Annotated in this window: 48 protein-coding genes (2 of these 48 only partly in view); 17 read left to right on the top strand and 31 right to left on the bottom strand. The window is 68.2% G+C overall.

Annotated elements, in window-relative coordinates; genetic code table 11:
* Window positions 1-172, bottom strand: partial view of a TetR/AcrR family transcriptional regulator gene (locus LGM89_RS25080; protein WP_089448963.1) — the 5' end (the start) only. It extends 395 nt beyond the left edge of the window; only the first 172 of its 567 coding nucleotides appear in the window; its start codon is at window positions 170-172; its stop codon lies beyond the left edge, outside the window.
* A 289-nt stretch (window positions 173-461) separates the two neighbouring features.
* Here LGM89_RS25080 and LGM89_RS25075 point away from each other — a divergent pair, with 289 nt between their 5' ends.
* From LGM89_RS25075 to LGM89_RS25060, 4 genes are all read left to right on the top strand, one after another.
* The gene (locus LGM89_RS25075) at window positions 462-2315 is read left to right on the top strand and encodes an ABC transporter ATP-binding protein (protein WP_226274281.1); all 1854 of its coding nucleotides are present in this window, start codon (window positions 462-464) and stop codon (window positions 2313-2315) included.
* 317 nt (window positions 2316-2632) lie between these two features.
* Window positions 2633-3805 (top strand): porin, encoded by a 1173-nt coding sequence (locus tag LGM89_RS25070; RefSeq protein ID WP_047853068.1) that lies wholly within the window; start codon window positions 2633-2635, stop codon window positions 3803-3805.
* A 120-nt stretch (window positions 3806-3925) separates the two neighbouring features.
* Window positions 3926-4570 (top strand): glutathione S-transferase family protein, encoded by a 645-nt coding sequence (locus tag LGM89_RS25065; RefSeq protein ID WP_226274278.1) that lies wholly within the window; start codon window positions 3926-3928, stop codon window positions 4568-4570.
* Between the two features lie 133 nt (window positions 4571-4703).
* Entirely contained in the window at window positions 4704-5855 is a 1152-nt protein-coding gene (locus LGM89_RS25060; protein WP_089498973.1) for an acyltransferase family protein, read from the top strand.
* An 8-nt stretch (window positions 5856-5863) separates the two neighbouring features.
* Here LGM89_RS25060 and LGM89_RS25055 read toward each other — a convergent pair whose 3' ends face one another.
* The 4 genes from LGM89_RS25055 to LGM89_RS25040 form a co-directional block, all read right to left on the bottom strand.
* Complete coding sequence (locus tag LGM89_RS25055) at window positions 5864-6376, bottom strand: hypothetical protein (RefSeq protein ID WP_089498974.1); 513 nt, start codon at window positions 6374-6376, stop codon at window positions 5864-5866.
* A 217-nt stretch (window positions 6377-6593) separates the two neighbouring features.
* Entirely contained in the window at window positions 6594-7049 is a 456-nt protein-coding gene (locus LGM89_RS25050; RefSeq protein WP_226274276.1) for a sodium:proline symporter, read from the bottom strand.
* Window positions 7050-7167: 118 nt separating this feature from the next.
* On the bottom strand, window positions 7168-7836 hold the full coding sequence (locus LGM89_RS25045) for a nitroreductase (protein WP_089444584.1): 669 nt from the start codon (window positions 7834-7836) through the stop codon (window positions 7168-7170).
* Between the two features lie 185 nt (window positions 7837-8021).
* Entirely contained in the window at window positions 8022-9008 is a 987-nt protein-coding gene (locus LGM89_RS25040; protein ID WP_226205231.1) for a LysR substrate-binding domain-containing protein, read from the bottom strand.
* Between the two features lie 57 nt (window positions 9009-9065).
* Here LGM89_RS25040 and LGM89_RS25035 point away from each other — a divergent pair, with 57 nt between their 5' ends.
* The 3 genes from LGM89_RS25035 to LGM89_RS25025 all read left to right on the top strand — a co-directional run bounded on the left by LGM89_RS25035 (window position 9066) and on the right by LGM89_RS25025 (window position 12148).
* Window positions 9066-9965, top strand: a complete 900-nt coding sequence (locus tag LGM89_RS25035; RefSeq protein WP_226274275.1) for a DMT family transporter — start codon at window positions 9066-9068, stop codon at window positions 9963-9965.
* 638 nt (window positions 9966-10603) lie between these two features.
* Complete coding sequence (locus tag LGM89_RS25030; protein ID WP_089430007.1) at window positions 10604-11758, top strand: branched-chain amino acid ABC transporter substrate-binding protein; 1155 nt, start codon at window positions 10604-10606, stop codon at window positions 11756-11758.
* 87 nt (window positions 11759-11845) lie between these two features.
* The gene (locus LGM89_RS25025) at window positions 11846-12148 is read left to right on the top strand and encodes a DNA-binding protein (RefSeq protein ID WP_089498979.1); all 303 of its coding nucleotides are present in this window, start codon (window positions 11846-11848) and stop codon (window positions 12146-12148) included.
* Between the two features lie 94 nt (window positions 12149-12242).
* On the opposite strand, the gene LGM89_RS25020 is transcribed toward LGM89_RS25025, so the two are convergent.
* Window positions 12243-15296, bottom strand: a complete 3054-nt coding sequence (locus LGM89_RS25020; protein WP_226274274.1) for an FAD-binding and (Fe-S)-binding domain-containing protein — start codon at window positions 15294-15296, stop codon at window positions 12243-12245.
* 152 nt (window positions 15297-15448) lie between these two features.
* On the opposite strand from LGM89_RS25020, the gene LGM89_RS25015 reads away from it, so the two are divergent.
* A complete protein-coding gene (locus LGM89_RS25015; RefSeq protein ID WP_226274273.1) occupies window positions 15449-16345 on the top strand; it encodes a LysR substrate-binding domain-containing protein in 897 nt (298 codons plus the stop codon).
* Between the two features lie 22 nt (window positions 16346-16367).
* On the opposite strand, the gene LGM89_RS25010 is transcribed toward LGM89_RS25015, so the two are convergent.
* On the bottom strand, window positions 16368-17219 hold the full coding sequence (locus tag LGM89_RS25010) for a LysR substrate-binding domain-containing protein (protein ID WP_206139231.1): 852 nt from the start codon (window positions 17217-17219) through the stop codon (window positions 16368-16370).
* 110 nt (window positions 17220-17329) lie between these two features.
* Between LGM89_RS25010 and LGM89_RS25005 the strand changes: the two genes are divergently transcribed.
* Complete coding sequence (locus LGM89_RS25005; protein ID WP_089498982.1) at window positions 17330-17977, top strand: LysE family translocator; 648 nt, start codon at window positions 17330-17332, stop codon at window positions 17975-17977.
* Window positions 17978-18204: 227 nt separating this feature from the next.
* Here LGM89_RS25005 and LGM89_RS25000 read toward each other — a convergent pair whose 3' ends face one another.
* Window positions 18205-19107, bottom strand: coding sequence for a sulfite exporter TauE/SafE family protein (locus LGM89_RS25000; protein WP_226274271.1), 903 nt, complete (start codon window positions 19105-19107; stop codon window positions 18205-18207).
* Between the two features lie 169 nt (window positions 19108-19276).
* Here LGM89_RS25000 and LGM89_RS24995 point away from each other — a divergent pair, with 169 nt between their 5' ends.
* On the top strand, window positions 19277-20620 hold the full coding sequence (locus LGM89_RS24995) for a PLP-dependent aminotransferase family protein (RefSeq protein WP_226274269.1): 1344 nt from the start codon (window positions 19277-19279) through the stop codon (window positions 20618-20620).
* A 115-nt stretch (window positions 20621-20735) separates the two neighbouring features.
* Here LGM89_RS24995 and LGM89_RS24990 read toward each other — a convergent pair whose 3' ends face one another.
* From LGM89_RS24990 to msuE, 4 genes are all read right to left on the bottom strand, one after another.
* Window positions 20736-22184 (bottom strand): APC family permease, encoded by a 1449-nt coding sequence (locus LGM89_RS24990; RefSeq protein WP_226274267.1) that lies wholly within the window; start codon window positions 22182-22184, stop codon window positions 20736-20738.
* A gap of 135 nt (window positions 22185-22319) precedes the next feature.
* Window positions 22320-23555 (bottom strand): SfnB family sulfur acquisition oxidoreductase, encoded by a 1236-nt coding sequence (locus LGM89_RS24985; RefSeq protein WP_226274265.1) that lies wholly within the window; start codon window positions 23553-23555, stop codon window positions 22320-22322.
* 174 nt (window positions 23556-23729) lie between these two features.
* Window positions 23730-24833 (bottom strand): dimethylsulfone monooxygenase SfnG, encoded by a 1104-nt coding sequence (gene sfnG / locus LGM89_RS24980; RefSeq protein WP_226274264.1) that lies wholly within the window; start codon window positions 24831-24833, stop codon window positions 23730-23732.
* A 36-nt stretch (window positions 24834-24869) separates the two neighbouring features.
* A complete protein-coding gene (msuE, locus tag LGM89_RS24975) occupies window positions 24870-25430 on the bottom strand; it encodes an FMN reductase (RefSeq protein ID WP_069250299.1) in 561 nt (186 codons plus the stop codon).
* Here msuE and LGM89_RS24970 point away from each other — a divergent pair.
* The 3 genes from LGM89_RS24970 to LGM89_RS24960 all read left to right on the top strand — a co-directional run bounded on the left by LGM89_RS24970 (window position 25414) and on the right by LGM89_RS24960 (window position 28375).
* Window positions 25414-25665: a hypothetical protein gene (locus LGM89_RS24970; protein WP_226274262.1), complete on the top strand. Its 252-nt coding sequence runs from the start codon at window positions 25414-25416 to the stop codon at window positions 25663-25665. The two genes, msuE and LGM89_RS24970, sit on opposite strands and share 17 nt — an antisense overlap.
* Before the next feature lie 380 nt (window positions 25666-26045).
* Window positions 26046-27278 carry an acyl-CoA dehydrogenase family protein gene (locus tag LGM89_RS24965; RefSeq protein WP_413227482.1) on the top strand — a complete coding sequence of 411 codons (1233 nt, stop codon included), beginning with the start codon at window positions 26046-26048 and terminating at the stop codon, window positions 27276-27278.
* The gene (locus LGM89_RS24960) at window positions 27275-28375 is read left to right on the top strand and encodes a sigma-54 interaction domain-containing protein (protein WP_226274258.1); all 1101 of its coding nucleotides are present in this window, start codon (window positions 27275-27277) and stop codon (window positions 28373-28375) included. Before LGM89_RS24965 ends, LGM89_RS24960 begins: the two co-directional genes overlap by 4 nt.
* Before the next feature lie 251 nt (window positions 28376-28626).
* Here LGM89_RS24960 and LGM89_RS24955 read toward each other — a convergent pair whose 3' ends face one another.
* Window positions 28627-30951, bottom strand: coding sequence for a dockerin (locus tag LGM89_RS24955; RefSeq protein ID WP_226274256.1), 2325 nt, complete (start codon window positions 30949-30951; stop codon window positions 28627-28629).
* A gap of 56 nt (window positions 30952-31007) precedes the next feature.
* Window positions 31008-33281 carry a LamG-like jellyroll fold domain-containing protein gene (locus LGM89_RS24950; protein WP_226274254.1) on the bottom strand — a complete coding sequence of 758 codons (2274 nt, stop codon included), beginning with the start codon at window positions 33279-33281 and terminating at the stop codon, window positions 31008-31010.
* Between the two features lie 852 nt (window positions 33282-34133).
* On the opposite strand from LGM89_RS24950, the gene LGM89_RS24945 reads away from it, so the two are divergent.
* Window positions 34134-35834 (top strand): dihydroxyacetone kinase family protein, encoded by a 1701-nt coding sequence (locus LGM89_RS24945; protein ID WP_226274252.1) that lies wholly within the window; start codon window positions 34134-34136, stop codon window positions 35832-35834.
* Between the two features lie 144 nt (window positions 35835-35978).
* Here the strand turns inward: LGM89_RS24945 and LGM89_RS24940 are convergent, their stop codons facing one another.
* The 16 genes from LGM89_RS24940 to LGM89_RS24865 all read right to left on the bottom strand — a co-directional run bounded on the left by LGM89_RS24940 (window position 35979) and on the right by LGM89_RS24865 (window position 52974).
* Entirely contained in the window at window positions 35979-36440 is a 462-nt protein-coding gene (locus tag LGM89_RS24940) for a hypothetical protein (RefSeq protein ID WP_144023189.1), read from the bottom strand.
* A gap of 58 nt (window positions 36441-36498) precedes the next feature.
* Window positions 36499-36786 (bottom strand): DUF1330 domain-containing protein, encoded by a 288-nt coding sequence (locus tag LGM89_RS24935; protein ID WP_039369252.1) that lies wholly within the window; start codon window positions 36784-36786, stop codon window positions 36499-36501.
* 155 nt (window positions 36787-36941) lie between these two features.
* Window positions 36942-37853: an amidohydrolase family protein gene (locus LGM89_RS24930; protein WP_089498993.1), complete on the bottom strand. Its 912-nt coding sequence runs from the start codon at window positions 37851-37853 to the stop codon at window positions 36942-36944.
* A 76-nt stretch (window positions 37854-37929) separates the two neighbouring features.
* Window positions 37930-38853 (bottom strand): AEC family transporter, encoded by a 924-nt coding sequence (locus LGM89_RS24925; protein ID WP_089498994.1) that lies wholly within the window; start codon window positions 38851-38853, stop codon window positions 37930-37932.
* Window positions 38805-39974, bottom strand: a complete 1170-nt coding sequence (locus LGM89_RS24920; RefSeq protein ID WP_226274248.1) for an NAD(P)/FAD-dependent oxidoreductase — start codon at window positions 39972-39974, stop codon at window positions 38805-38807. Before LGM89_RS24920 ends, LGM89_RS24925 begins: the two co-directional genes overlap by 49 nt.
* The gene (locus tag LGM89_RS24915; RefSeq protein WP_226274247.1) at window positions 39964-40314 is read right to left on the bottom strand and encodes a cupin domain-containing protein; all 351 of its coding nucleotides are present in this window, start codon (window positions 40312-40314) and stop codon (window positions 39964-39966) included. The genes LGM89_RS24920 and LGM89_RS24915 overlap by 11 nt, the downstream gene beginning before the upstream one ends.
* Entirely contained in the window at window positions 40301-41482 is a 1182-nt protein-coding gene (locus LGM89_RS24910; RefSeq protein WP_089498997.1) for a CaiB/BaiF CoA transferase family protein, read from the bottom strand. The genes LGM89_RS24915 and LGM89_RS24910 overlap by 14 nt, the downstream gene beginning before the upstream one ends.
* Entirely contained in the window at window positions 41479-43074 is a 1596-nt protein-coding gene (locus LGM89_RS24905) for a methionine--tRNA ligase (RefSeq protein ID WP_226274246.1), read from the bottom strand. The genes LGM89_RS24910 and LGM89_RS24905 overlap by 4 nt, the downstream gene beginning before the upstream one ends.
* Before the next feature lie 13 nt (window positions 43075-43087).
* On the bottom strand, window positions 43088-44353 hold the full coding sequence (locus LGM89_RS24900; protein WP_226274245.1) for an ATP-grasp domain-containing protein: 1266 nt from the start codon (window positions 44351-44353) through the stop codon (window positions 43088-43090).
* Window positions 44354-44368: 15 nt separating this feature from the next.
* Window positions 44369-45724 (bottom strand): lysine N(6)-hydroxylase/L-ornithine N(5)-oxygenase family protein, encoded by a 1356-nt coding sequence (locus tag LGM89_RS24895; RefSeq protein ID WP_226274243.1) that lies wholly within the window; start codon window positions 45722-45724, stop codon window positions 44369-44371.
* Window positions 45721-46866: an NAD(P)/FAD-dependent oxidoreductase gene (locus tag LGM89_RS24890; RefSeq protein WP_226274241.1), complete on the bottom strand. Its 1146-nt coding sequence runs from the start codon at window positions 46864-46866 to the stop codon at window positions 45721-45723. Before LGM89_RS24890 ends, LGM89_RS24895 begins: the two co-directional genes overlap by 4 nt.
* On the bottom strand, window positions 46863-48275 hold the full coding sequence (locus LGM89_RS24885) for a KamA family radical SAM protein (protein ID WP_089499002.1): 1413 nt from the start codon (window positions 48273-48275) through the stop codon (window positions 46863-46865). The genes LGM89_RS24890 and LGM89_RS24885 overlap by 4 nt, the downstream gene beginning before the upstream one ends.
* 173 nt (window positions 48276-48448) lie before the next feature.
* The gene (locus LGM89_RS24880; protein ID WP_373452576.1) at window positions 48449-49834 is read right to left on the bottom strand and encodes an MFS transporter; all 1386 of its coding nucleotides are present in this window, start codon (window positions 49832-49834) and stop codon (window positions 48449-48451) included.
* A gap of 7 nt (window positions 49835-49841) precedes the next feature.
* Entirely contained in the window at window positions 49842-50732 is an 891-nt protein-coding gene (locus LGM89_RS24875; RefSeq protein ID WP_089499004.1) for an isocitrate lyase/PEP mutase family protein, read from the bottom strand.
* Window positions 50733-50740: 8 nt separating this feature from the next.
* Window positions 50741-51631 carry an amidohydrolase family protein gene (locus LGM89_RS24870; protein WP_226205264.1) on the bottom strand — a complete coding sequence of 297 codons (891 nt, stop codon included), beginning with the start codon at window positions 51629-51631 and terminating at the stop codon, window positions 50741-50743.
* A 71-nt stretch (window positions 51632-51702) separates the two neighbouring features.
* On the bottom strand, window positions 51703-52974 hold the full coding sequence (locus tag LGM89_RS24865) for an MFS transporter (protein ID WP_226274239.1): 1272 nt from the start codon (window positions 52972-52974) through the stop codon (window positions 51703-51705).
* Window positions 52975-53123: 149 nt separating this feature from the next.
* Between LGM89_RS24865 and LGM89_RS24860 the strand changes: the two genes are divergently transcribed.
* Window positions 53124-54020 carry a LysR family transcriptional regulator gene (locus tag LGM89_RS24860; protein ID WP_089499007.1) on the top strand — a complete coding sequence of 299 codons (897 nt, stop codon included), beginning with the start codon at window positions 53124-53126 and terminating at the stop codon, window positions 54018-54020.
* Between the two features lie 194 nt (window positions 54021-54214).
* Here the strand turns inward: LGM89_RS24860 and LGM89_RS24855 are convergent, their stop codons facing one another.
* On the bottom strand, window positions 54215-55075 hold the full coding sequence (locus tag LGM89_RS24855; protein WP_226274237.1) for a MaoC family dehydratase N-terminal domain-containing protein: 861 nt from the start codon (window positions 55073-55075) through the stop codon (window positions 54215-54217).
* A 312-nt stretch (window positions 55076-55387) separates the two neighbouring features.
* Between LGM89_RS24855 and LGM89_RS24850 the strand changes: the two genes are divergently transcribed.
* Together LGM89_RS24850 and LGM89_RS24845 are read left to right on the top strand one after the other, a co-directional pair.
* Window positions 55388-55867, top strand: coding sequence for a MarR family winged helix-turn-helix transcriptional regulator (locus tag LGM89_RS24850; protein WP_206137821.1), 480 nt, complete (start codon window positions 55388-55390; stop codon window positions 55865-55867).
* Window positions 55864-57671, top strand: the 5' portion of a protein-coding gene (locus LGM89_RS24845) for an FUSC family protein (RefSeq protein ID WP_226274235.1). Its footprint extends 334 nt past the window's final position; 1808 of the gene's 2142 nt are visible here — the first part of the coding sequence; the start codon lies at window positions 55864-55866; the stop codon falls past the right edge of the window. The genes LGM89_RS24850 and LGM89_RS24845 overlap by 4 nt, the downstream gene beginning before the upstream one ends.

The raw sequence follows: 57671 nt of genomic DNA, 5'->3' as shown, positions 1-57671 counted from the left end.
CCGCTTCCAGCACCAGATCGTCCTTCGACGGGAAGTAGTAGTGGATGCTCGACGTCTTCACGCCCACCAGGTCGGACAGGTCCCGATAGCTGAAGCCGTTGTAACCGCGCTGCATCATCAGCGTGATTGCATGATCGAGAATCTGTTCGCGGACGGTCGGTTTCGTTTCCATGGATCGAACTTTATCTACTCATAGATAGACAGTCAAGGACTTTTTTAAGGGCGCGATGACCATGCCTGCGAGCCCGCCGCGCACGTACGACGCCGTTCGCCTAGCCGGGCGGCTTACAACCGGCCTGCAGCACGATCGAATCGATGCGACACTTCACGCCGGGCCACGCGAATCGCGGCGCAACGTCCATCGGCCGGGCGGACGTGCCGGCACACGATGACCGCGTCGCATCCGGCCCCGGCATCATCGGCCCGCCCGCTGCGTCGGGCCGCACAAGGAGAACAAGTCGATGTTTTCGTGGTTTGAACGGCGCCTGCCGACTTTCCCGCTCGAAGATCCCGTCACGCCGCCGCGGGGTTTCTTCTCGTTCGTCTGGGCGTGCACGAAAGGCGCGCGCAGCTGGATCCTGCTGATCGCGCTGACGTCGGCCGCATTGGCCGCGTACGAAGCCGCGCTGTTCGCGATGATGGGCCGCGTGGTCGACTGGCTCGCGTCCTCGACGCCGGCCGATTTCGGCGGCCGGCACTTCGGCACGCTCGCCGGGTTCGCGGCGATCCTCGCCGGCAGTGCGCTGCTGATCGCGCTGCATACGATGGTCAAGCATCAGGTGCTCGCGATCAACTTCCCGATGCGGCTGCGCTGGCTGTTTCACCGGCTGATGCTCGACCAGAGCCTGTCGTTCTACGCGAACGAGTTCGCCGGCCGCGTGACGACCAAGATCATGCAGACCGCGCTCGCGGTGCGCGATGCGCTGTTCATGTCGGTCGACGTCGTGATCGGCGTCGCCGCGTACCTGATCGGCATCCTCGCGCTCGCGGCCAGCTTCGACTGGCGGCTGATGATCCCGCTCGCGCTGTGGGCGCTCGGCTACGGCCTGGCGTGCGCGTATTTCGTGCCGCGCCTCGGTGCCGTCGGCAGCCGCCAGGCCGATGCGCGCGCGCTGATGACGGGCCGCATCACCGACGCGTATTCGAACATCACGACCGTGAAGCTGTTCTCGCACACGCGGCGCGAAGCCGACCACGCGCGCCGCGCGATGGAAGCGTTCAAGGCGACCGGCGACGCGCAGATGCGGCTCGTCAGCGCGTTCGAGGTCGTCAACCATCTGCTGTCGACGCTGCTGCTGGTTGGCTCGACCGGCCTCGCGCTATATCTGTGGATGCATGGCGAGGCGAGCGCGGGCGTCGTCGCGGCGGTGATCGCGATGGCGCTGCGCCTGTCGAGCTATTCGCACTGGATCATGTGGGAAATGACCGAGCTGTTCGAGAACGTCGGCACGATCCAGGACGGCATCAACACGCTGACGAAGGTGCACAGCGTGGTCGACGCGCCCGACGCGAAGCCGCTCACGGTGCAGCGCGGCGAGATCGTGTTCGACAACGTGCAGTTCGCGCACGAGGACAACGATCGCGCGGTGTTCGACGGGCTGAACCTGACGATCCGGCCCGGCGAGCGGATCGGCCTGATCGGCCGCTCGGGCGCCGGCAAGTCGACGCTCGTGAACCTGCTGCTGCGCTTCTACGACGTGGGCGGCGGCGCGATCCGGATCGACGGGCAGGACATCGCGCATGTCACGCAGGACAGCCTGCGCGGCGCGATCGGGATGGTCACGCAGGATACGTCGCTGCTGCACCGGACGATGCGCGAGAACCTGCTGTACGGGCGCCCCGACGCGACCGAGCGCGAGATGCACGACGCAGCCGTGCGCGCCGAAGCGTCCGAGTTCATCGACCGGCTGCGCGATCGCCATGGGCGCAGCGGCTACGACGTCGAGGTCGGCGAGCGCGGCGTGAAGCTGTCGGGCGGCCAGCGGCAGCGCGTCGCGATCGCGCGCGTGATGCTCAAGGATGCGCCGATCCTCGTGCTCGACGAGGCGACCAGCGCGCTCGATTCCGAAGTCGAAGTCGCGATCCAGCGCAGCCTCGACGACCTGATGCACGGCAAGACGGTGATCGCGATCGCACACCGGCTGTCGACCATCGCGGCGATGGACCGGCTGATCGTGCTCGACGAAGGGCGCATCGTCGAGGAAGGGACGCACCAGCAGTTGCTGCAGGCGGGTGGTATTTACGCGGCGCTGTGGGCGCACCAGAGCGGTGGGTTCCTCGGGGAAACGGCGGACGCGGAAAGCGTGGAGCAATAAGCCATGACGGCGCAGCGATCGGCGGCGGTTTCGGCCGCGATCGCTTTCCGTGGCAGCCCGAAGCGGATGACACGTTGAATGCCGCACTGCCGCGGCGGTTCGCATCGGGCGACGCTCGCCACTGATCTGCGCACGGGATCGTGCGGCACGCCCGTCGCGATGCGCCGGTGACCCGCCCGCGCCGCCCATTCGTTGCGCACGCATCCATCTCCGCGCCGCCTCATAACGATCCGACAATTTATTGGTTCCCTCGACGATGCGCCGTCCGTATCGTTCACCGACTCGTCAGACCAATCGACCAACGGGGGAATCCAACAATGAAACAAATCCGTTCATTCGCACTGCTCGCGCTGCCGGCCGCGCTCTACGCCGCCGGCGCGCACGCACAAAGCAGCGTCACGCTATACGGCATCGCCGATGCGGGCATCGCGTACGTGCACAACGCGCAGAACGCGAACGGCAGCAACGCGTCGAGCCTCGTCAAGTTCAGCAGCGGCAACCTGTCGGGCAGCCGCTGGGGGCTGCGCGGCACCGAGGATCTCGGCGGCGGCCTGGCCGCGCTGTTCCAGCTCGAGAACGGCTTCAACATCGGCACGGGCGCACTCGGCCAGGGCTCGCGCGAATTCGGCCGCAAGGCTGTCGTCGGCCTCGCGAGCAGCACGTACGGCACCGTGACGCTCGGCCGCCAGTACGATCCGGTCGTCGATCTCGTGCAGGGCCTCACGCAGGACAACTACTTCGGCGGCGTGTTCGCGACGCCGGGCGACCTCGACAACTACGACAACAGCCTGCGCGTCAGCAACTCGGTGAAGTACACGAGCCCGCTGATCTCGGGCTTCCAGTTCGAAGGCCTGTACGGCTTCGGCGGCGTCGCGGGCGCCACTGGCAGCGGCCGCACGTACAGCTTCGGCGCAAGCTACGCGAACGGCCCGCTGTCGCTCGGCGCCGGCTTCTTCTACGCGAACGGCGGCTCCACCGTCGCGAACGGCGTGCGCACGTGGTCGAGCAGCTCGGATACGCTGTTCAACACCGTGATCAACCAGGGCTTCTCGAGCGCGAAGTCGATCCAGATCGTGCGCGTGGCCGGCCAGTACGTGGCCGGGCCCGCCACCTTCGGCCTCGCGTATTCGAACACGCAGTACGGCGCGGACACGCTCTCGGCGTTCAGCCAGAACGCGAAATTCAACAACGGCTCGGCGTTCTTCAACTGGCAGTTCTCGCCGGCGCTGCGCGCGGGCGTCGGCTACAACTACACGTCGCTGACGGGGCCGAGTTCCGCGCACTACAACCAGGTCAACCTCGGTGCCGACTACGCGCTGTCGAAACGCACCGACCTGTATGCGCTGTTCGGCTACCAGAAGGCGAGCGGCAACACGCTCAACGCGAACGGCGCGGTCGTGAAGGCCGCCGCGTCGGTCGGCTCGTACGGCGTGAACTCCGGCACCGATACGCAGGAACTCGCGATCGTCGGGATTCGCCACAAGTTCTGATCGCGTCGCCGCACGGCAACGACGACGACATCGACGGCAGCCGGCAGGCGCGCACCGCGGTGCGCGCCTGTGGCGTTTACACTGTCGCGATCCCGTTCCGCACGACACAAGGAGGCCGGCATGCTGACCGTATGGGGGCGTCGCAATGCATTCAACGTCCAGAAGGTGATGTGGCTCGTCGACGAGCTCGCGCTCGAGCATCGGCACGTGCCGGCCGGCGGCCAGTTCGGCGTGCTCGACACGCCCGATTTTTTGGCGATGAACCCGCACGGGCGCATCCCCGTGATCGACGACGGCGGCACGGTCGTCTGGGAATCGCACAGCATCCTGCGCTACCTCGCCGCGCGTTACGGAAGCCCCGGCCTCTGGCACGACGACCCTGCAGAACAGTCGCGCGCCGACCGCTGGATGGACTGGTCGCAAACCACGTTGCAGCCGACGTTCCTGAACGGCGTATTCCGCGGCTACTTCCGGACGCCGCCCGAGCAGCGCGACACGGCGCGCGTCGAGCAAAGCATCGCGCAGTGCGCACGGCACTTCCAGGCGCTCGATGCGGCGCTGGCCGGTCAGCCATTTCTCGCGGGCGACGCGCTCACGCTTGCCGACATCACGGCCGGCACGCACCTGTATCGCTACTTCGAACTCGACATCGCACGGCCGGACCTCCCGCATGTGCAAGCGTGGTACGAGCGGCTGAAAGCGCGGCCCGCGTATCGCACGCACGTGATGATTCCGTTCGACGATCTGCGCGGGCGACTCGATTAGGCAATCGCGTATCGCGCCGGCAGCAGAACGGCTTGTAGGAAGGTTGTAATCACAACGGCGTATGTTGCCGACCTGTACGCCCGCCCGATGTACGCGACGCGGGTCATGACTGACCAACCCCACAGGCAAGGCAATGAGCGCTCAGGACATTGCAGTCGATGTCACGGCCCGGACGGACCAGGCGGTTGCCGCGCATCGTAACGCCGGCCTCGACGCGTTGCGCGCCTGCCTGACGTTGCTGGTCGTGTTCCACCACTGCGCGATCACGTACGGCGCGCTCGGCGGGTGGTACTACCACGAGGTGGTCGCGGGGCCGTCCGTGGAATCCGCGCTGCTGACGCTCTTCTGCGCAATCAACCAGGCGTTCTTCATGGGCCTGTTCTTTTTCCTGGCGGGCTACTACACGCCGCGCTCCATCGATCGCAAGGGCGCCCCCCGCTTTCTGGCTGACCGGTTTCTCAGGCTCGGCTTGCCGTTGCTGGTGTATGGGTTTCTGATCGGCCCCGCCACGATCGCGCTGGCGCAGTCCACTGCCGGGCACCCGTTTGAAGACACGCTCGGCCGCCTGTGGCGCCACGGCACGTTCGACAATGGCCCGATGTGGTTCGCCAAGGCTTTACTGATTTTCAGTGCGGCTGCGGCACTCTGGAGCGCCGCGTGCGCGCGCACCGCGAGCCGGCCCGAGCCGCATCCTTTCCCCTCCGACAGGACCCTGGCCTCAGCGGCATTGCTGACCGGTATCGCGGCGCTGGCGTTGCGATACCGATGGCCGATAGGTATCAACGTATGGGGGCTTCAGCTCGGGTATTTCGCCAGCTACGTCGTGTTGTACGCAGCAGGTTGCCGGGCAGCACGCGCACGCTGGCTCGAGCATCTTCCGCCACGGCAGGTCGACACATGGCGGCGCATCGCGCTGCTGACAATCCCTGTCCTGCCCGTCGCCTACCTTCTCGCGAAGCACGTTCCCGCATTGCATGGCCGTCCGGTTGACGTGGTGTACGCGTTCTGGGAGCCACTGGTCGCATGGGGCACGATACTGTTTCTCGTCAGCCGCTTTCAGCGACGCTTCACTCGACTGACGGGTGTGTGGCAGCCGCTGGCGCGACGCGCCTACACGATCTACATCATCCATCCGCCGGTGCTGGTCGGCGTTGCACTCGCATGGCAGAACGTGCCGGCGGCCCCGTTCCTGAAGTTCGCCGTGACCGGCGGCATCGCGTGCGTCGCGTGCTACCTGATCGCAGGACTGCTGCTTCGCGTGCCCAGGCTCGCATCGATCCTGTAACGGCTGCGTCAGCGTCGCCGCATTCCACCGAATCCGCTCGCGCCGCCGAACGGATGCATGCCGCCGAATCCGTGGCCGGCGGTGCCGGCCGGGAACGCGCCGTGGTGAAAGCCGGCGCCGATCGGCACGCCGACGCGGCGATGGTCCCCTCCGTTGAAGTGGACGACGTGATCGAAGTGGTGGAAATGATGGAAGTGGTGGAAGCGATCGACGAACACGAAGCCCACACCTGCGCCGATAAAAAGCGGCGGCCCCCAGTACCCCAGGTCGGCATACGGATAGTCCGCCGCCGGATACCATAAAACACTACCATCGGCGCTCTGCACGAACTGCCATGTGCCGTCGTCCTGCAGGCACGCACGCCCGACGATTTGCTGCTCCGTGCCGTCGATGTTCGCTCGCGCGACGACCGCCCGGCAGTTCGTCGTCTCGTCCGCCAGATCGTCGGAGGTTTGCGCAAAGACCGCCGCGGAACAGCCGAGACAGACGAACCCTATCCCGGATCGAAACCAGTTGCCCATGATCGGCTCCTGCCTGATTGTCCCCGACCACTCGACCGCGGGCGCGGCTGACGGCGCCCGGCAGATCGGATTGCTCGCGCACGATTCATCGCGCGGCGCTCACGTGTCGCCGCTTCGTGCAGGGTCTCCTGACGGCTAAACGATGCAGCGCGCCGGCTTATTCCAGGGGTCTGGTGCGAATGATCGACGCAGGAGGCACCGTCGATTGGCGCCCGGCCTAGCGCCTGGCGAAGCGGTAGGCAGCCGCTGCCGTGATCCCGAATACCAGATGGGCCACGAGCGTGATCGCGCCACGAACCGGGATGAACCACGGGAAGATCGCGGTGAACGCGTACAGGTTGACGCCGTACAGGATGAGGCCGAACGCGCCGCCTGCGAGGAGCGAGGCCGCGAGCGACAGGTTGCGAATCGCGTTCGCCAGCACGGCCGCATAGACCAGCGACAGCACCAGATGCACGAGGGTCGCCACCGCCATGACCCACGGATCGAAGCCGGCGGACGCGCCGAGCACGCCGTGCCCCATCACGATGGCCGCCGTGAGGCGTGTGTCGCGTAACAGGTTGCCGATCGCGTCGTCGCCGACGATCGGCCAGAGCAGCAGTTCGACGACGGTCGAACCAATCGCCGCACCGAACGCTGCCCAGAGAACCGGGACGACACTGGCTCGTTTCAATTGACGCTCCCGTCGCAACCGGCCCATGCATCGAAGCGGCTTGCAGCCCACCCGCTCCGGCGCCGGTCGCGCAGCGCGTGCCCGTGAACCGGAACCGGCACCGGGCAGCCACGCAAGATTACGACGCTCCTTCGCAATCCGACCAGTAAGCGAAAGGATCGCGATGTTTCGGATAGTTCTCGTCCAGCCATTTCAGCAACGTCGCCCGCGCGTTGTCCATGTCGGCTTTCAGCGACGAGGTCGTCAGTTCGTGCACTTCGATGGACTTTTCGCGATCGATCACGAAGCAGTTCCAGTCGGGGCCGTCGAGATCCGGATCGTCGGACGCCTTCGACGACTTGCCCCAGCCGAACCCCTTGCGCGCGTCGATGTAGTACCGCGGATGCACTTTCAGATACGACATCTCGCCGCCCTGCAGGCTGCTCTCTGCGCGCAGCACGTCGTGTCCGTCGACGATCTGCGTGACTTCCGGCAGCCGGCGCGCTCGCCATCCGACGGGCAGCGTCGCGATGGCCTTGACGCTGTCGTACATCCCCCACTCCAGCCCCCACGCTTCGGCCATGCGCTTCATGAATGCGTTCGCATTCGGATAGCCGCGCAACTGGATCCGGGTCGACAGCGTGACCTCGATACCGCCGCGCCCGCCCGTGCCGGCGGATGCGTCGTCCGCGCTCGCTTCGAACGGATTGCCCGGACGCGACGCGCGCGTCGCATCCGCGGGCGCCATGCCCGAAAACAGCTGGTCGAGCGCGGCACGCGCTTTCGACGACTTGTCCGGCTTGTTCATTGTTGACCTCGCTCGCATCCGCACGGATGCATCCCTTTTCGAATCTCGTTCATCTCTCCACCTCATCGTTTTTCGCGGTCGCATTGTCGTCGATCCGGCGGCCCGAGCCTAGTGCCGCGTATCGCACAACGCTTTTTCGCTCCCACCCGCTACCGGGGCGGGCCGACACGATACACCGGCCAGGGCTAGCCGCCTGTCCCCACCGCCGCCCGCATCCGCTCCATCAACGCCAGCACCTCAGGCCGATTCTCCCCCTTCGCATGCACGAAGTAATACCTGAGCACCGAATCGACTTCGTGCGGGCTCACGCGCACGAGTTCGCTGCGCTTGAAATAGGCGTCGGCGAGCGGTACCCGCGCCAGCGCCACGCCGAGCCCGGCCTCGGCGGCGGCCAGCACGAGGTTGTAATCCTCGAAACGGCGATCCTGCGCGCGCGGCTTGAACGGCACGCCCAATGCATCGAACCACGTGCGCCAGCCGGTCACATCGGAATCGTGCAGCAACGGCATGTCGAGCAGCGCGGCATCGCCGCGCCGGCGGCGCGCCTTCGCCAGTTGCGCGGCAAGCCGCGGATGCGCGACCGGATAGAGCCGTTCCGGCATGAACGCACGGGTGTCGAGCTGACGCCAGTTGCCGCGCCCGTACCGGATCGACAGATCCGCTTCGCCGCCGGCGATGTCCACGTTGCGCAGATCGATGCCCAGTTCGATCCGTAACGCGGGCGCCTCGCTCTCGAGCGCATGCTGGCGCTCGAGCAGCCAGAGCTGCGCGAAGGCCGGCACCACGCTCATCCTGACCAGTCGCGGCGTACGTGGCGAGCGCCACTGATCGGCCGCACTGTCGATGATCGCGAACGCCTGCTCGATCCGGCCGACGAAGCGCTGGCCGTCCGGCGTCAGGCGCACGCCGCGCGCATGGCGTTCGAACAACCGCAGGCCGAGCCAGTTTTCGACAGCGGCCACCCGCCGGCTGATCGCGCCGTGCGTCACGCCGGAGACATCGGCCGCGGCGAGGAACGAACCCTCGCGCGCGACCGTGCACACCGTCTCGAGACTCGCGAGCGGCGGCCGCGCACCCGGCGCCGGCGCTGCGGCGGGCGACGCCGCCGGCGCGCGCTTCGCGCGGGTCGAAGCACCGGCCGGCCGCCGGATCGAGCTGTGAATCGTCGTCATATCTGCGTGCTGATCTGTGCGCTAGCTTAGCATCTTGCCACACCGCATCATGGACGCATGAACACGCTCTCCACCCCGTCGTCGCGCGCTGCGCGGCAGCCGCTGATCGCGGCCGGCGCGGTCGCCTTCACGATCGTCTCGTGGGCGTCCGCTTTCCCGTTCATCCGGATCGGCCTGCATGGCCTGACACCGCTGCAGCTCGCGGCGGCGCGCTTCGCCACGGCGGCCGTGCTGATCGTCGCGTGGCTCGCCGTGCGGCGGCCGCGCGTGCCGACCCGCGGCGACGCGCTGCGCTTCCTGTTATGCGGCTTTCTCGGCATCGCGCTCTACAACGCGCTGCTCAATACCGGCGAGCAGACCGTCTCGGCCGGCGCGGCGAGCTTCATCGTGAACACGCTGCCGATCTTCACGGCGCTGCTGGCCGCCGTGTTTCTGGGCGAGCGCTTCAACCGCTGGGGCTGGCTCGGCTCGCTGGTCAGCCTCGCCGGGATCGCGGTGATCGCGCGCGGGCAGCCGGGCGGCCTGGTCCTCGGAGCCGGCAGCACGCTGATTCTCGGCGCGGCCCTGTGTTCGGCCAGCTACTTCGTGCTCCAGCGGCGGCTGATTCCGGTGTACGGCGCGCTGGCCTGCACCGCGTACACGCTGCTGGCCGGCGCGCTGCTGCTCACACCGTGGCTGCCGGGCGCGGTCGTGGCGCTGGGCAGCGGGTCGCGCGACACCGCGCTGGCCGTGCTGATGCTCGGCATCTTCCCCGCCGCGCTGGGTTACGCGACCTGGACCTTCGCACTCGGCTACTTCGGCGCGGCGCGCGCCGCCAACTTCCTCTACCTGACGCCGGCGGTCGCGACGGTCCTGTCGATGGCGCTGACGGGCGAGCGTCCCGGTATCGAGACGGTGTGCGGCGGCTTGCTGGCGATTGCCGGCGTGATTTTCGTGGCGTTGCGCGGACGGTCCTAGGATCGGTGCCGAATCGGGCCGGCACGATCGGCCCGACGTTCCCAAGCGAGCCGGCCGGGGCGAACCCCGGTGTTTGCAAAGCGGAATGCGTGCCGCGGGCTGTCGATTCGCATCAGTTCGCCGACGTCGCCGAACTTGACCGTTAGTTGCGTTACAACGAGAACATCAATCCCGATGAGACAGGGCTCCGCAACCGGATGCGCAATCGAGATCGTCCAAACTGTGCAGACAAATCGACCGAACAGTTCCGGATTGACCGTGCATCAGTGTCCATGGCTTCGTCCCGGCCGCCGGCCGAATAATGGATGCGTTCGTAAGGCCGTCGACAGCGAATCGCAGCCTGTGGCCTGCCGCGGCGCACGATTTCCGGCATCCGGCGCCTTCGAATTTCGGGCGCTGGCCGCACTGCGCCCGCCCCGCTACGTGATTCGCTGCAGCGCGCAAAATCGGCTTCATATATATTCATACGAATTGCACCGTTTCAGGCCCCGACTCGCCGCTCAGCCGGGCGGCACGTCGCGGGGCAGGACGCGATGCAGTGAAGCCCATGATGGGTATGGAGACTCGTCCGATCGCCCCGACCTCGCCGTCGGCCGGTCGAGACGTCAATAGAAAGACATTCAAATCGGAGATGGCAGATGGAACGAAGCACTGTCGGCATGCGCTGCAAACCCCTGATCACCGTCGCACTGGCTGCCGCCGCATTCGCGGCCGCGTCGACCGCGATGGCCGACCAGGTCGTCAAGATCGGCAGCGTCGAACCGACGACGGGCGGCATCTCGCACCTCGGCAAGGACAACGAGAACGGTGCGCGCCTCGCGGTCGAGGAAATCAATGCGAAGGGTCTCACGATCGGCGGCAAGAAGATCACGCTGCAACTCGATGCACAGGATGACGCGGCCGACCCGCGCCAGGCCACCCAGGTCGCGCAGAAGCTCGTCGACGACAAAGTCGTCGCCGTGATCGGCCACCTGAACTCGGGCACGTCGATCCCCGCGTCGAAGATCTACAGCGACGCGGGCATCGTGCAGATCTCGCCGTCGGCCACGAACCCGACCTACACGCAGCAAGGCTTCAAGACGACCTACCGCGTCGTCGCGACCGACGCGCAGCAAGGCCCGGCGCTCGCGAGCTACGCGCAGTCGAAGGGCGTGAAGAGCGTCGCGGTGATCGACGATTCGACCGCATACGGCCAGGGCCTCGCGAACGAGTTCGAGAAGAAGGCGAAGGCGCTCGGCCTGAAGGTGCTGTCGCACGACGCGACCAACGACAAGGCGGTCGACTTCCGCGCGATCCTGACGAAGGTCAAGGGCGAGAACCCGGACGCGATCATGTACGGCGGCATGGACGCCACCGGCGGCCCGCTCGCGAAGCAGGCGAAGCAGCTCGGCCTGCGCGCGAAGATCCTCTCCGGCGACGGCGTGTGCACCGACTCGCTGGCCGAGCTGGCCGGCCCGGCGGCCGACAACGTGCTGTGCTCGCAGGCCGGCGCCGCGCTCGAGAAGATGCCGGGCGGCGCGGACTTCCTCGCGAAGTACCAGAAGCGCTTCAACCAGGGCATCAAGTTCGATGCACCGTTCGCGTACGACGCGGTCTACATCGCGGTCGACGCGATGAAGCGCGCGAACTCGACCGATCCGGCGAAGATCCTCGCGGCGATGCCGGCGACGAAGTACGAAGGCGTGATCGGCACGACGACATTCGATTCGAAGGGCGACCTCACGCACGGGATCATCTCGATCTACGGCTACAAGAGCGGTAAGAAGACCTTCCTCGACCAGGTGAAGATGTAACCCGCCGCGGCGCCGGTGCGACGGGCACGCCACCCGTCGGCGCCGGCGCCGCGCGGGCCGAATTCTGATTCACGGAGACGAAGCATCATGTGCGCAATGGCGTATGCGGAATTTCAACAGGAGTTGAAGAAGGCACAGCTGACGGCGCGCGAGTTCGCCCGCCTGATCCGGATGAACGAAAGCTCGATCACGAACTATTCGAGCAAGGGCACAGTCCCGTCCCACCTCGCGGTCATCGCGAAACTGATCGGCACGATGGCCGCGCACGAGATCGATTTCCGGCGCGTGATCCGGCAGATGCGGATCGAACCCAAACGGCCGCGCGGCGGCGGTGCGTTTCCTGCGGCGGAAAAACCGCGTTCCGGAAAGACGGCGAAAGCCGACGCCTGAGCACCGGCATGCGTCGACGACGGCACGAGGCTTGCCGCTCGACGCTGACTCGAAAGTCATCTCACGGGCAACGCGACACGCGACGCCCGACCAATCACCCCACCGCCCGCATGTGATCGAGCAGCGCCTGCAACGGATGGCGCACCTGCTTCGACGACATCCGCTTCACCTGGCTGCGGCACGAATAGCCGGTCGCCAGCGCCTCGCCTTCGTCCTCCGGCCCATCCACGTGTGACGCCCACGACTGCGCGTAGATCGTCTTCGACGTCGCGAGATTGCGCGCCTCGTGCCCGTAGGTACCCGACATCCCGCAGCACCCGGTCGCCTGGACCTTCAAGTGCAGCCCGCGCCGCGCGAATACCTGGGCCCATTGCTTGCCGCTGTCGGGCGCATTGGTCTTCTCGGTGCAGTGCGGCAGCAACCGGTACGACGTGGGCACGCCGCCGACACCGGCACCAGCTTCCGGCAGCGCCTGCAGCAACCACTCCTGCGGCAGCGCAACCTTCGGCACATCGGTGAGCCCCGTCACCTTCAGGTACTCCTGCCGATACGTGAGCGTCATCGCCGGATCGAGGCCGACCAGCGCGACACCCGGGCGTGCCAGTGCGGCCAGCTGCGTTGCATTGCGGATCGCCGCCTGCTCGAACGCGCGCAGGAAGCCCTGCACGTGCAGCGCCTTGCCGTTCGGTGCAAGCGGCGCGAGCCACACCTGAAAACCCGTACGCGCCGCCAGTTCGATCAGCGTCGCCAGTTGCTCGGTATCGAAATAGCGCGTGAACGTGTCCTGCACGATGACGACGCTGCGTGCGCGCTGCGCGTCGCTCAGCGCGGCGAGCGCCTGCGGATCGGCCGGCTTCACGTGCCATTGACGGATCACGGCCGCGAGATCGAAGCGGCTCAGCAGCGGGCTGTCGACCATGCCGACGTGCCGCTCCAGCAGCGTGCGCACCCATCCCGTCCGCATCAGCCCGTTGTACAGCGCGGGCACTCGCGCCATCCACGGCATCGTGAATTCGAGCGAGCCGATCAGGTAGTCGCGCAGCGGCCGCAGGTAACGCTGGTGATACAGCTCGAGGAAACGCGAGCGAAACTCCGGCACGTTCACCTTCACCGGGCACTGCCCCGCGCACGACTTGCACGCGAGGCACCCGGCCATCGCGTCGTACACCTCGTGCGAGAAATCGGCCTCGCCGTTGCGCGCCGCGCGGCTGTTGCGCCAGCGCGTGGCAAGGCCGCCCAGGAACGGCTGCCGCGCGCGCGCCGCCGCGACGACGTCGACGCCGGCCTGCCCTTGCAGGCGCAACCATTCGCGCATCAGCGACGCACGCCCCTTCGGCGATTGCACGCGTTCGCGCGTCGCCTTCCACGACGGGCACATCGCATCGTCCGGATCGAAGTTGTAGCACGCGCCGTTGCCGTTGCAGTGCATCGCGGTGCCGTAGCGCTGCCATACGCGCTCGTCGATCTGCCGGTCGTGGTCGCCGCGCGTCGGCACTTCGTCGATCTTGAGCAGCCGCATCGTGTTCTCCGGCGGCGTCGCGATCTTGCCCGGATTGAACTGGTTGTGCGGATCGAACGCGGCCTTCAGTTGCTGCAGCGACGGATACAGCTCGCCGAAAAACGCCGGCGCATATTCGGAGCGCACGCCCTTGCCGTGCTCGCCCCACAACAGGCCGCCGTGGCGCTGCGTGAGTTCGGCCACCGCATCCGACACGGGCCGCACCAGCGCCGCCTGCTTCGGGTCCTTCATGTCGAGCGCCGGCCGCACGTGCAGCACGCCCGCATCGACGTGCCCGAACATCCCGTATTGCAGCCCGTGGCCGTCGAGCAGCGCGCGGAATTCGGCGATGTACGCGGCAAGGTTTTCGGGCGGCACCGCGGTGTCCTCGACGAACGGCTGCGGGCGCGCCTCGCCCTGCACGTTGCCGAGCAGGCCGACCGCGCGCTTGCGCATCGCATACACGCGCTTCACCGCGTCGTCGCCGGCCGCGAGCGTGTGGCCCAGGCGTTCCACGCTCATATCGGTGCGCAGATGGTCGACGAATGCGCGCACACGCGCGTCGACGTCGTCCGCATCGTCGCCGCTGAATTCGATCAGGTTGATGCCGAGCGTCGGCCGAGCGTCGTCCTGCGGGAAATACTCGGCCACGCTGCTCCACACGAAATCCTTCATCGCGAGCATCAGCACCTTCGAGTCGACCGTCTCGATCGACAGCGGCTGGTGCGCGAGCAGCGCGCGCGCGTCACGCAGCGCGTCCATGAAGCCCGCGTAGCGCACGTTGACCAGCACCGAAACCTTCGGGATCGGCAGCACGTTGAGCTTCGCCTCGACGACGAAGCCGAGCGAGCCTTCCGCGCCGCACAGCACGCTGTTCAGGTTGAAGCGGCCGTCGGGTTCGCGTAGGTGCGCGAGGTCGTAGCCGGTCAGGCAACGGTTGAGCTTCGGAAACTTCGCTTCGATCAGCGCCGCCTTGTCGTCGCTGATGCGCCGCGCGGTGCGGTAGACCTTGCCGATGCGGTCCTCGCGCGCGCAGCGGCGCTCGAGCTCGTCGTCCGCGAGTGCTTCGCTGTGCAGCTGCTCGCCGCCCATCAGCACGAAATCGAGCTCGAGCACGTGATCGCGCGTCTTGCCGTACGTGCAGCTGCCCTGCCCGCTCGCGTCGGTGTTGATCATCCCGCCGACGGTTGCGCGGTTCGACGTCGACAGTTCCGGCGCGAAGAACAGCCCGTGCGGCTTCAGCGCCGCATTGAGCTGATCCTTGACGACGCCCGCCTGCACGCGCACCCAGCGCTGCTCGACGTCGATTTCGAGGATCCGGTTCATGTTGCGCGACAGGTCGACCACCACGCCGTCGGTCAGCGACTGCCCGTTGGTGCCCGTGCCGCCGCCGCGCGCGGCCACCGCGACGTCGCGATGCGCGGGCTCGGCGAGCAGCCGCGCCAGCAGCCGGACGTCGTCCGCATGCGCGGGGCAGATCACCGCTTGCGGCAGGCGCTGGTAGATCGAGTTGTCGGTGGCCTGCACCGTCCGGTTCGCATGATCCGCGCGGATTTCCCCGGCGAATCCGGCGGCCTGCAGCGCGGCGAGAAAGTCACGGTACGCAGGCGCGGGCGGGCTAGCGGGACGGGGCAACGAAGCGATCGACATGGGTAAAGGAGGCAGTGTGGGTGGAACCGACCGGCTCGCGTGGCTGAAGCATGATTTTTTAGCAAGTTTCCACGTGGCTGGGAATTCCAGTATCTTTGGATACTTCGCGAGAAACAAACGAATTCTGCCCCGGCGAATATTGCATAAAACTCATGAATTACCGTCGCCTCACCCCGTCGATGTCGCTGCTGCTGGTGTTCGAGGCCGCCGCGCGGCATGAAAGCTACACGCGCGCGGCCGAGGAGCTGTCGCTGAGCCAGAGCGCGATCAGCCGCCAGGTGAAGACCCTCGAGGATCAGCTCGGCGTGCCGCTGTTCCGGCGCGAGGGCCGCTCGGTCAAGCTGACCGAGGTCGGGCGCCGCTACTTCAGCGAGCTGAGCGGCGCGCTGGGGCGCATCCGCGGCGCGACGCTGCAGGCGATGTCCCACCAGGCGGGCGCCGGCACGCTGCGGCTCGCGACGCTGCCCACGTTCGGCTCGAAATGGTTGCTGCCGCACCTGCACGATTTCTACACCGCGCATCCGGGCGTGACCGTGCACCTCCATTCGCGGATCGGCGGCATCGATTTCCTCAACGACGACCTCGATGCGGCCATCACCGTCGGCGCGGGCGACTGGCCGGGCCTGCACGCGCACCGGCTGTACAACGAGTTCCTGATCGCGATCGCGCCGCCGGACCCGGGCAGCGGCAGCCGACGCAAGGCCGACGCACGCACGCCGGCGTGGGCCGCGAAGCAGACGCTGCTCGGCGTGACGAGCAACCAGCAGGCGTGGGCGGAGTGGTTCTCGCACTATCGGCTCGACCATCGGCAGATGCGCATCGGCCCGAGCTTCGAGCTCACGTCGCACCTGATCCAGGCGGTGCGGGCCGGGATGGGGATCGGGCTCGTGCCGAAAGTGCTGGTGGAAGACGAGCTGAGCCGCCACGAGCTCGTGTCGATCGGCGACGCGATCACCAGCCAGCGCAGCTACTACCTCGTCTACCCGCCGGGGAACGAGACGCTGCCGTCGCTCGTCGCGTTCCGCGAATGGCTGCTGAAGTCGTGCTGAAACGCGGCCGTCGTCGGGCCGCTCAGGTGCGCCATTCGCCGAGAATCTGCTCGGCCAGGTAGTCGCACGGCGGGCGCGCGGACTGCGCGCTGCGCGCGAGCACGACCTCCATTTCGCCAAGCGGCGGCAGCCCGTGGCTTTCCGACAGCTGCACGAGATGATCGGGAACGCAGCAGCGCGCCAGCGGCGCGACCGCGAGCCCGGCCTCCACCATGCTGAGCAGGCCGAGGTGGCTCGGGCTCTCGTACGACATCCGGTACGGGATCTTCCGCCGGTTCAGCGCCTTGACGGCATGATCGCGCGCCGCGCTGCCGCCGTGCGTGAAAAAAGCCACCGGCAGCGGCCGTTCTTCCCACACATTGCGCTTCGGCGACCCGGCCCAGACGAGCGGTTCGAGCCGGATCAGCTCGCCGGTCACGCCCTTGATCCGCGTGAGGCACGCGAGGTCGACCGTGTTGTCCTTCAGCATCGGCACGAGCGCGCTGCTCGGCTGGCCGATCACGCGTATTTCCACGCGCGGATGCATCGCGGCGAACTTGCCGAGCACCTGCGGCAGCAGCGACGAAATGTAATCGTCGGGCACGCCGATCGTCACGCGGCCGCGGATCTCCGGGCGCACGACCGACGCCCAGGCCTCGTCGCGCATCGCCAGCATCCGGCGGCCGTATTCGGCGAGCATCGCGCCGTCGTCGGTCGGCGTCACGTTGCGCGTGTCGCGGATGAACAGCGGCTTGCCGAGCGCATCTTCCAGCGCCTTGATCTGCATGCTCACCGCCGACGGCGACCGGTGCACGGCCTGCGCGCCCTGCGCGAACGATCCGGATTCCGCGACGGCCACCACCATCGCGAGCACATCGAGGTCGAGCTTTTTCATCATCTTCAGAAAAACTGATTAATCGATTCAGTTTATCCCGTTTTACTGTTCTCCTCCACGGTCGGACAATGCATCTCGTCAGCCCTCACTCGTTGCAGGAATCTTCAGACATGCATACGTCCGGATCGCTCTACGGATTTCTCGTCATCGGCGGCATGCTCGCGGTCACGCCCGGGCCGAACATGGTCTACGTGATGTCGCGCTCGATCGCGCAGGGACGCACTGCGGGGCTCATCTCGCTCGGCGGCGTGATGATCGGCTACCTGTTCTACATGTTCGGTGCGGCGTTCGGGATCACGACGCTGTTCATGAGCGTGCCCTACGCGGGCAGCGGGCTGGCCGTGGTCGGGGCGGCATACCTGTTGTATCTCGCGTGGCAGGCTGTCAGGCCCGGCGGCCGCTCGCCGTTCGAGGTGCGGGCGTTGCCGAGCGAGCGCCCGCTTCGGCTCCTCGCGATGGGCGCGACGACCAGCGTGCTGAACCCGAAGCTCGCGATGCTGTTCATTTCGCTGCTGCCGCAGTTCATCGACTACGGGAACGGCAGCGTGCTCGGGCAATCGCTGTTTCTCGGTTCGCTGCTGATTACCGCGTTCGCTTGCGCGAACGGGCTGGTGGCGATCTGTTCGAGCCGCATCGCGACGTTCCTGCACGGGCGCCCGACGCTGCTGCTCGCGCAGCGCTGGGCGATGGGGCTCATTCTTGGCGGGCTCGGCGTGCAGATGGTGGTCGATGCGTCGAAGATGGCGGGCATGGCATAGTGCGCCAATCACGCCATCGAGCGTGACGTTGTCGAGCACGTCGTCCGGTGTCAGTCCCTCGGTCCGGCCGTCCAAGACGGCGGCCGTTGCGGCCACGCGCATGAATTGACGCCGCGAGGGCGCCGGCGGACGGATACCGATTGGCACGCATGCTCCTGTTTTCGCGGTTTTTCATCTCAGTACTACTGATTTGTAGCCACCGGAACCAGGACAGCCGCGCGCCGGTTTTACGCGAGATAGCCGGAAACGCCGTCCCAGAGCAGTTTCAACGCGGTCACCGCGAGCAATCCGTAGCAACTCCGGTAAATCAGGCGCTGGTCCAGCCTGCCGTGAAGCCGCCAGCCGCACACCACGCCGGCCGGAATGGCAAACAGGCACACCGCCATCAACGCCCAGACATTCGCGGTCGGCTGCACGATCAGCAGCCACGGCACCGCCTTGATCGCATTGCCCACGGTGAAGAACAGGCTCGTCGTTCCCGCGTACATCTCCTTGCTGAGGCCGAGCGGCAGCAGATACATCGCGAGCGGCGGACCGCCCGAGTGCGCGACCATCGTCGTGACGCCCGATGCAAGGCCGGCCGAGACGGCCTTCGGCGACGAACGCGGACGAACCGTCGGTTTCGCGCCGCCCCTCACCCACAGCCCGACGAAGACCAGCGTGACCACCGCCATCAACAACTCGATGGCGCGATGGTCGAGGAAGCGGAAAGCCAGGTAACCGAACCCGATACCGATCACCAGCCCCGGCAGGAGCAGCGCGAGGTCGGGCTTCGACCACGTCGACGGCTTCCAGTACCGCAGCGCGAACAGGTCCATCGCGATGAACAACGGGGCGAGCAAGCCGCCGGCCGTCACCGGGTCCATCACGAGTGACAGCAGCGGAATGCCGATGATCGCGAATCCGCCACCGAACGCGCCGCGCATGAACGCGATCACGAACACACCGGCAAACGCGATCAGGATCGTGGCCAGCGTCAATTGCAGGCCCATCGCAGCTGGCGTCGCCATCACGACCTCCCTACCGGTTCGATTCGCGGCATGACGGACAGCCACGGAGCGGGTCGCACCGGCTGCATCGCCGCACGGTGGATCCAGGTTGAACGCGTTGCACGCATGCTGCTTCTCCAATGGGATGCCGGGGAGACGCGGTACACCAACGCACCGTTGGCCGCACGGGCCGCACAAGCATGTCAGCCCCGGTACAATCGACTTGATGAAAGCAGAATGCACCGCCGTTCAACTCAGTGCAATTAAAACATTGACCTCGGTGCAATAATCATTGTTATCGGTGCAATCCATGTCGAATTCCGAGTATCTGCAATTGGCGGACGCGATCGCCGCCCAGATTGCCGACGGCACGCTCAGGCCGGGCGACCGCCTGCCTCCGCAGCGTCATTTCGCTGACCTGCATGCCATCGCCGCATCGACGGCGGGACGGGTTTATGCGGAACTGCTGCGCCGCGGCCTGGTGGTCGGTGAAGTCGGCCGGGGCACTTTCGTGTCGGGCGAGACGCGACGCGGGGCTGCTGCGCCGGGCGAGCCGCGCGGCGTTCGGATCGATCTCGAGTTCAACTACCCGACCGTCCCGGCCCAGACCGCGTTGATCACCAGAAGCCTGCGCGGATTGCACCGACCTGCTGAGCTCGACGCCGCGTTACGCGAAGCGACGAGTACCGGGACCCCGGCCATCCGAGGCGTTGCCGCCGCGTATCTGGCGCAGCATGAATGGGCCCCGTCGCCCGACCAGCTGGTGTTTACCGGCAACGGGCGGCAAAGCATCGCCGCGGCCGTTGCCGCGGTCGTGCCGACCGGCGGGCGCTGTGGCGTGGAAGCACTGACCTACCCGTTCATCAAGGGCATCGCGGCCAAGCTGGGGATCTCGCTGGTGCCGCTGGCGATGGACGAAGACGGCGTTCGGCCCGACGCCGTGCAAAAGGCTCACCGCGAGGCCAGGCTGTCGGCGATCTACGTTCAGCCAGCCATCCAGAATCCGCTGGGCACGACGATGAGCGCCGCTCGCCGCGCCGACCTGCTGCGTGTCGTCGACAAGCTCGACATACCGGTCATCGAAGACAACGTTTACGGCTTTCTCGGCGACGAGCCGCCGCTGGCCGCACTCGCTCCGGATGCCTGCATCGTGATCGACAGCCTGTCCAAGCGGGTCACGCCAGGCCTGACCCTCGGCTTCATCGTGCCGCCGCCGCGGCTGCGCGAAAGCGTGATGGCGTCGGTACGCTCGGGGGGATGGACTGCTTCCGGGTTCGCGTTTGCAGCCGCGCAGCGATTGATGCGCGACGGCACCGTGGCCGAACTCGCGAGATTGAAACGCATCGACGCCAGCGCGCGTCAGGCGCTGGCGATCGAGCGCCTCGCGGGTTTCGATGTCCGGACCAACGGCAAGTGCTATCACCTGTGGCTGACGTTGCCGACGCACTGGCGTTCGCAAGCCCTCGTCGCAGCCGCGGCCCGGCGCGACATCGGGCTGACGCCGTCGACCACCTTCGCCGTGTCGTCCGGCCATGCGCCGAACGCAGTCCGGCTCGCGCTGGCCGCGCCGAGCATGGATCAGCTCGATGCCGGCCTGCGCACGCTGACCGCGATGCTGAACGGCCGGGAGGACGATTTCGACGCGACCGAGTAAGCAGCGCGCGGATGCGTCGGTATGCACCGCCTCCCTGATTCGGTATCCGGATCAATATCAAGCCGTCACCGCCGACCACCCGCCAGCGGCGCCACGCCGTCACTTCGTCACTTCGTCACTTCGTCAGCAGCTCGGCCTCCAGCTCGCGCAGCCGTTCCGGAAACCGGACGCGCAGCACCAGGAACCACCCGAGTCCGATCGCCAGCAGTACGACGAACACATAAGGCAGCCACGCATAGACGCCCGCCGGCACCGGATACACGCTGCCGGCCAGCGGAATCGCGAGCAGCACGACCGCCACGACGCTGATCACCACATGCCGCGCACGCAGCCGGCGCTGCCGGCGCAGATAAAGCGGCGCGCCGATCGCCACCAGCACGTACGCAAGCAGCCAGCCGTACGTCGCGATCGAACTGAGATAACCATACGAATCGAGCAGCGCGGTGCCGCGCGCAGTGAACACCAGCGCGGTCACCAGCGCCAGCACCGCGATCAGCGCCACCGCGACGTGCGGCGTCGCATTCCGCTCGTGCGCCTGGCCCGTCGACGCATGCAGCACGCCCTGCCGCCCGAACGCATAGACGATCCGCGCCGCCGCATTGATCGACGAGAAGAACGCCGCGAAGAAACTCAGCGCCACGCCCGCATCGATCAGCACGCCGACCCAGCCGGCCCCGAGCCGATGCGCGAGCACCGCGAGCGGGCCGTCGACCTGATCGAGCGGCGGCGTCTGCCCGTGGAACGCGCTCACCATCCCGTACGCGCCGATCACGAACAGGATCGCCGGCCCGACGACGCTGATCAGCACCGCGCGCGGAATCGCGCGGAACGGGTCACGCGCCTCCGCGCCGAGCACGGTCGCACTCTCGAACCCGGTGAAGCTGAAGAACGCGAGCACCATCCCGAGCTGCAACTGCGTCGGCTTCACGCCTTCCAGCGTCAGTTGCGCGCGATCGACCGGATGCCCGCCGAACGCGATCGTCCCGACCACGACGACGGCGATCAGCAGCAGCGTCGCGAGTTCGACGAACAGCGTGAAGCGCGTGGACAGCCGGATGTCGCGAAACGCGATGTACCACGCGGCGAACGCGGTGACGACCGTGAGCCCGAGCACCGCGCCGAGCGGCGTCGCGCTGCCGAGCAGCCCGGTCTCGCGGCCCAGCACCAGAAACGTGTTGATCGTCCCCTGCAGGATGCCCGCGGCGGCCACCGCATAGGCGATCAGCAGCGACCACCCGCAGATCGCGCCCCAGACCGGCCCGATGCCGGCCGACACGTACGCATACAGCGCGCCCGGCGACGCCGAATCGCGCGCGAACACCGAGATGCTCCACGACGCGAACAACAGCGCGACGATCGCGAACAGGTAGGCCAGCCACGTGCCGTTGCCGGCCGTCGCGAAGACGGCGGGGATCAGCACGCCGATCCCGCCCGACACGCCGACGAGGCCGATCGACTGCGCGATCAGCTCGGGCAGGCTCAGATAGTTGCGCCGAAGGCCGCCTGCCTGCGGCACGGTAGGGTGCGCAGGCAATGCCTGCGCGGTGCTTGCTGGATGACTCATCGATTTATCTCGTCAGGAATGAAGCAAGGCCGCGCAGGCCGCCTATACAGTGGTGCTAGCTGCCAATGAGGACAATGCGGCCACCGGGTTTCCTCGCCCATGTTTCGTCGCGGGAAATACGCCGGCACGATCCGGCTAATTCCAGGAATGGCGCGCGGGCTTCACGCCGTTGAGGTAGTAGTTGCCGATCGCGTGATACTTCCAGCGCACCGGGTCGTGCAGCGTATGCACGCGCGCGTTGCGCCAGTGGCGGTCGAAGTTGTATTTCGCGAGCGTCGACTTGCTGCCGCCGAGCTCGAACAGCTTGCTCGCCGCGAGCAGCGACACCTCGGTCGTCGCGATCTTCGCCTCGCCCACCGCGATCGCGGCCTGCGCCACCGTTTCCTCGCTCGGCTCGCGTTTCGCCGCATCGACGAAGCGCCCCGAGCGCGCGAGCAGCGCTTCGGCCGCATGCAAGCGGTACGCGATGTCGCCGATCTGCGCGACCGTCAGCGGATCCTCGCTCGCGCGTTCGACGCCGCTGTCGATCCACGGGCGCGCATGCTGCTGCACGAACGCGATCGTGTCCTGCAGCGCCGCGCGCGCAATGCCGAGGTCGATCGCGGCGGTCGTGATCTGCGCGAACGGGCCCGCGAAGGTCGGGCGGTCGTACGAACGCTGCGTGTGGAAGATTTCGAACGGGCTCACGCGCACGTTCTCGACGATCACCGTGCCGCTCGCGGTCGTGCGCTGCCCGAAGCCGCTCCAGTCGTCCACGACCGTCAACCCGGGCGCGCCCTGCCGCACGAACGCGAGCACGGCCTGGTCCGACTCGTCGAGCGCGAGCACCGGAATCCAGTGCGCGAACAGCGTGCCGGTCGAATAGAACTTGCGGCCGTTCAGCACGAACGCGTCGCCGTCGCGGCGCACACGCGTCTGGATATCGAGCACGTTCTTGCCGCCCGCTTCCGAGAACGCGTTCCCATAGCGGGTGCCCTTCAGCACGAGATCGAAGAAGAAGCGCTTCTGCGCGTCGCTGCCTTCGAGGCGGATGTCCTCGATCAGGCAATAGTGGTTCTGCGGGATCTGGCCGAGCGAGGGGTCGGCCTGCGAAACGATCGCGATCACTTCCGCGAGCGTCACGTTCGACACCTCCGCGCCGCCGTATTCGCGCGGCACGGTGATGCCCCACAGGCCGCTCGACGAGAACAGCTCGATCTCGTCGAACGGCAGCTTCCGCTCGCGGTCGCGCAACGCGGCGTGCTCGGCCAGTCGTGCCGCGACCTGGTGCGCGACGTCGAGTGCCTCGGCATCCGAGCCGATGACGGGAACGGGAGCGTGTGGGGTGCCCGCTTGCGGTTGCACGTTTGCTTCGATGATTTCCGTGGACATGTGATTTCCGGCAAAACTCATGAACCGGCCGGCGGTGCCGTAAAGCCTGCGCCAGCCTCCTATTTCGATATCCGAAACGTAAAACCTGGATGACCCGCTAGAGCGGCCGACGTCATCCGGTCGGTCGGCCTGCGCGCGGCATGCGTGAATGCGCGCCGCGCACCGGCCCCCGCATCACGCGGCAACCGCCTGCCGCTGCGCCTCGAGTTCGCGCACGAGCGGCAGCACGCGTTGGCCGAAGTACTCGACTTCCTCGATGAAATGCAGGAACCCCGCGAGCACGAGGTCGACACCGATCGCCTTCAGCGCGACGATGCGCTCGGCGATCTGCTGCGGCGTGCCGATCAGGTTCGTGCGGAAGCCGTCGTTGTACTGCACGAGATCCTCGAACGTCGACTTCGCCCAGTTGCCGTCGCCTTCGGGCGATGCCTTGCCGGCTTGCTTCACCGCGTCGCCGAACGCGTGCACGGCCTCGACGTGCGCGTGCCGGATGATGTCGTCGAGCACGGCCTTCGCCTCTTCCTCGGTATCGCGCGCGATCACGAACGCGTTGACGCCGATCCGCACGCGATGGTTGTTCGCCGCCGCCTTCGCGCGGATGTCGTCGATCTGCGCCTTCAGGTTCTCCGGCGTATTGCCGTTCGTGAAGTACCAGTCCGACACGCTCGCCGCGTTGTCGCGCGCCGCCCGCGAGCTGCCGCCCTGGAAGATCTCCGGATGCGGCTTCTGCACCGGCTTCGGGCTCAGCGTGTAGTCGTTGAAGCGGTAGAAATCGCCCTTGAACGTGAAGTTGTCCTGCGTCCAGATGCCCTTCAGCGCCTGGATGAATTCCTTCGAGCGCCGATAGCGTTCGTCGTGCTCGAGCCACGGCTCGCCGATCGCGGTGAATTCGCCCTTGAACCAGCCGCTCACGACGTTGATCGCGATGCGCCCGTTCGAGATGTGGTCGATCGTCGCGAGCTGCTTCGCGACCACGGCCGGATGCCACGGCCCCGGCAGGATCGCGGCGAGCACCTTGAGCTTCGTCGTCGCATGCAGCAGCGCCTGGCTGAACGACACCGACTCGTGCTGGTATTCGGCGCCGTAGCCGGCCGTGAAGCGGATCTGGCTCAGCGCGTAGTCGAAGCCGGCCGCCTCGGCCGTGCGCGCGAGCTGCTGGTTGTATTCGAGGCTCCAGTCGGTGCGCTGCTCGATCGTGCTGACGACGAGGCCGCCGCTGACGTTCGGCACCCAGTAGGCGAACTTGACGCCGTCGGCGGAAGAGTCGGGATGGCTCATGAGTGTGTCCTGGTCGGAAAAGAAAACGCAGGCGGCCTACGCGGCCGCGACGGAAAGCGCATGCGGGCGCAGTTGCGGCACCGCGCGATCGACGGCGAGCGCGATACGCGCGCGCAGCGCCGGGTTCGTGATCTGGTACTGGTCGAAATCGCTTTCGGACGCATACACGCCGATCGGCAGCGTGCGGGCCTGGAAGAAGCTGAACAGCGGGCGGAGCTGATGATCGATCACGAGCGCATGACGCTCGCTGCCGCCGGTGGCCGCGAGCAGCACGGGCACGTCGATCAGCGCTTCGTGATGCACGAGGTCGAACAGGTGCTTGAAGAGGCCCGTGTACGACGCGCGATACACGGGGCTCGCGACGACGAGCGCATCGGCCGTCTCGATCGCGCGGATCTGCGCGTCGAGGTCGGCCGGCACCTGCGCGCGCGTCAGCGCGCCGGCCAGCCGGCCACCGATCTCGCCGAGTTCGATCAGCCGTGTTTCGATCGGCAGCGCGGCGCCGAGCGCCGCGACGATCGCATCGGTCAGCGCCAGCGTGCGCGACGGCCGTTGCAGGCCGCCCGATATCGCGACCACGTTGATTGCATTGCTCATCGGTTGCATTCCCATTGTCGAGTCGGGTGCCGACGCACCCATCACGTCATGGGTCAGCAAGGAGCGTGCCATTTCGATGATCGAGCGGGAAACCGATCGTCTGCATGACGAAATGCATCGCGATCGACCGCCAGTCGCGGCGCCGCCGTTGTTCGCGCACGTCGATAAGCGTGCCAGCGATGGCGTCACAACCATATTCCACAGTGCGATGAACTCGAGGAAACAACGCTGCTGATCCGCTGCTGCGTGATCAGCAGTGCGATGTGCGGCAGGCAGGTATTTCCGCTTCGACACGGATTCCGGCAGGCGCACGACGTCCATCGGCACGCGTTGGCGCCCGCTTTTCCCGTTCACGCGCCGGCGCGACGCCTCCCACCGTTGCAGTAGCGCCGGCATGGCTGCCGCATCGTCGCGTTGCGTGCCGCCGATCGCCGTGCCGCGCGACCGTGCCGTGCGCGACTGCGTCCAGCGCAGCAATCCCGCATTGGTTATCAGAAATCGATGTTTCCCGCGTTGCGCGAAACGTTGAACACTCTGCTGATCACGCAGCACCCGGCCAGCAACGCCCGCCGCGGCCTGACCGATTTCGTGCAGCCACCCGACACATTCATCGCCATGACACCCATTTCCGTATCGCCGCGCGCGGAAGGCCTGCGCGTCGTCGTGCCGCCCCGCGACGAACCCGCTCCCCCTGACGCGCTGCAAATCGCCGAGCGCCTGGCGGCCGGCTTTGCACGCACCGCGGCCGAGCGCGACCTGCAGGGCGGCACGCCGAAGGCCGAGCGCGATCAGTTGCGCGACAGCGGCCTGCTCGCGCTGAGCATCCCCGCCGCCTACGGCGGCCTCGGCGCGAGCTGGCGCACGACGCTCGACGTCGTCCGCGTGCTCGCGGCCGCCGACAGTTCGCTCGCGCACGTGTTCGGTTTCCACCACTTGATGCTCGCAACGGTGCGGTTGTTCGGCGCGCCCGCGCAGTGGGAATCGTGGTTCGAACGCACCGCGCGCCAGCGGTGGTTCTGGGGCAATGCGCTGAATCCGCTCGACGCGCGCACGATCAGCCGCTCGCGCGGCGCATGGCATGAATTCAGCGGCCAGAAGAGTTTTTGCTCGGGGGCGCTCGATTCGCAGATGCTGATCGCGTCCGCGCACGATGCGCAGACGCGCGCATTCCTGATCGCGGCAGTGCCGACACAGCGCAGCGGCATCTCGATCGCCGACGACTGGAACAACATCGGCCAGCGCCAGACCGACAGCGGCACGGTCACGTTCGAGAAGGTGCGCGTCGAGGATCACGAACTGCTGACGGACCCCGGCCCGCTGTCGACGCCGTTCGCGTGCCTGCGCCCGCTCGTCGCGCAGCTCGTGCTGACGAACGTGTATCTCGGCATCGCCGAAGCCGCGTTCAACGACGCGCGCCACTACACGCTGCACGAGGCGCGGCCGTGGCCCGGCGCGCAGGTCGCGAGCACCGGCGACGATCCGTACATCCTCGGCCAGTACGGCGAATTCTGGGTCGGGCTCGAAGCCGCGCGCGTGCTCGCCGATCGCGCGGCGGACCGGCTCGACGCCGCATGGTCGCGCGATGCGGCGCTCACCCAGGCGGAGCGCGGCCAGGTCGCGCTCGCCACGGCCGCCGCGAAGGTGTCGGCCGCGCGCACCGGCCTCGATCTCTGCACGCGGATGTTCGACGTCGCCGGCGCCCGCGCGACGCACGGCGCGCTGCGGCTCGACCGACATTGGCGCAACCTGCGCACCCACACGCTCCACGACCCGCTCGCGTACAAGATTCGCGAGATCGGCGAATGGGCGCTCAAGCGAACCTATCCGACGCCGGGCTTCTACTCGTGAATCACACCCCTACCGATGCGTGGCCCGACGCCGCGCCCGTCCTCACGCTGCCCGACCGCCCCGCGCTCGCGACATCCATTCGTGCCCGCGCGCAGGTGTTCGTCGATCCGCGCTCGGTCGCGCTGCTCGACCGGATTCGTCTGGTCGCGCCGAGCGACGCGAACGTGCTGATCGTCGGCGAGACCGGCACCGGCAAGGAACTGATCGCGCGCCACGTGCATGGCCTCAGCCGCCGCAGCAGCGGGCCGTTCATCGCGGTGAACTGCGGCGCCTTCTCCGAGACGCTCGTCGAGAGCGAACTGTTCGGCCACGAGAAAGGCGCGTTTACCGGCGCGTTCAGCGCGAAGCCCGGCTGGTTCGAGGCCGCGAACGGCGGCACGCTGTTTCTCGACGAGATCGGCGACCTGCCGCTGTCGATGCAGGTCAAGCTGCTGCGCGTGCTGCAGGAGCGCGAGGTCGTGCGGCTCGGTTCGCGCACCGGCGTGCCGATCGACGTGCGCGTGGTTGCCGCGACCAACGTGGATCTGCAGCAGGCCGTCGCGAACGGGCAGTTTCGCGGCGACCTGTTCTACCGGCTCAACGTCGTGCAGCTCGCGGTGCCGACGCTGCGCGAACGCCCGGGCGACATCCTGCCGCTCGCACGCCACTTCTTCGACGACTACCGCAGCCGCCTCGGCTACGGGCCGCGCAGCATCGACCCGCGCGCCGAGCGCCGGCTCGAGGCACACAGCTGGCCGGGCAACATCCGCGAACTCGAGAACGTGATCCATCACGCGTTGCTCGTGAGTCGGAACGACTCGCTGCAGGAGGCCGATCTGCATATCGCGTCGCCGGGTGTGCCGACGGCCGCCTCGAGTACGTCGGCGCCGGAACCCGACCCGGCCACCGGCGCACAAGCCGCGCTCGAACGCGCGCTGCGCGACCTGTTCGACGAGGATCACGGCAATCTGTTCGAGCGCATCGAGGACACCGTGATGCGCGTCGCGTTCGAATTCAGCCACCGCAACCAGATCCAGGCCGCACGGCTGCTCGGCATCAGCCGCAACGTGCTGCGGGCGCGGTTGATTCGCGCGAAGGAAATTGCGGCGATGAAGTAGTCGCGTATGGGGGCGCACCGCTGCCTCGCTCCGGCGTGATCGCGCAGCGTTCTGTGCATCAACGTTCAAACCTGATGTATCGCGGCCCGAGCCGGAGCTTGAGCAGGCGATCGTACCGTAGCGGTAAACGATCAACTCAACGTCTTTGTCGTCCACAGGTGTCCACCTCCCCAATCGGTGGACACCCATGCTCGTTGGTCAGCGCGCCGTGACATCGACGTCGAGAATGGCCCCCTTACGGTCGCTCAACTTCAATTGCTATAGATCAGACCGCGAGCGGCGCCGTTGACGTAAATCCTGCCATACGTGTTCCAGTCGCCGGCCATCACGCCGGAGCCGCCGAATTGGTGGGCGTCATCGTTGAAGCGTGCCCACGTTGCACCCCCATCATCGGAATGGTAAATGCCCCAGACGCCGTTCGATGTGCCTTCCACATAGACCGCGGCCGAGTACGACGAACCGGTCGGTGCCCTGCCCAGGGCGATCACGGTGGCGCCCGGCGTACCATTGGTCGACGCAAAGACGCCGAGCTTCGTCCAGGTTGCCCCCGAGTCCACCGAGTGGTACACGGCCGTGCCGTCGGCCAGCCAGAGATCACCCTCCGCGTTCGGATTGACCACCATCGACGTCTCCCCCCATGCATTCCAGGCCAGGTTCGCGTTCACCGAGCCCTGGCTCAGCGCGAACGTGTGGCCGCCGTCGTTCGAGACGTAGATCTTGCCGCGCTGCCAGCTCCACGGTGCGCCGCCGGAGTCGTACGCATAGACCTTGTTCGGGTTCTTGCGGTCCGCGGCCAGGCGGTAGGCACGCGGGAAGCCGTTCCATGTGGCACCGAACGCCGGCAGGTTGGTCGCCGTCCAGCTGGCGCCATTGTTTGTCGTGTACGACGGCACCGAGTCCGGCGGTGCCCAGGTCACGTTGTTACGGGACGGGACGACCAGGTTGCCCACGTTGCTCTGGCTTGCCGCGGCGCCGGTGGGCAGCGACGCGAACGTCGCCCAGCTATTGCCGCCGTCGCCGGACCAGAAGCCCTTGGTCGCATGGCCGTTGGCGTTGTCGACGCCCGCGGCGGCGATGTACGTCGGATCGGACCATGACATGTCGGCCGAATTGCCGCTGCTCCACGTGTTCAACGGGCCTTTCGTCGGCCTCGTCGAGAGGTCCGTATTGATCCACGTGCCGATGTCGCCGGCGCTGTTGATGAAGTTGTACGACGCGCCGGGCGGCGCCGTGACGAGCGCGAGCGTCACGGTTTCCTCGAGGTTGTCGACCTTGGGGCGCCAGGTTGGCGTGGGCGACGAGGCGTTCATGGTTTCGCAAATGCCGCCGCCGTGGACGTGCATGACGTGATCGCGATTGGCAGGGTCGATGGCGACGCTCTCGACCCAGCCGGCGCAGCCACCCGAGGCAGTGCCGGTATGCGGCATGCCGGCCTCGATCTCGCGCCACGTGCTGCCACCGTCGTCGGATAACTGGATGGTCTTGCTGGTGTCGCTCCAGCCGGTCAGGCCCAGTGCGATGCGCGCGGACGCGCCCAGACCGGAGACGGACAGGCCGCCAAAGCCGTTGCTGTTGGAGCGGTTGAGCAGCGTCCAGTTGCTGTCGTTGCTTCCGCCGAACTTGTAGAGATAGCTCGGTCCGCCGATGCCCTGGCCGACGCCCGCGTTGAACACCACGTAGAAGTTGCCGTCGGACGTGCGCACGACGTGCGGGATGTAGTAGCCGGACACCGTCGGCGGGACAGGCACCGGCGTCCACGAGAAGCCGCCGTTGGTGGACTTGTACAGGGTCGACGTCAGGCCCGCCGCGTTGGCGTAATCCGGGGCGACGGTGGCCCACATGATCCAGGTCGGCTGGCCGCTGCCCTTGCCCGACGTATCGAAGATCACCTGTTCGACGCCGATCGGGGAACTGCCGCCGCTGATCGTGGTGGAGGACAGACCGGTGACCTGCGTCCAGGTGCGGCCCGAATCGGCACTCTTCCACAGGCCGGCCGTGCGCGATCCGTAGAACAGCGTCGACGGATTGTTGGGGTCGACCTGCAGGCGCTCGCCCGTGGCGCGGCCGTTGTCGTTGCCGCCCACCGGGAACGGCAGGTCGTAGTGCGTCCAGGTGTCGCCGCGGTTGCTCGAGATGTAGATGCGGCCGTTGTGACCCTGCGTCACGGTAATGCCGGTCACCATGTAGACGAGCTGATCGTTGTTCGGGTCGAGCGCGAGGCTTTCGACGCCGTGGAAATCGCCCTCGCCCGAGCCGAAACCGATGCCGTCGGTGATGGGCGTCCACGTCGAGTTGGTCGCGTTCCAGCGGTACGCGCCGCCAACGTCGGTACGTGCGTACAGCAGGCTCGCGTTGACGGGATGGTAGATCAGGCCGGTCACATAGCCGCCGCCACCCCACTTGACGCTGGTCCAGCTGGCCGCCGGCAGGTTGCTGCCGCTGCCATTTCCGCCGATCTGGCTACGATTGGCGCCCGCATGGGTCACACCTGTCGTGCTATCGGATCCGTCGCCACAGCCCCATAACGCACACGCGATCGCCGCAGCGGCAATCCATCGTTGAGAAAACACGGTCATCGGAAGTCCTTAAAGAAAGAGGTCCATCGCAAGGCCCGCCGTCGGGCCCTGCGTGATCAACTCGTCATGAGCGACGCAATCTGCGCAGCGTTGAGCGCACCGCGATAGAGGCGGAAATCGTCGATCAGGCCGTGGAACGTGGCGTCGGCACTGTATTGCGATTTGCCCAGCCAGTTCTGCGTGGTACTGCCCAAGCGGAACGGCGCCTGGAACATCGCCGTGTTGGTGCTGACGGGCGTGCCGTCCACGTAGATCGTGCCGGTCGAACCCGATAGCGTGACGGCCACATGCACCCATCGCTTGCTCGGCAGCTCGGTGGGGGCGTCGATGATCTGCTCCGGCGGGCCGTCACCGGGGCCGTTGGCTGTCATCGCGAAGCGCATGCCGGCCCAGCCGTTGCGCAACTGCGCGCGCGGCGTGAACATCATGTAGCGGTGGAAGCCCGTGCCGAAGTCGAACAGGCGTGCCCACGTTTGCGCGCCGTTCCAGAACACCCAGGAGGCGATGGTGAAGTCCGACACGTCGACCAGCAAATCGTCGGGCAACGCGACATACGCGCCCGAGCCGTTGAGCGAGACCGCGTTACCGCTGTGCCCCGCTGCCCACGTTGCGCCGTTGAGCGTGCCATTGCGCCTGTTGCCCGAGCTATCGGCGGCCGTGGTGCCGCTGCCTTCGTCAAACGTGAGGTGCGTGAGCAACTGCTGCGCCGTGATCACTTTCACTTCGTTGGAGGGCGCCGATTCACCCGCAATCGTTTGCGCTGTCACGACGTAAAAATACGTGCCGGCAGCGGCTGGCAGATCCGTATAGGTCAGCAGATCGGTGATCCCGCTCTGAATGGTTTTGTACGGCCCGCCGGCAATGGTGGCGCGCTTCACGTTGTAGCTGACGGCGTTGCTGCTGCCCCACCATGACAGCACCGCCTTGCCCGCGCTCGCGTAGCCGGTCAGGCCGGTCGGCGTGGCGGCGGGGGTGCCCGGGTCGAGCGTGCAAGTGAGCGTGCCGTAGCCAAGCTGATCGAAGCCGCCACTGTTGGGACCATAGTTGCCGCCGCCACCTTCCGGTGCCACCAGTTCGGCAGCGCGCTTGGTATAAGGCGCCGCCAGACCTTTGCGGTTGATGTAATGGTTGGCCACCAATGCCCAGCAGGGCCGCCCCAGCGCGTCGCCTCGCCCACCGGCGGCGAACTGCGTCTGGGTGACGCCGGCGCTGTTCTGGTACGTGACGAAAGGCACCGTGTAGAACGCGCCGCCGGCCTGCTTCAGGTTGGCCTTGGCCACGTATTCCGCGCCCGCCAGAAAGCGATTGTTGTCATAGCCGTACAGGTCGATGCCCTGATTCCACGCCATCTCGCAAATGGCGCCCGTCAATGCAATGCCGAGCGTGCTGTGGCCCTGGTCCCGGCCGGCTTCCTGCCATTGCCCGAGGTTGCCGGGGTGCAGGTAGTACACGGCTTGCCGGATGCAGCCGTTACTGCCGCCGGTCTTGAAATGGGTGACGGCCTCGTTGACGAGCCCGGCATCGTCGCACAGCACGCCGATGGCCAGGATGCACGCGATGTTGGCCAGGCCCCAGTTGGCCCAGTAGTGCGTGTCCATCGCGGTGTCGATACGGGTCAGGAAAGCGTGACTGACCGGGTAGAAGACATCGCGCATCATGGCCTGAAACGCGGCAAGCCCGGCCGGACTCCAGCCGCTGTAGCCGCGCATGATTTCGGCTGCGTTGGCGAACTCGTAGCCGTAGATGCCGGCGGCGAGCGCCACGTCGCTGCCGCCAAGCGTCGTCAGCTTCGCGGCCCACTGGTCCAGATACTCCACGGCTTTGTCGGCGTAGCGTGTGTCGTCCGACACCTTCCAGCGCAGCGCGTCGCCATAGGCGGCGGCGATATCGTTGTAGAGCGCGCCGTAGTTCTGACCATGCGTGGGATCATTGCCGCGATAGATGCCGACCTGCGGGTTCGGCTTATTCGTCAGGCGCGTGTGACCGTTGGCGACGAGCACGTTCCAGCTGTCGATCCACGGGGACGCGTGGGCGCCGACTTTAGCGCGCATGCGTTCGAAATCCGCGGCGGTATGCAGCAAGCCGGGATGCGTGAAGGCGCTGGTTTGGGCAGTGCCTGCCGACGTCGCGCCTGCATCGATACCGTCCGGAGCTGGAGCACCTCGGGACGCCTGACCGATGCCGTTCGCCGATGGTCGCTCACCGTCTGTCACCACGTCGCTTCCGTCGCCGCCACATCCGGCCAGAAGCGCTGCACCGAGCCCCATCACGAAATGGCGTCGTGCAATATTCTCGATGTCGCCGAGTGGGACGATTTCCTCGGATGGCATCGTCGATGCTCCGTTGTCTCGCATGTTGGGATCCCCAGTTATTTAGCTATGGTCGAAGCGAAAAAATGTACGAACCGTTCCGTATTCATCAGGAACGCGTAGCATTCTATCCAGTGCGACAGGGTGGTAATCAAGCGAAAAAAAACATATTCACTCATGACACGCATTTGTCACATCGGTGATGGAAGAACCGAGGGACACGCGAAGCGGCTGGGCGCCGCCATGGAACGGAACAAAGTCGAGCCTGGGCATGATCCGTTGTCCGTAGCGCGCTCACTGCGGAGCACGCCCCCTCGAATCCGACGCCCCACCTGCCGATAGAAGTGCGGCGTTGACGGCTGCGGCCGCCCGTGCACGCGCCGGATCAATCGTCCGACAGATGTCGGCCAACCGGATAGGGGACAAGGTCGGTCGTCTGGTCGGATTGCAGAAATCGGCAGCGCTGCGTGCCCGCACGGGCCACGTTACCGGGAATCCCGACAACGGCGAAACCACGGCGGCCTCCCAACGCTCTCCGCGCCCCCGCTCGGGTCAGTCGATGCGTCACCGGTTCGCTGCACGCGGCTGTCACGGAAGCGAGGTTGATATAGCGAGTCATGTGCCGTAGATCGCCGCGGCCGAACTGGCATCTCTTGCCTCGCCAGGAATGCGCCGCCCTCCGTGCATCAACGTCCGAACCTGATGTATCGTGGCGCGAAGCGTGCGCGTCGCTTCGCCCGTGCGGAAGGTCATCCATTCCATGACCGCCTGCCCCCGGCGACAGCGCCCGCACGATCCTGCGCAACACGAAAGGCCGTCCGGCGCCCGTGCGGGCCCGGCCAGGCCTCGTTCACCCGTCCGGAACCCGTCGCCATGAAAAAGCTTGTCAACCGCCCGTCCGATGTCGTGCGAGAAATGCTGGAAGGCATCGCACGGCAGTCGCCGCATGTCGCGATCCTCGGCGACGAGCACGTGCTCGTCCGCCAGCCGCTGCCCGAGCCCGCGCAGCGCCCCGTCGCCGTCCTCTCCGGCGGCGGCAGCGGCCACGAGCCCGCACACGGCGGCTATGTCGGCGAAGGGATGCTGAGCGCGGCCGTCTGCGGCGAAGTGTTCACGTCGCCGTCCACCGACGCCGTGCTCGCCGCGATCCGCGCGAGCGCCGGCCCGAACGGCGCGTTGCTGATCGTGAAGAACTACACCGGCGACCGGCTCAATTTCGGGCTTGCCGCCGAACTCGCGCGCGCCGAAGGCATTCCGGTCGAGACGGTCATCGTCGCCGACGACGTGTCGCTGCGCGGCCGCGTCGAGCGTGGCCAGCGGCGCGGGATCGCCGGCACCGTGCTGATCCACAAGCTCGCCGGCGCGGCCGCCGCGCGCGGGCTGCCGCTCGCCCGCGTCGCTGCGATCGCGCGCGACGCGGCGACCGAACTCGGCACGATGGGCGTCGCGCTCGACGGCTGCACGATCCCGGGCGCCGACAAGTCGGGCTTCAGCCTCGGCGATCACGAAATCGAACTCGGCCTCGGCATCCATGGCGAGAAAGGCGTCGAACGCCGCGCGCCGCTGCCGGCCGATGCGCTGGTCGACACGCTGCTGTCGAGCATCGTCGCCGATCTCGTGCTCGACCGCGGCGAACGCGTCGCGCTGTTCGTCAACGGCCTCGGCGCGACGCCGGACATGGAACTCGCGATCGTGCTGCGCGCCGCGCACGACAACCTGCACCGGCGCGGCATCGTCGTCGCACGCGCGTGGGCCGGCACGTTCCTGTCGGCGCTGAACATGCCCGGCTGCTCGATCTCGGTGCTGCGGCTGAACGACGAACGCGCGGTGCTGCTCGACGCGCCGACGCAGGCGCGCGCATGGCCGGGCGGCGGCGCGGTGAATACGCAGATCCGCGTGGCCTCGGCCGCCGTGCAGGAAGCGCCGTTGCCGCCGCTCGATGCGGCCGGCCGCGCGTGGGCCGCGCGCCTGCAACCGGCGCTGCACGCGGTCGCGCAGACGCTGATCGATCACGAGCAGACGCTGACCGACCTCGACGCGGCGGCCGGCGACGGCGATCTCGGCGCGAGCATGCTGCGCGCCGCGCAGGCGATCCTCGCGCTGCCGGAAGCCGCGTACGGCACGCCGGCCGGCGCACTCTCGGCGCTCGGCGCCGCGTTGCGCCGCGCGATCGCCGGCAGCTCCGGCCCGTTCTATGCGACGGCGCTGCTGCGCGCGTCGCGCCGGCTGGCCGATGTCGCCGAGCCGTCGGCGCGCGACTGGGCCGCGGCGTTCCGCGGCGCGGTGGATTCGATCAGCGAACTGGGCGGCGCGCACGCCGGCGACCGCACGATGCTCGATGCGCTGGTCCCGGCCGTCGCGGCATTCGAGCGGGCGCTCGACAACGATCGCGATCCCGCGGGTGCGTGGGCCGCGGCGGTCGAAGCCGCCGAGCACGGCGCGCAGGAAACCGCACGCATGACGCCGCGCGCCGGGCGCGCAAGCTATCTCGGCGAACGCGCGATCGGCACGCCGGACGGCGGCGCGGTGGCGGTGTCGTATTGGCTGCGTGCGTTGCAGGCGCACATCGGGTGATCGTGGGAGGCGCGACAGCAGCGTCGCGTCTTCAATGCATCGGCACGCAAGACACGATGTCGCGTCACGTGCCGATGCCGCGGATCGTCGCGATGCCGGGCATCGTCACCTCGGTCGACCTCCGCATCGAGCGTCCGCAATCCATCAGCGCGTCTTCGTCCGCCCGGGCAACCATGCCGCGCCGACCGCCGCTGCAGCGAAACTCGCGAGCCAGCACCAGTAGCCGATCGCGTCGAGATGCACGGGTTCGACGTTCCCTGCTTCGTCGACGGCAATCTGGTGCTGCGACAGGAAGCTCATCCCGAACAGCAGCGCCAGACCAGCCAGCACGACCGCCTGCGCGCGATGGCGCTTCACGGTCAGCAGCCAGGCGGCAAACACGAGCGGATTCGCGAGCCATGCATAGATGCCGGCGAGCACGCCCATCCAGCCCGTCAACAGCACCTGCCAGCCGTCGGCCCATGGATGCGGGGCCGGTGCGCCGGTGCGGAACGGCGCGGTGAACATGGCGACAAGATAAAGCGCGACGCTGATCGCGAGCAGCACGGTTGCGGCGCGACCCATCGACGGGCGAACGGGCGCGGTGGCGGGAGTCGAAGGTTTCATCGGCGGGACGGGCGTCCGGCGTCGCGGCGCGCCGCCGGACACACCCGATGCACGTCGCTCAGACGCCTTCGACCAGCACGGCGCGATAGCGCGCGCCCTTGAAGCGGTGCTGGGCGACGGCCTGGTATTCCGGGCCGTGATACCACGCGTGCGCGGCTTCCTTCGACGGGAACTCGACGATCACGACGCCTTCCGGGCCTTCGCCCTCGAGCGTTTCCTGCGGCCCGTAGGCCGCGAGCACCTTCACCGGATGCCCGGCGAGCGTCGCGCCGACCTTGCTCTGGTAGAGGTCGAATTCCTGCTGGTCCTGCATGCTTTCCCGTGTAAACACGATGTAGGTTGCCAAGATACGTGCTCCTGATGCGATGCGTGGAAGGGGGCCGGATGCGCGCGGTGCCGTTCGGAACACCGCACTGGCCGCACAAGCCGCAGCCGCACCCATAGCGGCGCGGGCAGTGTGCAGATTACAGGGGTTCTGCCAAACGCGCCGACCCTGCCCGCTCACGCTTTCGCATCGAACCGGTACAGCGCCGCCGGCGTATCGACCAGCACCTGCCGGCGCCCGGCCTCGTCCGGCAGCAACGTCTCCATGTACCGGTACGCGAGCGCATCGTCGACCGCGCCCTCGTACCCGACATGCGGCCAGTCGCTGCCCCACAGCAGCCGTTCGGCACCGAACGCTTCGCGCACCGCACGCATCGCGGTCAGGCCGGACGCCTGCCAGCGATCGGCACGGTCGTTCCGGTACGCGCCCGACACCTTGACCCACACGCGCCGGCTCGCCGCCGTCGTCAGCAGATAGCGGAAGCCCGGATCGTCGATCCCGAGCCGCGGGTCGGGCCGCCCGAAATGGTCGAGCGAGACATCGACGCCCGCGTCGAGCAGCGGCGGCATCAGCACCGGCAGGCGCGCGGCTTCCGCATGCAGCTCGACCTGCCAGCCGTACCGGCGCAGAAGCGGCAGCAACGCGCGCCACGCCGCGCCCGCGAAATCCGGATCGCGTTCGCCGATCAGGTTCAGCCGGATGCCGCGCACGCCGAGCGGCGTCCATGCGGCGACCTGCTCGGCATCGCGCGCGGGGTCGATCACGACGATGCCGCGCAAGCGCGCGGGCTGCGCGCGCAGCGCGGCGAGCAGATAGCGGTTGTCGGTGCCGAGAAAGCTCGGCTGGATCAGCACGCCGTTCGACATGTCGTGCCGATCGAGCATCGCGAGGTACTGGTCGAGCGACGCGTCGTACGCGATCGTGTAGCGATGGCCCGGCACGAGCGGCAGCGATTTCAGGAATATGTGCGCGTGGGTGTCGACGCCGGTGATCGTGCGCGTGCCGGTGATCGCACCGGCGCATCCGCCGAGCACCTCGGCCATCGCGAGTCCGACGAGTGCGCGATTGAACGAGCGCCTCGAAATCATGGGGGTCTCCTGTCTTGTTGGTTATTCTGCACGGCGGGCCATGCGGGCCGCGCCGGCTGCGTCGCGGCGTGTCAGCCTACATCGCACGCGCGACGATGAAAATCGGCACGAACGACAGCACCGTCGACAGCGCGACGACGAATGCCATCAGCCGGTGGTTGCCGCCGTACTGCGTGGACAGCACATACGAATTGCTCGCGCACGGCAGCACCGAATAGAGCAGGATCAGGTTCCCGGACAGCGGCGACACCGCGAACGCCTTCGTCGCGGTCAGCGCGAGCAGCGGAAACCCGACCAGCCGGATCGCGGTGGTCACGAGCCCCGCCCGCACGAGCGCCGCTTCCTTGCGCGGCAACGGCAGCCGCAGCGCGGCGCCGACGCAGATCAGGCTCAACGGCAACGCGGCGCCGCCGAGCACGTCGACGGTCTGGTCCAGCGCGGCGGGCAACCGCCAGCCGGTCAGGTTCAGCACGATCCCGAACGCGCTCGCGACGATCAGCGGATTCGCCGCCACCTTGCCGACGATCCCCACGAGCCCGCGGCCGCCGGCCTGGCCATGCTCGAACGACAGCAGCACGAGCGTGTTCGAGATCGCGACCATGTACGCGACGACCACCGCCGCGATCCCGTAATCCGCAGGGCTCAGCAACCCCGACGCGACCGACAGGAAGATGTAGCTGTTGAAGCGGATCGAGCCCTGGACGATCGACGTGAACGACGCATGCGGCACCGCGCACAGCCGGCAGCCGAGCACGACGGCGGCCAGCACCGCGAGCGTGAGGCCCGTCAGCAGCAGGATCGTCGACTTCGACGACGCATCGAGCGGCCCGGCCAGTCCGATCGAATGCACGAGGAACGCGGGAAACAGCACGTAATGGGTCAGTTTCTCGGCGGACGGCCAGAATGCCGCATCGACCAGCGCGATGCGACGCACCGCGACGCCGATACAGATCAGTGCGAAGGCGGGTGCGACGGCAACCCAGGCGAGTTCGGTATGCATGGCTGAACAGGTTCGGTGAAGGAGGAAACCAGTGAATCGGCGCGTTCGAGAAGCGGCGGCTCGGGCGCGGTCGTGTCCGGATCGGGGTCGAACGGCAACCCGACGGCGGCGAGCGCTTCATACGCGAGCGCCGGTGCGAAACGCACGCCGGAGCCCGACGCGCCCGCCACCGCGCAGCCGTTTCGGCCGATCGGTGTGACCCGGGGATTGCGGTCGGTCGTGTAGCCGTCCACCGCCACGCGCGCGGCGAGGTGCGCGTCGCGCAGGCCCGGAAAATGACGCGCGAGCAGCCCCTGTGCCAGTGCGCGCTCGTCGGCGCTCGGCGCGACGCGCGCGCCGGCGGCGCACCCCCATGCGTGCGACGTGATGCTCAGCAACCAGCCGCGCCGCGCGTGCACCGGCGCGAGAAACGCCTGTGCGTCCGGCAGGTAGACGACCGGCGAGTCCGGTGCCGGCGGCAATGCGCGCCCGTCGACATCGAATGCGACGATCTTCTTCGTGACGATGTCCGGTCGCGCTTCGCCGCGCGCGTCGTCGTCGGCTTCGCCATCGACGGCCGGCCACGGGCCGCTCGCGCGGACGAGCCGGTCGGCGTGCAGCGTCACGCCGTTGGCCACGAGGGTCCAGCCGCCGGCATGGCGCGTCACGTGTGTAACCGGCGCGTCGAAACGCGCGACGGCGCGCGCGCCCGTCAGGTAGTGCGCGACCAGCCGGGGCACGTCGACCAGCCATGCACGGCCGGCGCGCCAAAGACGCACGCCGTCGGGCAACGCGCCGAGCAGCGCGTCGCCGGCATCCGGCGTATCGGCCGGCACCGGCGTCGCGAACAGCGGGCCGCCTGCGTTGGATGCGGCCGCAACGAAGGCGAACGGCGCGTCGCGCACGCAGCGTCCGGCCCGCGCCCACGCGCCGTAATACGCGTTCGCGACCTGCGATCGCGCACGCCGTTCGCCGATGCCGCAAAACGGCGTGACGACGCCCGCCGACAGCGCCGTCGCGGTCTGCACGAACGGCCGCGCATCGAACACGGCGATGCGCAGCGCACCCGCATGCCGCGCCGCCACGTGCGCGATCGTCGCGCCCGTCACGCCCGCGCCGACGATCGCGAGATCAACCCGCATCGGCTTGCCACCAGACGGTGCTGATCACGAGCGGCGTCGCGCCGTCGTTCTGCACCTGGTGCGACCGGTGCGATTCGAAATACAGCACGTCGCCGGCGCACACGCGCACGGACTCGCCGTCGTAGGTCAGCCGGCCGCTGCCCTGCGCGATCATCCAGCATTCGCGCACCGCGTGAACATCCAGCCGCGACGTGCAATTCGGCTCGACCGTGAACAGGCCGCCGCGAAACGGAATCTCGCCGTCGCCGAGCCCGGCGAAATCGGCCTGGCGCAGCACGACGCCCGGCACATGCGACTCCGGCGGCAACGCGTCGACATGCGGAAACTTACGCGCGCTCATCGTGCACCTCCTCCCCGACCAGGCCCAGTTCCGCGAGAATCGCGTCGCGGTCGCGATCGAGCGCCGGTGCGGCCCGGCGGGTGGCCGGATCGGGGCAACCCGATATCTTGATCGGCGTCCCCACGAGCCGGTACGGGCCGACATCCGGATCGTCGACGTCGATCAGCATGTTGCGCGCGGCCGTCTGCGGATGGACGACCGCCTGGTCGACACGGTTGATCGGGCCGGCCGGCAGCCCCGCACGCGCGAACCGCTCGCACCAGTGCTCGACGTCGTGCGCCGCCAGCAGGTCGTTGAGCGTGCGTTCGAGCTCTGCCTCGTGATCCTTGCGCGCCTCGCCGCCCGCGAAGCGCGGGTCGGCCGCGAGCGCCGGCACGCCGAGCGCGTCGCACAGCAGCCGGAACAGCTTGTCGTTGCCGGCCGCGATGATGAGCGGGCCGTCCGCCGCGCGATAGACGCCGAACGGCGGCGCGATCGCCGGCCGATAACTGCCGACCGGCCCGGTGACTTCACCGGTCGCGAAATAGCGGCCGATGAAATACTCCATCAGCGCGAGCTGGCAGTCGAACATGCCGATGTCGACCTTCGAGCCCTGCCCGGTCCGGCCGCGCCGCACGAGCGCCATCAGCAGCCCGGTCGTCAGGAACAGGCCGGCCGCGAGGTCGCCGATCGACGGCCCGACCCGCACGGGCATGCGCCCGGGCTCGCCGGTCACGCTCATGATCCCGCCGAGCCCCTGGACGATCATGTCGTACGCACGGTGATCCCGAAACGGTCCCGTGTGGCCGAACCCCGATGCGCTACCGTAGATCAGGCGCGGAAAGCGCGCATGCAGCGTGTCCCAGTCGTAGCCGATGCGCGCCATCGTGCCGGGCCGGAAGTTCTCGGTGACGACGTCCGCCTTCTCGAGCAGTGCGTCGAGCACGCGGCGGTCGGCCGGGTCCTTCAGGTCGAGCGCGATGCTCTCCTTGCCGCGATTGAGCGATGCGAAGTAAGCCGACTTGCCGCCGTACCACGGGCCGTACGCGCGTGCATCGTCGCCGGTCGACGGGCGTTCGACCTTGATGACGCGCGCGCCGTGGTCGGCCAGCAGCATCGTGCAGAACGGGCCGGCCAGCACGCGCGTCAGGTCGACGATCACGAGCCCTTCGAGTGCGCCTTCCATCATGCGACCTCCCGCATGCCGGGCGGCAGCACCGCCGCCAGTTCCCCCGCCGTGACCGGATCGAAGCTCGCCAGCGGCGTGACGACCGGCGACGACAGCCGCGCGAAATCGCCCGCGTTCGGTTCGCCGCGCAACCCGAGCGCGCGCCACGCGGTCCGCGCGAGCGCCGGCATCAGCGGGTACGCAAGCAGCGCGAAGCCCTTCGTCCAGCCGTACAGGTCGCCGGCCGCACGCGCGCCGTCGAAGCGCGCACTCCAGCGTTCGACGATCCGGGCCAGCGCGGTCGGGTCGAACGTCGCGAAATCCATCGCGCGCTGCGCGTCGCGCCACGCCGCTTCTGCCGCCCGCGCCGCTTCGTCGGCCGGCGCGCGCGCCGTGAGCGGCCCGCCGATCGCCTCGGCCACATGCCGTTGCACGGTCGCATACGGCCCGTTCACGAACCGGCAGAACGCATCGCGATCGAAGTCGGTGCGCGCGTCGACCGGATTGGTCGACGCGACGAAGAAGCGCACCGCGTCGGACGGTACGCGCGTGCGGGCCGCGAGATCCTCGACCCAGATCGCCCAGCGCAGGCTCGTCGAGAACTTGCGCCCTTCCAGCGTATAGAAATGGTTGATCACGAAGCGGTCGAACGGCTTCGACACGCCGTCGGCCATCGCCATTGCCTGGATCCCGACCAGGTGCGACACGCAGTTGTCGATCCCGAATCCGTTCACGGTGATCACGTCCGAGTCGCGGTCGAACGGGTTCGCGCGCAGCCCGTGCTTGCGCGCATAGAGATCGCCGACGAAACGGATCGCGCCGAACAGCAGGCCATGGCCGAACAGCGTGCGCGGCTCGCCGTTCAGCGCGTACGGCAGCCCCCAGCCGGCATGGCTCGTCATGCGAAAGCGCGCGCCGTCGCGGTCGAGATGGCGGCGCGCGATGTCGACGAACACCGGTGCGGTTTCGGTGCCCGCCAGTTGCGCGACCAGCGCGGCGGGCTCCGCGATGTCGAAGAACAGGTTGTCCTGTTCGCGCATCGCCAGCGTCTCGCCCCAGCGCGCCGACGGTTCTTGCACGTCCTCCGGCTGGAAATGCGCGCCGCAGTCCTCGCAGAAGAATCCCGAGACGTCGCGCGCGCACTGCGGGCACCGGCCGAGCAGGAAACTGCCGGTCACGTAGCACGCGCGCGCGGCCGAATACGGCAGGCGTTCACGCACCGTCGACACGCACCGCTGCGCGACCAGCCGTGCGACGAGCCCGTCGTGCGCGGCGAGGTAGGCGTCGTGATGCGCATCGCCGAGCGGATCGACGAACAGGTCGACGTCGATGTTCATGTCGGCGAGATCGTCGACGATGCCCGCGCAGCTCTGCCGCGCGAGCGCCGCCGCGTCGACGCCGGCCTGCCCGGCGCGCAGCGGGATATAGGAATCGTACGGGTCGCTCGCGCACGCGATGCGCGCGCATTCGCCGCGGCTGCGCAGGTGGCGCGCGAGCATGTCGAGCCGCAGGTACGGGCCCGCGATATGACCCAGGTGCAGGCGCCCGTTCGGCGCCGGCATCGCCGGCACGAGCAGGTAGTGGCGCGGATCGCAGATCGTGTCGATCGCCATGATGGTCTCCGGTTCAGTCCAGCGTGACGGTCACGTCGGCCGCGAGCTCGCGCAGGAGCGCCACGATATCGCGGTCGAGTTCGCACTGCGCGATCAGGTACGCGATCTCGTACGCCTTGAACACGTCCTTCGGCAGCGCCATCTGCGCGCCCTTGCCGGCGACGACCTGCAGGAAACGCAGTTCGGGCCGGCGCCACAGTCGCTCGAAACCTTCGACGCGGGCAATGCGGCCAAGCCCGGGCGGCATCACGATGCGCTGGCCCGCGCGCGTCGACGCCGTGCCGAGCCGGTCGTCGAGCGGGCCGTCGATCGCGCCGCGCGCGAGATCGAGCACCGTGCGATAGGGCGAAAAGCCCGCGACGCTGTACGGGATCAGGTGCGAGTTGATGAACTCGCCGCCGAGTCGGCCGCCGATCTCGAGAATCTTCGGCCCGTCGCGCGTCACCATCACGTCCGCGTGGAACCCGCACCAGTCGATGCCGGTTGCCGCGACGCCCGCGCGCACCATGTCGCGAATGGCCGCCTGCGTGTCGGCCGGCAGCAGCGACGGCGTCACGTTCTCGTACTGGATCGGGATCGACCGGTCGAAGGTCTTGTCGATGATCGCGTTGATCGCGACGCGGCCGTGCGCGACGACGCCGGACACCGAGTGCTCGCTGCCCGTCAGCAGTTCCTCGAGCAGCGCATGATCGCCGTACAGGCTGAACATCTCGCCCTTCTCCGGCGAGTTGTATGCGCGAAATGCGCGATACACCTCGGCGGGGTCGTCGCGCACGTCGACCGGGAAAATGCCGCGGCTGCCGGAGTTGCCGGCCGGCTTCAGCAGCGCGGGCGCGCCGATCCGCTTCAGCGCGGCGGTGAACTCGGCTTCATTGCCGACCACCGCGTAGCGCGGGTTCGCGTTCGGCACCGCGTCCAGCACGCGGCGGGTCGCTGCCTTGTCGCGCACGTTGAGCGCGGCGTCCGGCGCCGTGCCGCGCAGCCCGAGCCGATGCGACAACCGGCTCGCGAGCACGACTTCGAGGTCCTTCCACGCGACGACGCCGGACAGCTCGACGCGACGTTCGCGCAGGTAGTCGAGAATGGTCCGCTCGGCAGCGTCGTAATCGCCGAGCCGGGTCGGAATGATGCCGGCGCAGCCGAACGAGCGGAACGCGTCCGGCGTCGGCGTCGCCACATACAGGTCGAGCCCGAGGCCGCGCGCCGCGTCGATTTCGGCGATCCGCTCGCCCGGAAGCGCGCGCGTGTCGAGATACAGCATGGCCGGTGCATGGGTCATGGCGGTGTGCTCCTGTCAGTTCACGAATTGTTGGGTGGCAGCGTGCGGCGCGTCGCCGTGCGGCCAGTCGACGAAGCCTGGCGGCGTGCCGACTTCGTAGATGGATGCGCCCGCGATCGCATTCGCGATCCGGCCGCTGCGCCACGCGGCGAGACTCAGGTTCGGGTCCGCGATACCGCGTGTCGTGCGCGCGGCGTTCTGGAAGAAAATCCGCGCGGCGCTCGGCCGGTTCCAGCGCACCGCATAGTCGTCGTCGAGCTCCGGCACGCCATTGCGCGTGTGCATCTCGAAGCGCAGCGATTCCAGCGCGCCCGGCATCTGGAATTCGCTCCCCGTCGCGAGCAGCACGACGTCGGCATGCAGCGGCGCGTGCACGCCGGTGCCGTCGTCGACGCTCAGCACGTAGCCGCCGTCCGCGCGATGCAGGTTGGCCATGTTGCGGCCGGGCATCAGCGCGCAATAGCCGGTGCGACCTTCGATGTGCGTGATCTCGTAGAGCCGCTGGTAGATCGCCGTCAGGAGCGGCAGCGTGACACCGTCGCTCGCGAGGCGCTGCGTGTCGAGCGCGTCGCGCTTGCGCTCCGGAGACAGCCGCGAGAAATGTTCGTTGTACTGCGGCACGAACCATTCGTTGACGAATGGCGAATCGTCCATCGGCAGGAAATTCTCGCGCCGGGTCAGCCATGCGACATGCGCGGGCGCCGCATCGCCCGTCAGACCGAGCAGGTGCAGCGCGAGTTCGGCGCCGCTCTGGCCGCCGCCGACGATCGCGACACGCCGGCCGGCGAGCGCCGGCCGCACGGTGCAGAACTGCGACGAATGCAGCACGTCGGTGCCCAGGTGCGGCCGTGCACACGCGGGAAGGGTCGGGCGCAGTCCGACGCCGACGACGAGGTTCGCGGTACGCACGACGCCGTGCGAGGTCGTGACGCGCAGCGCGCCCCCGTCCCGCACGACGCTTTCGACTTCGCAGTCGAACCGCAGGTTGTCGAGCGACGCGCAGACCCATTGCATGTACTGCTCGAACTCGCGGCGGCGCACGGTCGGAAAACGCGCGTTCGCGAACGAGTACAGGCGCTCCGTGCGTTGCAGGAACGCGATGAACGAGTAGCGGCTGCACGGATCCGCCAGCGTCACGAGGTCCTTCAGGAAGCTGGTCGTCAGCGACGAATCGGCGAGCATCAGCCCCGGATGCCAGCGGAACTCGGGCTTGCGCTCGACGAACAGCGAACGCAGGCCGTCCAGCGGCGCCAGCAGCGCCGCCAGGCTCAGGTTGAACGGGCCGACCCCGATCCCGAGCACGTCGACCTCCGCCCCGGTAAGGGCCCGCGGCTTGGCGCCATCGAGCGTCTGAATGTCGAAAGTGTTCATCGCGCCTCCCCGGCACCGGTGATCGAATCGTGAAGAACGGCGCTGCCGGCGTGGCCGAGCACGAGGCCGGCGAGCACCGCGCCGCCACGAACCGCCGTGGCGATCCCGCTGCCGCAATAGCCGCCGCACCAGCCCAGCCGCCCGGCCGTGCCGACATACGGCACACCGTGCGCCGTGAAGCCGAGCGGCGCGGACCACACACGCTCGACGCTCACGTGCCCGAGCGCCGGGAAATACGTCGCCAGCCGCGCGCGCAATGCGGCTTCGGCATCCGCAGGCGGGAGGTCCGGCGCAAGGCCGAGCCGGCTGCCGAACAGCAGTCGCCCGCGGTCGTCGAGCCGGAAGTAGTCCTTGTCGGCGGACAGCGTGCCGTACACGCGCGGCTGCCGCGAAATGCGGCGCTGCATCGCGTCGTCGAGCACGCAGGTCGCGAGCAGGTGCGTGCCGTACCGTTCGAGCGGCGGACGGACGTCGTCCGGCAGCAACGACCACGCGTCCTCCGCGCACACCAGCACGGTGCCGGCGGCGAGCGTCGCATCGTCGAGGTCGAGCGCGGCTGCCTCCGGCGCGAGCCGCAGCGCGTGCACGCGGGCGCCGCGCCGGATCCGCACGCCGAGCCGCGCGGCCCGCATCCGCATCGCATCGCGCAGCGCGCGTGGCCGGATCAGTGCGAAACGCAGGTTCAACAGCCCGGCGATCGCATGCGCCGCACCGGTTTCCTGCGCGACCGCCGGTGCATCGAGCCATGCGACGCGCGCGTCCGGTTGTGCCGCGTAGTGGTCGAACCGGCGCGCCAGCTGCGCCGCCGACGCGTCGTCGCACGCGAGCGTGATGTGGCCCGGATGCGCCCAGCCGCACGCGAGGCCGCGGCTGTCGACGAAGCGCGCCAGATACGCGATCGCCTGCGCCGCCTCGCGCTCGGCGGCCTGCGCCTGCGCGGCCGAACCCGGGCCGCGCGGCAATGCCGGCGCGACGCTCGCGACCGAACCGAAGTTGAATGCGCTCGGGACGTCGCCGGGCGGATCGCCATCGCAAACGTCGACCGTCGCGCCCTGCTCCGCCAGATGGATTGCGGCGGACAACCCCGTATAACCGCCGCCGACGATCGCGACGTCGGCGGTTCGTTTGCCGGGCGCCATCATGCGTGCTCCGGCTGGTGCTGGTGCGCGTCGACGAATGCGCGGTACGGCGCGTCGAAGAAGAACGCGGGATCGCCGTCCGGCGGTTCGAGCTGGTCGAGCCAGCAGGCCGTTGCCGAATACTTCGCGAGGAACGGCCTGCGCAGCCAGCGCGGATCGCGCGCCTGCAGGAAATTCAGCAGGAAGTAGCGCTGCCCGTGCAGGTCGAGCGTGCCGGCGACCTCGACCTTGCCGGGGCCCGCGCTCATCGACGGGCCGCGCGCGCTGCGCGCGAGCCCTGACACCGACGCGATCGCCGTGTTGTAGATGTCGAGCGCTCGCGCGAGCGGCAGCTCGAAATAGGCGCGCGGCCCGGTATCGCGCTCGACGAACATGTAGTACGGCACGATGCCGAGCCGCACCTGCCCGACCCAGTTGCGCCGCCACACGTCGGCGTCGTCGTTGATGTGACGCAGCACCGGCCCCTGCGAGCGGATCACGACGCCGATGCGGCGCAGGTTCGTCACGGCCTGCTCGGCGATCTCCGTCGACAGCTCGCGCCAGTGGTTCAGGTGTGCCATGACCGTCACGTTGCGCCCCGCGTCGACCAGCGTGCGCAGCAGCGCGAGCAGCTCGGGCGTATCCGGATCGCTGACGAAGCGGTACGGCCAGTAGGTCAGCGCCTTCGTGCCGATCCGGATGTTGCCGACATGCTCGAGCCCCGGCTCCAGCAGCGGCGTCAGGTATTCGCGCAAGCGTGCCGCGCTCATCACCATCGGGTCGCCGCCCGTCATCAGCAGGTCGGTCACTTCGCCGTGCGCGCGCAGGTAAGCGTGCAGCCGCGCCGCTTCGCTCGACGCGAATTTCAGCGTTGCATCGCCGACGAACTGCGGCCAGCGGAAGCAGAACGTGCAGTACGCGTGGCAGGTCTGCCCATGGCTCGGAAAGTACAGCACCGTCTGCGCGTACTTGTGCTGGATGCCCGGGCACGGTTCGCCGTCCAGTTCCGGCTCGTTGAGCCGCTGGTCCGCCGGATGCGGGTTCATCCGCGCGCGCAGGCGCCCGACCAGCGCGTCCAGTTCCGCGTGGCGTGCCGCGTCGCGCGACAGCACGGCCAGTCGCTCGAGGTCCTCGGGCGCGAGCATGTCGGGCTGCGGAAACGTCAGCCGGAACAGCGGATCGTCCGGCACACGGGTCCAGTCGATCAGCTGCTCGACCACATAGCGGTTGACCTTGAACGGCAGCACCCGCGCGACCAGCCCGATCTCCTCGCGCATCCGCGGCGGGAGCGCCGCGAGCTGCGGGATGTCGTCCAGCTTCGAGCGGTTGTACGCCTTGAACACCGGATGCACCGGTATCGACTGACGCGGCGGCGCGCCGCCCTGCACGCCATCGCGCGCGGATATCCGTTGGCCCTCGGATAGTTCGATCATTGACTCGACTCCATTTTTTTAGATGTACTAATGTATGTCGTGTGTCTTGCTGCTCGCCGCCGACGGCCAGGCAGCCCGTCGACGTCCTGCAGATACTAGAAGCAATTGCCGAAGCGAAGCATTACCGCCGTGTTATTTATCCATAAGCGTTTCGCATGCTGCTGCGCACCAATTCAGCGCGGCGCGGCGGCGCCCACCGCTGGCCGCGCAGCCCGCACACGCCTGGCAGGATGGGTCTCCGGCATCCGCCAGTACACGACCAGCGAGATCGCCGCGCACGCGGCGACGTACCAGAAGAACATCGTCTCGTTGCCGCTCGCCTTCAGCCGCAGCGCAACGAATTCGGTCGTGCCGCCGAGGATCGCCGTCGTCAGCGCATAAGGCAACCCGACCGCCAGCGCGCGGATCTGCGGCGGAAACAGCTCGGCCTTCACCAGCATGTGCACCGATGTGAACCCGCTCAGCACGACCAGCCCCGCGAAGACCAGCGCGAACGCGGCGAGCGGTTCGTGCGCGTGCCCGAGTGCGGTGAAGATCGGCACCGACAGCAGCGTGCCGCCGATTCCGAACCACAGCAGCACCGGCCGGCGGCCGACGCGGTCCGATACGAGACCGAACAGCGGCTGCAGCGGCATGTACAGCAGCAGCGCAAGCGTGCAGATCCAGGTCGCCGTTTCCTTGTGCAGCCCGACCGAGTTGACGAGGTACTTCTGCATGTAGACCGTGTACGTGTAGAACGCGACGGTGCCGCCGACCGTGATGCCGATCGCGAGCAGCAGCTCGCGCCAGTGTGCCGCGAGGTCGGCCGTCATGCGCGTCTTCGTCGCGCGCGCCCGGCTGGCGATGAACGCGTCGCTCTCCACGACGTTGCGGCGCATGTAGAGTGCGAACAGCGCGAGCACGCCGCCGACGAAGAACGGAATCCGCCAGCCCCAGCGTTCGAGGTCGTGCGTGCCGGCGAAGATCCGTTGCATCGCGAGCATCAGGCCGAGTGCGACGAGCTGTCCGGCGACCACGCTCACCTGCAGGAAGCCGACGTAGAAACCGCGCCGGTTCGGCGGTGCGATCTCGCTCAGGTAAGTCGCGCTGGTGCCGTATTCGCCGCCCATGCTGAGCCCCTGCAGCAGCCGCGCGGCGACGAGCAGCGCCGGCGCGAGCACACCGATCGTCGCGTAGCTGGGCGTGACGGCGATCAGCATCGATCCCGCGCACATCGCGAGCACCGATTTCGTCAGCGCGGCCTTGCGCCCGCGCCGGTCCGCATAGAGGCCGACGAGCCAGCTGCCCGCCGGCCGCGCGACATAGCCGACCGCCGCGATCGCCGCGGTGTTCATCAGCTGCACGGTCGGCCGGTCGGCCGGAAAGAACGCCGGCGCGAAGTAGATCGAGAAGATGCTGTACGCGAGAAAGTCGTACCACTCGATCAGGTTGCCGGCCAGGCCGCCGACGATCGAACCGATGCGCGGCGGCCCGCCTGCCGCCCCGGTGGGGGAAGTTGCCAAGGTTGTCTCCTGTTCGTTCTGGATCGGGCGGCCGGCTTGCGGCCGCCCGTGCCGCACGCGGGCGTTACGGCTGCCGTGCGGCCGCGTAGCGCGCGTCGAGCCCGTCGAAGCGCGCCTTGTCGACGAGCCGCTGCCGTTCGGCGAACGGCGCGACGAGCGCCGGATCCTCGTCGAGCCGGCCCGTGTCGCGCAGCGTCGTCAGGGCCGCCTGCATCCCGCGCACCGCGCCCTGCAGCGCGGCGTTCGCATACAGCACCACGCCATAGCCGAGGCGCGCCAGTTCGTCGCGCGAGCGGGTCGGCGTCTTGCCGCCGATCACGATGTTGATGAGCTGCGGCGTATCGAACAGTGCGGGCAACCGCTCGACGTCTTCCGGCGTGTCCATCGCCTCGATGAACAGCACGTCGGCGCCGGCCGCCGCGTAGCGGTGCGCGCGCTCGATCGCGTCGTCGATGCCGTGCACGGCCGCCGCATCGGTGCGGGCGACGATCAGCAGGTTCGGATCGACGCGCGCGTCGACGGCCGCCTTCAGCTTGCCGACCATTTCCGCGGCCGGGATCACTTCCTTGCCCGCGAAGTGGCCGCATTTCTTCGGCAATACCTGGTCCTCGAGCTGGATCGCGTCCGCGCCGCTGCGCTCGAGCGTGCGCACCGTATGCAGCACGTTCAGCGCGTTGCCGAAACCCGTATCGGCATCGACCATCAGCGGCAGGTCGACGGCGTCGCGCACGCGTGCGGTGTGCTCGGCCAGCTCGCCGAGCCCGACGAAGCCGAGATCCGGCAGGCCGAGCGACATGTTGGTGACACCCGCGCCGCTCAGGTACAGCGCGTCGAAGCCGAGATCGGCGGCGATCCGCGCGCTCAGCGCGTTGAACGTGCCGGCAACGAGCAATCCCTCGCGGGCGGCGATGCTGCGCCGGAACGCGGCGCGACGAAGGGCGGTGTGATCGGTCATGCAGGGCCTCATTGGTCGAAACGGAACAGGGTAAGCGGCGTATCGCGCAGCACGCGCGTGCGCTCGCCGGGGTCGGGCAGCCAGCGTTCGAGCGCCGCGCAGGTCGCGCCGAAATCGACACGCTCGCGATGCTGCGTATGCGGCCAGTCGCTGCCCCACACGAGCCGCTCCGCCGTGAACGCGGCGCGCAGCGCCTGCGCGGCGCCGAGCGCCGCGTCGGTGCCGTCGCCGGCCAGGCTGTTGCGATAGGCGGCCGACAGCTTGACCCACACGCGCCCGGTGTCGGCGAGCGACAGCAGGTGGCGGAAGCCGGGATCGCGCTCGCCGAGCGTCGGCGACGGGCGGCCGAAATGGTCGATCACGAGCGTGCACGACTGCGCGAGCAGGCTCGCGGCGATCGCATCCAGGTCGGCCGCATCGCGATGGATCTCGACATGCCAGCCGAGCGCATTGACGCGCGCGAACAGCGCGCGCCATGCCCGCGTACCGAAGTCCGGAATCGGCAGGCCGACCAGGTTGAGCCGCATGCCCACGACGCCCGCGCGGTCCAGCGCGGCGAGCGCGTCGTCGTCGATCCCCGGATCCACGACCGCGACGCCGCGAAAGCGGCTCGGGTAGCGCCGCAGCACGTCGACGAAGAACGCGTTGTCGGTGCCGAGAAAGCTCGGCTGCACCAGCACTGCATGCGTGATGTCATGCGCGGCGAGATGCGCGACGTACGCGTCCAGCGACGCGTCGTAATCGGGCGCATGGCGCACGACCGGCGCGAGCGGCAGACCGCGCGCAAACACGTGCGCATGCGCGTCGATCGCCGCGACGGCGGCCGCCGATGCGTACCACGCGGTGACATTCGGCACCGATGAAACCGGCTCAACCGGCGGATTCACTGCTCGATCCATGACGACTGCCTGCAAGATGTACCCGGCCCGCATCGCGGGTGACGGGCGACGGAATGAACGAAGGACGAAAACTACAGCGAGGCGCGGGCCTGCACGTCGCCGTCGGCGCCGGGCCCGGCCACCGCGTCGGGCAACCGGCGCCCGCGCGTTTCCGGCAGGAACCACACCGCAATCACGACCAGCCCGTATGCGATGCCCGCATCGATGCCGAGCGCCGTGCCGAGCGGCATCGATGCGCCCATGTGCCCGACCAGCACCGGGAAGCCGGCCGATGCGATGCGGCCGAAGTTGTAGCAGAAGCCGACGCCGCGCCCGCGCACGTTCTGCGGATACAGCTCGTTGAACAGCGTGCCGAGCGTCGCCGGAATGCCGGCCGAGAACAGGCCGAGCGGGAACCCGAGCAGCAGCATCGCGATGTCGTTCAGCGGCAGGAATACGTACAGGTTCACCGTCACCGCGCAACACGCGGCGAACAGCATCACGTTGCGGCGCCGGCCGATCCGGTCCTGCAGATAGGCGCTGACGAAGCAGCCGCAGACGAACGCGACGATCACGACCGCGAGATACGCCCCCGTGCCGAGCACCGACAGGTGCCGCTCGGTCTTCAGGTAGGTCGGCAGCCAGATCGTGATCGCGTGATAGCCGCCGTGCGCGCCGACGCCGATCAGGCCGCCGACGATCGTCGCGCGCAGCACCGAACGGTCGAAGATGCCCACCGTCGGCGCATCGTCCGCGTGCACCCGCGCGGGGTGCGCGCGCGGCGGCTCGGAAATCGCACGGCGGATATACAGCACCAGCAGCGCGGGTAGCGCGCCGATCGCAAACAGCACGCGCCACGCCCATTCGGCCGGCAGCCACGCGAACACGATCATGTACAGCAGCACCGCCGCGCCCCAGCCGAATCCCCACGCGCTCTGCACGACGCCCATCGCCTTGCCGCGATGGCGTGCGCCGACCGTCTCGGCGAGCAGCACCGCGCCCGCCGTCCATTCGCCGCCGAAACCGAGGCCCTGCAGCGCCTTCAGCACAAGCAACTGCTCGAAGTTCTGCGCGAACGCGCTCAGGAACGTGAATGCGGAGAACCAGCACACGGTGATCTGCAGCGCGCGCACGCGCCCGTAGCGATCCGCGATCACGCCGGCCAGCAGGCCGCCCAGCGCGCCCGACACGAGCGTCGCGCCGCCGATCAGGCCGGCCTGCCCCTTGCCGATGCTCCAGGTCGCGAGCAGCGCCGGAATCACGAGGCTGAACATCTGGGTATCGAGGCCGTCGAGCGCCCAGCCGGCAAAGCAGCCGCGCAACGTGCGCCGTTCGGTCGTCGATAGTTCGCGCGTCCAGTTCAACGGAGGTCTCCTCGTGTCGTCGCCGTGCGCCGCGTCGTCGCGCCGCTTACCGGAGGCGCCGCCTGTCTCGGCGACGCTTGATGTGCATCCTATGAATCATTTGGATAATTCGCTACTATGTTTCGAATAATTATTCATAACACATGCTTATGGAAATCAGGCACGTTCGCTACTTCCTCGCGATCGCGGATGCCGGCAGCTTCACACGCGCGGCCAGCGAACTCGGCATTGCGCAGCCGGCGCTCAGCCAGGCGCTGAACCGGATGGAGAAGGAGCTGGGGGTCAGGCTGTTCGACCGGTCACGGCGCGGCGCGGCGCTCACGCCGGCCGGGCTCGCGATGGTCGACGACCTGCGCCTGAGCGTCGCGCGGCTCGACGCGGCCGCGCACCGGGCAGGCGAGATCGGCGCGCAGCGCGCCGGGCGCCTGACGATCGGCTTCGTCAGCGCCGCGCTGTTCGACACGCTGCCGCGCGCGATCCGCGCGTTGCGCGAGAGCGCGCCCGACGTAGAGCTCGTGATGAGCGAGATGAGCAATGCCGAGCAGGCGATCGCGCTCGAGCGCGGCGAGATCGATATCGGGCTGCTGCATACGCCGGTCGCGGTCAACGGCAGGATGCGCGAGAAGCTGATCCGGCGCGATCCGCTCGTCGCGGTGCTGCCGAAGGATTTCCCGCGCCAGCCGGGCGGCGCCGTCACGCTGGCCGAGCTTGCCGCGGCCGGCCTCGTGTGGTTTCCGCACGATCAGCTGCCACTGATCCGCGCCGGCATCCTCAGCGCGTTCCGCCAGGCCGGCCATGCGGTGGACATCGTGCTCGACGTCAACCGCACGCTGACCGTGGTCGCGTGCGTCGCCGCCGGATGCGGCGTATCGCTGCTGCCGCGCTCGATCCATGCGTTCGCCTTCGACGGCGTTGTATACAGCCCGATCCGCGACGGCGCCGCACTGCCGAATTTCGAACTGAGCGCGATCTGGCCGGCCCGGTCGCGCCCGACGCTCGCGGACCGCTTCGCCGCGCTGTTGCCGTCGGCCGACACGCGCGCCTGAGCGGCATGCGGCCGGGCGTGACGCGGCAAGCGTTCCGGCAACCGCCCGGGATGACACAGGCGCGCCGACGAACCGCACGGCCTTCCTCGGCACGAATCCGATCGGCTCCCGTTCGTCATGCCGTTCGTCATGCCGTTCGTCAACCCCGTTCGACGACGCACCGCGCCCTGTATGCCCCGCGCTCGCCTGTCGCGTTACGCCAGGGTCGCCGTGGCCTGCATCGTCAGCCAGCCGTCGCGATCCTTCGCCCACAGCTCGATCGTCCGGCCATCATCCGACGGCTTGCCGCATAGCGTGAACGGCTCCCCGTCGAACGTCGGGCGCACCGCGCGGAACGCGAAGCTGGCGAGCGTCGCGTCGGGCCGTTCGCGATGCACGAGATCGACGAGCAGCGTCGCGATCAGCGGGCCATGCACGACGAGCCCCGGATAGCCCTCCTCCTGCGTCACGTAGCTGCGGTCGTAGTGGATGCGGTGACCGTTGAAGGTCAGCGCCGAATAGCGGAACAGCATCACCGCGTCGGCCGTGACCGTGCGCGACCACGTCTCGCCTGCCGGCGCCGCGACCGGCTTCGACGCCGGCGCGCCCGGCTGCGGCGCATCGCGATAGACGATGTCGTGCTCCTCCTCGACACACAGCTCACCGTCACACTCGACCCGGTGCTGCACCGTCACGAAGACGAGCCGGCCGCTGCGGCCCGTCTTGTCCTCGAGGTTCTCGATCGTCGATTCGCGCGTCGCGCGCCGCCCCGTGCGCAGCGGCGCATGGAAAGTCAGGCGGCCGCCGGCCCACATGCGGCGCGGCAGCGGCACGGGCGGCAGGAAGCCGCCGCGCTTCGGATGGCCATCGGGGCCAACTTCAGCCAGTGGCGCGACGGTCAGGAAATAGAGCCAGTGCCACATCGGCGGCACGACGTCGCCGGGTGACGGGCGGTCGAGCGTGGCGGCCAGCGCGTTCAGCGGAAACGCGGTGATGTCGTCGCCGAGCGTTTCGGTCTTGCCCAGCCACGCGTCGAGCGACGTCGGGGCGGGCGGCTGCGAGGATGAAGGGGACACGTGCGGAATCTCCAGGTGGCTTGCAACGGCCTCAATATGCATGCCGCGCGCCGTTTCGCGAAGCCGGATTTGCCGAACCCCGGCTTCGAACCTGCCTGACCCGCGAGCGGCCCTGCAGGACGACTTTCATCTGACCATTCGATCGCAGCCGCCAAACGCACCACCCGTGCCGGCAAAACCTTACAGCTTGACCATCCCCGGCACGCCGCCTAAATTGCATCAGATGGGCCTGCCGCGCCGCGTGTGACGTGTCATCCGGGTGACAAAAACGATAGTTTGCTATCGAATTAATTTGCCCCTATCATCTCGCCCATGACCAATCTGCACGACCTCCGCCTCGCCGTCAGCAGCCTTCTCGTGCTGTCCGCGCGCAAGTGGCGCCGCACCAGTGACGGCGTGCTGACTACGTACAACGTGTCCGAGGCGTGCGCGACGCCGCTGCTGATCGCCGGGCGCCTCGGCGAAGGCGTGCGCCAGGGCACGCTCGCCGAATACGTCGGCATCGAAGGGCCATCGCTCGTGCGCCTGCTCGACCAGCTGTGCGCGGCCGGCCTCGCGCGCCGCGACGAGGATCCGCACGACCGTCGCGCGAAAACGATCTCGCTGACGGCCGCCGGCCGCGCGGTCACCGCGAAGATGGAGGAAGACCTTCGCGTGCTGCGCGCGCAGGTGCTCAAGGGTGTCACGCGCGCCGATCTCGAAGCGACGCTGCGCGTGCTCGACGCCTTCAATGCGTCCGAGCCGCACACGCCCGCCGCGCGCGCCTCCCACACCGGTGACGCCACGTCATGACCTACCCGAGCCTTCGCGACTGGCTGTTCTCGGGCAAGACGTTCGCCGCGTCGATGCTGGCGCTGTATCTCGGCCTGTATTTCCAGTTGCCGCGCCCGTACTGGGCGATGGCGAGCGTCTACATCGTGTCGAACCCGTTCGTCGGCGCGACGCGCTCGAAGGCGCTGTATCGCGCGCTCGGCACGGCGCTCGGCGCGGCCGCCGCGATCTTCTTCGTGCCGCCGTTCGTCGAGACGCCGCTGCTGTTCGCGATCATCGTCGCCACCTGGTGCGGCACGCTGCTCTACCTCGCGATCTCCGATCGCACCGCGCGCAGCTACGTGTTCATGCTCGCCGGCTACACGATGCCGCTGGTCGCGCTGCCGACCGTGACCGATCCGTCCACCGTGTTCGACGTCGCGATCGCACGTACCGAGGAGATCGTGCTCGGCATCGTGTGCGCGAGCGTGGTGGGCAGCGCGATCTTCCCGAACCGGCTCGCGCCGACGCTGATCGAGCGCACCGACGCGTGGTTCAAGGATGCCGCGTTCTACGGCCGCGAGACGCTGTCCGGGCACATCGCCGGCAAGGCGCTGTCCGCATGCCGGCAACGCCTCGCGGCGACCATCACGGGCCTCGAATTCCTGCTGAGCCAGCTGAGCTACGACCATGCGCACCCGCGCGTCCTCGCGCGCGCGCAGGCGCTCGCGGGCCGGATGCAGCTGTTCCTGCCGCTGATGTCGTCGCTCGCCGATCCGTTGATCGCGCTGATGCGCGACCTGCATATCCGGCCGGCCGGGCTCGACGAGTTGCTTGCCGATGCCGCGACATGGTTCGACGCGCCGCTGCCGGCCGTCCGGGCCGGCGCCAACGGCGACATGACCGACGACCCGGTCGCGCAACGCCTGCGCGAACGCATCGCCGCGCTGCAGCCGGCCGACGACGCGCTCGCGAGCTGGGACGGCGCGCTGCTGTCGAACGCGCTGTGGCGGCTGCGCCAGGTCATCGACATCTGGCAGGACTGCCGCTCGCTGCGCGCGCTGATCGGCAACGAAGCGGGCGTCTGGCAGCCGCGCTACCGGCACTGGCGGCTTGGCGGCACCGAGCGCTTCTTCGATCGCGGGATGATGCTGTTCTCGACGCTGACCGTGGTCGCCGCGATCGTGTTCGCGAGCTGGCTGTGGATCGCGTCCGGCTGGCACGACGGCGCCGCCGCCGTCACGCTCGTGGCCGTGTCGTGCAGCTTCTTCGCCGCGCTCGACGAGCCCGCGCCGCTGGTGTTCAAGTTCTTCCTCGCGACGACCGCGAGCGTCGTGTTCGCGGGCCTGTACCTGTTCGTCGTGCTGCCGCACGTGCACGATTTCGCGATGCTCGTCGTGATGTTCGCGGGCCCGTTCATCCTGATCGGCACGCTGCTGCCGCGCCCGCAGTTCAACATGGTGACGATGCTCGTCGCCGTGAACACGGCCACCTTCATCAGCATCCAGGGTGCGTACGACGCCGATTTCTTCGTGTTCCTGAACAGCAACCTCGCGGGTGTCGCCGGGTTGTTGTTCGCCTATGTATGGACCCGTGCGACGCGGCCGTTCGGTGCGGAACTCGCGGTGCGGCGCCTGCTGCGCTCGGGCTGGGAAGATGTCGCGCGTTCCGCGTCGACGCAGCCGCTCGACGACCAGCGCAACCACGCATCGCGGATGCTCGACCGCGTCACGCATCTGCTGCCGCGCCTCGGCGCGTCCGACGATCATCGCCACCCGTCGATCGAGAGCTTCCGCGACCTGCGCATCGCGCTCAATGCGCTCGACCTGCGCCGCTCGCGCCGCCG

Origin of the sequence: Burkholderia sp. AU31624, assembly GCF_020420065.1 — a bacterium.
GTDB lineage: Bacteria > Pseudomonadota > Gammaproteobacteria > Burkholderiales > Burkholderiaceae > Burkholderia.
The sequence above is the reverse complement of the archived record's forward strand: the minus strand, read 5'-3'. Positions and strand labels throughout refer to the sequence as shown.

Bases quoted from the DNA above. Each gene is read 5' to 3' on its own strand.
- LGM89_RS24940 (WP_144023189.1), bottom strand. From the start codon at position 36,440: ATGAAACCTTCGACTCCCGCCACCGCGCCCGTTCGCCCGTCGATGGGT.
- LGM89_RS25035 (WP_226274275.1), top strand. From the start codon at position 9,066: ATGAACACGCTCTCCACCCCGTCGTCGCGCGCTGCGCGGCAGCCGCTG.
- LGM89_RS24850 (WP_206137821.1), top strand. From the start codon at position 55,388: ATGACCAATCTGCACGACCTCCGCCTCGCCGTCAGCAGCCTTCTCGTG.
- LGM89_RS25070 (WP_047853068.1), top strand. From the start codon at position 2,633: ATGAAACAAATCCGTTCATTCGCACTGCTCGCGCTGCCGGCCGCGCTC.
- msuE (WP_069250299.1), bottom strand. From the start codon at position 25,430: ATGAGCAATGCAATCAACGTGGTCGCGATATCGGGCGGCCTGCAACGG.
- LGM89_RS24965 (WP_413227482.1), top strand. From the start codon at position 26,046: ATGACACCCATTTCCGTATCGCCGCGCGCGGAAGGCCTGCGCGTCGTC.
- LGM89_RS25020 (WP_226274274.1), bottom strand. From the start codon at position 15,296: ATGTCGATCGCTTCGTTGCCCCGTCCCGCTAGCCCGCCCGCGCCTGCG.
- LGM89_RS24875 (WP_089499004.1), bottom strand. From the start codon at position 50,732: ATGACCGATCACACCGCCCTTCGTCGCGCCGCGTTCCGGCGCAGCATC.
- LGM89_RS24955 (WP_226274256.1), bottom strand. From the start codon at position 30,951: ATGACCGTGTTTTCTCAACGATGGATTGCCGCTGCGGCGATCGCGTGT.
- LGM89_RS24860 (WP_089499007.1), top strand. From the start codon at position 53,124: ATGGAAATCAGGCACGTTCGCTACTTCCTCGCGATCGCGGATGCCGGC.
- LGM89_RS24915 (WP_226274247.1), bottom strand. From the start codon at position 40,314: ATGAGCGCGCGTAAGTTTCCGCATGTCGACGCGTTGCCGCCGGAGTCG.
- LGM89_RS25010 (WP_206139231.1), bottom strand. From the start codon at position 17,219: ATGAAAAAGCTCGACCTCGATGTGCTCGCGATGGTGGTGGCCGTCGCG.
- LGM89_RS24945 (WP_226274252.1), top strand. From the start codon at position 34,134: ATGAAAAAGCTTGTCAACCGCCCGTCCGATGTCGTGCGAGAAATGCTG.
- LGM89_RS24910 (WP_089498997.1), bottom strand. From the start codon at position 41,482: ATGATGGAAGGCGCACTCGAAGGGCTCGTGATCGTCGACCTGACGCGC.
- LGM89_RS24985 (WP_226274265.1), bottom strand. From the start codon at position 23,555: ATGTCCACGGAAATCATCGAAGCAAACGTGCAACCGCAAGCGGGCACC.
- LGM89_RS24900 (WP_226274245.1), bottom strand. From the start codon at position 44,353: ATGACCCATGCACCGGCCATGCTGTATCTCGACACGCGCGCGCTTCCG.
- LGM89_RS25015 (WP_226274273.1), top strand. From the start codon at position 15,449: ATGAATTACCGTCGCCTCACCCCGTCGATGTCGCTGCTGCTGGTGTTC.
- LGM89_RS25005 (WP_089498982.1), top strand. From the start codon at position 17,330: ATGCATACGTCCGGATCGCTCTACGGATTTCTCGTCATCGGCGGCATG.
- LGM89_RS25060 (WP_089498973.1), top strand. From the start codon at position 4,704: ATGAGCGCTCAGGACATTGCAGTCGATGTCACGGCCCGGACGGACCAG.
- LGM89_RS24925 (WP_089498994.1), bottom strand. From the start codon at position 38,853: ATGCATACCGAACTCGCCTGGGTTGCCGTCGCACCCGCCTTCGCACTG.
- LGM89_RS25055 (WP_089498974.1), bottom strand. From the start codon at position 6,376: ATGGGCAACTGGTTTCGATCCGGGATAGGGTTCGTCTGTCTCGGCTGT.
- LGM89_RS24885 (WP_089499002.1), bottom strand. From the start codon at position 48,275: ATGATCGAACTATCCGAGGGCCAACGGATATCCGCGCGCGATGGCGTG.
- LGM89_RS24950 (WP_226274254.1), bottom strand. From the start codon at position 33,281: ATGCCATCCGAGGAAATCGTCCCACTCGGCGACATCGAGAATATTGCA.
- LGM89_RS24905 (WP_226274246.1), bottom strand. From the start codon at position 43,074: ATGGCGATCGACACGATCTGCGATCCGCGCCACTACCTGCTCGTGCCG.
- sfnG (WP_226274264.1), bottom strand. From the start codon at position 24,833: ATGAGCCATCCCGACTCTTCCGCCGACGGCGTCAAGTTCGCCTACTGG.
- LGM89_RS25040 (WP_226205231.1), bottom strand. From the start codon at position 9,008: ATGACGACGATTCACAGCTCGATCCGGCGGCCGGCCGGTGCTTCGACC.
- LGM89_RS25075 (WP_226274281.1), top strand. From the start codon at position 462: ATGTTTTCGTGGTTTGAACGGCGCCTGCCGACTTTCCCGCTCGAAGAT.
- LGM89_RS25045 (WP_089444584.1), bottom strand. From the start codon at position 7,836: ATGAACAAGCCGGACAAGTCGTCGAAAGCGCGTGCCGCGCTCGACCAG.
- LGM89_RS24895 (WP_226274243.1), bottom strand. From the start codon at position 45,724: ATGAACACTTTCGACATTCAGACGCTCGATGGCGCCAAGCCGCGGGCC.
- LGM89_RS24890 (WP_226274241.1), bottom strand. From the start codon at position 46,866: ATGATGGCGCCCGGCAAACGAACCGCCGACGTCGCGATCGTCGGCGGC.
- LGM89_RS24930 (WP_089498993.1), bottom strand. From the start codon at position 37,853: ATGATTTCGAGGCGCTCGTTCAATCGCGCACTCGTCGGACTCGCGATG.
- LGM89_RS24870 (WP_226205264.1), bottom strand. From the start codon at position 51,631: ATGGATCGAGCAGTGAATCCGCCGGTTGAGCCGGTTTCATCGGTGCCG.
- LGM89_RS25030 (WP_089430007.1), top strand. From the start codon at position 10,604: ATGGAACGAAGCACTGTCGGCATGCGCTGCAAACCCCTGATCACCGTC.
- LGM89_RS25025 (WP_089498979.1), top strand. From the start codon at position 11,846: ATGTGCGCAATGGCGTATGCGGAATTTCAACAGGAGTTGAAGAAGGCA.
- LGM89_RS24995 (WP_226274269.1), top strand. From the start codon at position 19,277: ATGTCGAATTCCGAGTATCTGCAATTGGCGGACGCGATCGCCGCCCAG.
- LGM89_RS24920 (WP_226274248.1), bottom strand. From the start codon at position 39,974: ATGCGGGTTGATCTCGCGATCGTCGGCGCGGGCGTGACGGGCGCGACG.
- LGM89_RS24990 (WP_226274267.1), bottom strand. From the start codon at position 22,184: ATGAGTCATCCAGCAAGCACCGCGCAGGCATTGCCTGCGCACCCTACC.
- LGM89_RS25065 (WP_226274278.1), top strand. From the start codon at position 3,926: ATGCTGACCGTATGGGGGCGTCGCAATGCATTCAACGTCCAGAAGGTG.